We start from the raw sequence: 57,671 nt of genomic DNA on the forward strand, positions 1-57,671 counted from the left end.
CGTGGCTCATATTGGAGAGAAAGCTGGTTTTGAGTTCGCTGGCGCGCCGGAGAGATTCGGCCTTGTCGTTCAATTCGGCGTAAAGTGCCAGGACTCCGCGATTGGTATCTTCTAGTTGTTGATTTAATTGTACGAGTTCTTCTTGACGCTGGCGGAGTTCGTCTAAAGTGCGTAGTAATTCTTGATTTTGCTGCTGAATTTCGGCATAGGGATCTTCGGGAATTTGGCGCGCTAGTTTGTCAACTAATTGATTTAGTTCGATAGAACTCAGCGCCGGCATATTTTTGGAAAACTGTTTAATTAATTGTACAGCCGTTCCGCGATCGGGCGCCGAGTCGATTTTCACTTCGTCCATCAACCGTTTCGCTGCTGCTAAACCAAGTCCCGCGCCGGTTTGCGACCGAAAATTGGGGCTTAACACAGCCGCTAAATCAGCAATTCCCGGCCCCGTGTCGGAAATCCGAGTCCGAAAAATTTGGGGCGATTCCCCTTCCACAATGAATTCTACTTTGCCACCGCCTGCATATTTGAAAGCATTGCGGGCAATTTCGGAAACTGCTGTGGCGATGCGGGTTTGTACTTGGGAATCGAATCCCAGCCCTTTAGCAATTTGGCGAGCTCTTTGCCGTACTTGTACGATGTCTTGTTCAAAACGGACTTCCGTCGTCAGGATTGGGTAACTCACGCTGCTTCTCTCACCTTGGCTACTATAACTGTCATGTCATCGCGAGTGCGTTTGAAGTCCCGGTAGAGCACGGCTGCGATTAAAGCAGGATGTCTGGAGGCTAAACCCGGGTAGCGGTTTAAATTCCACTGCGCCGCCAAACCGTCGGAGTGCATGATGAGTAGGGACTGCTGCGACCAAGGATAAACAAATTCTGCTACTTTTCGCATCATATGTCCAACTGTGCCATTGTAGGAAACCATGGTGCGGCTTTGGTTATCTGTGACCACTACACCGCTGATGTTGCCAATTCCGGCAAAACAAACTGTTTGTTGGGTACGATCGATTTGGGCGATCGCCGCAGCCGCTCCTCTGGTATTTTTTAAAGCAGCGTGCGCCTTCTCTAAAATTGCTTTCGGCCCGAGTTTGGCGTTTTCTTGAAATACGCGCACTGCTTCGCGAGACGCTTCCTCCGCCAAATCCCCGTATCCGAGCCCGTCAGCAACTAAAATCAGGTTTTTGTCAAGGTGATTTTCTTCCGCCCACGAATCGCCGCAAATTTGCTCTCCTACTTTCGGCAGGTGGATGACCCCAAATTCCAAGTAATTGCTGTTTTGGAAGGCTTCCCGGCTATTTTGGGTCGGTTCCAGCCGCGCTAATAAGGCTGTCCCCAGTTTTGGTACAGAATGAATATCAAAAAAAGTAGAGAGGCGTTTAATTGCCCCCAGTCCTGTTCCAGGGCTTCCCGCTGTAGAAAAACCGTCCCGCATACACAGCGCGACATTTGCCATTCCTTGGCCCCGGTCTAGCGCTACTATTTCAATGCTATATCCTGCCGCTGTTTTTAATGTTCGCAGCAAAAGTTCTCCTTCGCGGGCGTGCTTGACCACGTTTTTTGCTGCTTCGGTGGTAACAATTGCCACTTTACCGCGATCGGTATCGTTAAATTCGACTTCGGCCGCCAGGGCGACTGCGATTCGCCGCGCTTCTCCGACTTGACTTTCTTCTGTTACGGGCAAGGCTACGGCATCTATCATTTTTTATCAGTTCTCATAATGAAATCCTCCATACGCCAACCCTCTCCGGGTATGGTGTGGGATTCCAAGAATCACTTCTTGGCTTTGCTGGTTACTCTTTATACCAATTTAAAAAATAATACAACTATACGCAAGCTCCAAACCCCGATGGTCCTCAGTCATTCCCAATGCTGTAATCTAAAATCTCAACTCTCAAATCGTATTACTTCCTCACCGCCAGCGGACGATCGCAATTTTAGTTCCCTTACCCACTTTGGAAACAATCTCAAATTCGTGCATCAACCGCTTGGAACCACTGAGCCCCAAACCCAAACCGTGATTAGAAGTATAACCGTCAGTCATTGCCAATTCGATGTCTGGAATTCCCGGGCCCTTGTCTTCAAATATCAGCCTCAGCCCTTTGCGGGTGCCTAATTGGAGCGTTTCGAGAGTTACAGTTCCCCCTTTGCCGTACTCTACAGTATTGCGGGCGAGTTCGCTGGCTGCGGTAACGATTTTCGTTTGGTCTAATAAACCGAACCCCATTGCTACAGCCCAAGTTCGCACTTGCTGTCGGACGTGGACTATATCGGATGACGATCGGATTTCTAGTGTCTCACGTTTTGACATGGTGGCTACTGTACCAAAATAGAACTTCTCCCCAAAATATAGGACTTACACTCATCAACTTAGTTTCTCCTCATAGGACTTACGCACTTACTACGATTTTCTCTCAAAAGAGAACATAGTGCAGGAATCTCAAACCCTTGATTTAACCCCCTTGAGTGCGTAAGCCCTCTCCTCAGAATTCTTCAGTTTGTCAACAAGGTATCTACAAACAAACAAGGTTTCTTGACTGCCTGTGCCTCAGTTATGGGACAATTAAGCGACTGGTTACGCTTGCTCGTCAACAGGCCAACCCAAGGATTTTCGCAACAAAATCATGCCCTTTTCAACGCTTAAAGCTGTGCGAACTCCTGTCAGGGAAAGCCCCAACTCAACGAGCGTAATCGCAACCGCTGGCTGCATCCCGACCACAACTGTCTCCGCATCTAAAATTCGTGACATACTAGCGATATTGTTAATAATGCGACCGATAAAAGAATCAACAATTTCGAGGGAAGAAATCTCTATTAACACACCTTTGACACCTGTTTTGACGATGCGGTTCGTCAGGTCATCTTGCAGGGTCATTGCTAAGCGATCGTGCATATCTACTTGAATTGTTACTAGCAAGAACTCTCCCATTTGAAGGATCGGTATTCGTTCCACAAATTCACCTATTTGCTAACATTTACTTGATTTATCATGTCAGAACGCAATATTTTTATGTTTCCTCTTTAAGATTTTTTATAGTTAAACCTTGGCGCTGCAGTGCAACTTTAAAAGCATCTGCTAAAGTAGCTTTTGTGAGAATATCCTGTAAGTCAACTCCCAAGTGAACTATGGTTTGAGCTATTTGCGGGCGAATGCCACTGATGATGCACTCAGTACCCATTAAACGGGCGGCAGCGACAGTTTTTAATAAATGTTGAGCAACTAAAGTGTCAACAGTCGGCACGCCTGTAATGTCTAAAATCGCAAATTCGGAGCCGGTTTCCATGATTTCCTGCAACAGAGTTTCCATGACTATTTGAGTGCGGGCACTGTCGAGAGTCCCGATCATGGGTAAAGCGAGAATGCCTTGCCAAAGTTTGACTACGGGTGTTGACAATTCGAGCATTTCTTGCTGCTGGCGTTCAATGACTTCTTCGCGAGCTTTGAGAAAAATTTCTGTCACCCAAAGGCCAAGCTGGTCTAATAAACTGGTGGAAAGCCAAAGTTGTTCGACAAGTGCGTCGCGATTTTCTGTCAGTTCATGACAAAGCCGATCGAACAATGGCTTTTTGAAGCATAAAATGAAACTCGCTATCTCTGAGGGAGTAAAGCCTCTCTGAACGCGCGAGCGCGAAACTTCTGCTAGCAACACCCGCATATTTTCCCATTCGGGTGTCTGGATGTCGCTAAAGTTACCGTGCCCGACTGCAATGTGGAGCAGTTGCAGAAACTCTTGACACTCGGAGCGCAATTCTTTGGCTCTCATCAAGTCGTCCCGCCGCAGCCCGGTATTTTGCAGTTCTTTGAGCCAGTCTGCTAGTAACTCTGCTTTGTGTCTTTGTAGGATTTCCGCGATCGTGTTATTGCTTGTGAGTTCCATTAAAATTATCTCCTGCTTAGCAATTGGGATGAAGTTGTACGAGCGATTCCCTACGGGATAGCTTCGCACGCGCGTACTTTAGCGTTTTTTGATGGGGCAACTTCTGAGTTTAGCTCACTGTTTGCTGTTTGCGATCAAGGGTTAAGTACCTAATTGTAAAATGCGTTTGACGATCGCACTGGTAGAACTCGGAACTTCTATTTCTATCAAGCAAATCTTGCCACCTCCGGCGATAACGGCCGGTGCTTCCGGCAGAGTTTCGACTTGATAGTCGCCTCCTTTAACGTATATATCAGGCTTCAGGATATTTATCAGTTTAGTTGCTGTAATCTCGGAAAAAATTACTACGGCGTCTACTGGTTTGAGAGCGGCTAACACTTCGGCTCGCTGATTTTCCGGTACGATCGGGCGAGGTGGCAATCCCGGCTGCTGCGGTTTGATAGCTTGCACGCTGGCGTCGCTATTCAAGCCCACCACTAGCGATCGCCCCAATTTTTTTGCCGCCTGCAAATAGCGGACGTGACCGCAGTGCAGGATATCGAAGCAGCCGTTAGTAAACACGATCGGACGCCACTTGTCCGGATCGGATGCGATCGATATTTCAAGTTCTCTCAAAGTGTAAACATCAGAAATCATTGCAGTCATTACCACCCAATTTAAACAGCGATCAAAATTATCCTACCAAAAAATGAGATGTTTGCACTTTCGATATTTAAAAATCAATCATTCAATATCCTACTCATTAATATTTGTATCTTAGCAGAAAATTAATTAGTAAATGGTAACTTTTAACCCAGAATGGATAAGTAAAAACTACCGAGGGCGAAGCCGATATGGGAAACATAATTCCTCCGTCAAAAACAGCTACTCGTCTATCGGTGACTGCCGTATCCTGCTGTTGGTAACTGGAGGTTAAAAAGGTGGGTAAACAATTATTTATTCCCGCCCTCTCTGATATCAATTACTATAAGACAAGGGATTTAGTTCCACCGCCTTGGGCAGGCAATCGGGTAGTGAGAACCCTAGGGGGTGAAACCCAGCGAAACGCGCTCCTCCTGTGTCTATTCTTTCTGACACCGCCGCGCGAGCGAAAGCTAGTTAAAAGCTGGAACCTAAGCGTGCAGAGCTAATCTTTACGCTGGATTCGCCAGACTATAGAAGAAGCCAGCAGTTGCTTGCAGCAGTTTCTGGGCGCTATCTTGACCAAGCCTTACAGCCACCCCAGAAGCGCGCAGCCTCCTGTGTCCAACTCTATATAGCTGTGCAGAAACTCGACCTTTTGGGTCGCAACCGCAGCTTGTGAAAACCCAGAGGAAAGTCGAGGTCGGTACCCGAAGCAGCTATTTTGGTGGAAAATAGCTTAACTCCTTGAACAAAATCCACTCAACTACCCCATTGAATCTAACGGTGTAGAATTATCTAACACGAATTATGAAAGCAAGTAATAGCCGTCAATTTTCTTCAGTAGCTGCTCGAACTCTAAAAGTAGTTGGGATTATCTTGATTCTCTCTGCTTTGCTTGACTGCATTGTTCTGTCGCTGCCGGGAGAAACTTCAGACCTTCTCAATCGAGGCTGGCAGTTGGCTGCAGCAACTCAGATAGTTGACAGGGGCATTATTCCTTTGATCGGTATCGCCCTGCTGATGACTGGCTTTTGGGTTGACAGCAGCAGTGGAGTCTCTATTGAGCGACGCAAGGTTTGGCTGGACTTGCGATTCTGGGCGCTGTTGATTTCCAGCTTGTTAGGTCTAGTTTACCTATCTCTGGTTCCCGTTCACCTCAACAATACTCGTTTGGAACTCAAGGATGCTCTGGCTCAAGTAGATCAAGAAGCGGGACAAGCGGAAGGTCAACTTGAGGCACAACTTAAAAGCCCTCAATTTAAAGCTCAGGTAGAACAGCTCAAAAGCCAGCGTCGCAGCCAGATAGGGGCGCTGCTGGAAGACAACGGGAAGCTGCAACAAGCACTCAAGAGTCCAGAGGTTCCCAAGGAATTGAAAGCTGTGCTTGAGGAGTCGAAAAATGACCCGAAAGCCGTTGACAAGTTCCTGGAACAGCAAGCTCAAGCACTTCCGACTCAAGCTCGTAACGAGATTCGCACCCGCAAGCAACAAAAAGAGAAAGAGTTAAGAACTCGATCGAGAAATTCGAGTTTGCAGACGGGAATCACCAGTTTGCTGTTAGCGATAGGCTACATTACTGTTGGTTGGACGGGATTGAGAAGTATGGGAATTCTGCGGTTCGGCCGCCGCAAAAATTGACCAGCGCTGGCAGGGATCACGCTGGTCGAGACATCCCTGAGAAATAGTTTGTTTACCCAATAGTTTGCCCTTACTGAAAGCTGGGAATGTTCTCAATTTATATTCTGACTTACAACGAAGAGATTGATATCGCCGCTTGCATTGAATCGGCGCTGCTTTGTGACGATATCATTGTAGTTGATTCTTTCAGCACCGATCGCACCCTTGAGATTGTTCAGAACTATGCCGTGCAAACAGTGCAGCACCGCTTTGAAACTCACGGACGCCAGCGGACTTGGATGCTCCAAGAAGTCCCCTGCAAGTACGAATGGGTTTACATCCTCGAAGCTGACGAGCGGATGACGCCTGCACTGTTTGCTGAATGCTTAAAGGCGATCGAAAGTCAAGAATATATCGGCTATTACGTAGCTGAAAAAGTAATATTTATGGAGCGGTGGATTCGCCGCAGCACTCAATATCCCCGCTATCAAATGCGTCTCTTTCGCAAAGACCGAGTGTGGTTTACTGACTACGGTCACACGGAACGGGAAGTCTGCAACGGGCCTACTCACTTTTTGAAGGAAACTTACCCTCACTATACTTGCAGCAAAGGTCTTTCCCGCTGGATTGAAAAGCACAATCGCTACTCGACTGACGAGGCGGCTGAAACTCTCCGTCAATTAGAAGCGGGTCAAGTAAATTGGTGGGATTTATTGTTTGGCGCGTCGGAGGTGGAAAGGCGCCGCGCTTTGAAAGATTTTTCTTTGCGCTTGCCTTTGCGGCCTGTGGTGCGCTTTTTCTATATGTATATTTTACTGGGCGGATTTCTTGACGGCCAAGCGGGATTGGCTTGGTGCACGCTGCAAGCTTTTTATGAATATCTAATTTTGCTGAAAGTTTGGGAAATGAAGCATCTACCACTGCCAACTTTAGAGGTAGCAGCCGAACAATCTATTTCGGAAGTAGTAACAGTTGAACCGTCTAAAGTTTCTTATAATCTTGGGGCTTCCGATACTCGAAATTAAAAATTGGGCATTAAAAATTGGGCATTAAAAATTGGCATTGGTAATTAATACAACTTAAAAAAAAACATGATTTACGCACTTCACTGGATGACAACCCCCTCAGAACATAGATCGAATCAAGAATATAGCCCTGATACACATCAGAAAAAATGGTAGTTTATTGTGCCTAATTATCATTGATTCGGCTTGGCACAATTGGAGGATGATTATTGTGGGGAGTATGGGTGAAGCGTCGCACCTGCTGTGAAAATACACGCCTTCGGGAGCATGGGCAAACCTACAAAAAAAATTAAAATCCTCCCGCTATTATGCAACGCTCCGCCATCAGTAGGTCTTTTGACGGGTTTGTCACCCCGTCCAGATATTCACCACAACAACAAAACAAAAAAAACCCGATTTCTTGGAGAAACCGGGTTGCTGAATACCCTCAAATTTTTAGGTTTAATAAAGTTTTGATTCTTCTTAACTCAAAACTCTCACGACTCACAACTTAAAACTCTTGAGATTTTGCTGTTGTTTTTGCCCGATCGAGCTTTAAAATCAACACCCCCAAAGGTGGCAAACACAAGTCGATCGAATAAGCACTGTTGTGGAACCACCACTCCTCAGTCCACTTACCGCCCAAATTCCCCATATTGCTGCCGCCGTACTCCCGCGCGTCGCTGTTAAACAACTCCGTATAGAAACCTGGTTCCGGCACTCCTACGCGATAGTGAGAGTGCGGCTGGGGCGTAAAATTGCACACGATCACCACAAACTCGTCGCCATCCTTCTCTCGGCGCACAAATGCCACGACACTGTGTCGGTTGTCGCTGCAATCAATCCACTCAAACCCATCCTCAGCAAAATCTTGACTGTAAAGTGCCGTTTCGCTGCGGTACAAATTGTTCAAATCCTTAAAAAACAGCTTCAACTTTTGGTGCGGCTCAAATTGCAGCAACTGCCACTGCAAATCCCCCCAAACGTTCCACTCGTGCCACTGACCAAACTCCATCCCCATAAAGATCGTTTTCTTTCCGGGATGAGTAAACATAAAAGTAAACAAACACCGCACGTTTGCAAACTTTTGCCATTCGTCCCCTGGCATTTTCCCGATGATGTGAGCCTTGCCGTGGACTACTTCATCGTGGGACAAAGCCAGCATGAAATTCTCGCTGTGGTTGTACCACATACTGAAAGTTATGTTGTTCTGGTGGAACTGGCGGAACCACGGGTCCATGTGGTAATAGTCGAGCATATCGTGCATCCAACCCATGTTCCACTTCAGGTTGAAACCCAAACCACCTACATAGGTCGGCCAAGATACCATCGGCCAAGAGGTAGATTCTTCGGCGATCGACAGCGCACCAGGGAAATAGCTAAAAATGACGTGATTCGCCTGACGCAGAAAATCTGCCGCCTCGATATTTTCCCTGCCTCCATACTGGTTGGTCAGCCATTCTCCCGGTTCACGGCAGTAATCCAAATAAAGCATCGAGGCTACGGCATCTACACGAACCCCGTCGATGTGGTATTTGTCAAACCAGAACAGAGCGTTTGATACTAGGAAATTCCGCACTTCGTTGCGGCCGTAGTTAAATACTAGGGTTCCCCACTCTTTGTGTTCGCCCTTGCGGGAGTCGGCGTGTTCATACAAGTGAGTTCCGTCAAAGAAAGCCAAGCCGTGGCCGTCTTTGGGGAAATGTCCCGGTACCCAGTCCACGAGTACGCCAATGCCGTTGGCGTGGCACTGGTCAACAAAATACATGAAATCTTCAGGTTTGCCGTAGCGGGAAGTTGGGGCAAAATAGCCGGTGACTTGATAGCCCCAAGAACCGTCGAAAGGATGTTCGGCTATGGGCAGCATTTCGATGTGAGTGAATCCCAAATCTTTGACGTAGGGTATCAGCCGATCGGCTAATTCCCGGTAAGTCAGAAAGCGCGCCCCGGGATTGAGTTCCGAAACCTGCACGGGTGGTTCTATTTCCCCATTTGGTCGCACGGCGGGTTCGTCAGTCGCGGCGTGCAGCCAAGAACCGATGTGGCATTCGTAAACCGAAATCGGCTGCGTCAGTGGGTCTGTGTGCCGCCGCTTTTCGATCCAAGCGCTGTCGTGCCAAGTGTAGGTGTCTAAGTCGGTGACAATTGATGCTGTTTTAGGCCGCACTTCTTGCTGGAAACCGTAAGGATCGGACTTTTCGTAGGGATGTCCGTCTTGGTTTTTCACTTCGTATTTGTAGGAAGTTCCCACGGATAGTCCCGGAATAAATAATTCCCAGATGCCGTTTTGCGATTTCCGCATTTGATGTTTGCGGCCGTCCCAATAGTTGAAATCTCCTAAAACAGATACGTTGCGGGCATTGGGAGCCCAAACGGCAAAATATACTCCTGTGATGCCGCCTACCTCGGTGAGGTGCGCCCCGAGTTTTTCATAAATGCGGTGGTGATTGCCTTCTGAGAATAGGTGCTGGTCGAATTCTGTGAGTTTGGGCGATCGAAAGGCGTAGGGATCGTAGATGAAGCGCTCGTGTTCCCCTTCTTTGACCCGCAATTGATAGTTTGCTAGTTCTGGGGTGTCGATCGTACATTCAAAAAAGTGAGGGTGATGCTCTGATTTCATCGGGTATTGGGCCCTGGCCTCCGGCAAAACTACGGATACCGCATCCGCATTCGGCAGATAAGCTCGGACGACCCAGACTTTTTTGCCATTTTCTTCGATCGCGTGAGGGCCTAGCACTTCAAATGGATCGTGGTGCTGATTCCAAACAATGCGGTCAATCTGTTCAAAGGGGACGGTCGCGGGCATAAAACTACTTACCTCAATCTTTTAACTAAATGGCTTTCAAAACCTAGAGTGGCGCTGCACTTTACATTTCGATACATTTTTGATCGCTGATCCTACCACTGATTAGCATGATCTTGCCTGCAGCAGCTCCAGCGCGCGCCCTTGCACACACAGCAGGCTGTTGCCTTGCCGGCGGCCGAGCTGGGGTTTTACTGCTAACATCTAAGTATAGAAATATTAAAACAAATTGAAAAATTTATATTTTTTCCCAAAAACCCTTGACTTATTACTTAATATGTGATATTAAAAGTTTTTAAACTCTTGTCGATTTGCCACTGCAGGAAAGTCAACCCTGTAAGTGTTGGGCAGCAGTTAATAGTTTACCTGGAATTTTCATGCAGGGGCGATCCCCCGATCGGTAGACTTTGATCTCCCGGAGGCTGGGTTTGCCCACAAAGCCCATGAATTGGGGCAATAGGTTCAAACAGCAAAGGATGCTTAACTCGATATTGAAGAACCAAAGCTAAAGGACTCAGCATGGCGACAGCAGCAAGGAATATCTGCCATGCTCAAGGCATCGCCTACCAAACTAGCACTGCACCATCCTACCAGCGACGGTGCAATAGGTTTAAAGCAGCACTCAGGCGCAACTGGAGCGAGTTTTGCCGAGGCAGGGTTAATACCGAACTGGCGCGGCGTCAATTGAATCACTAAACTGGCCCAAAACAGACAGCTCGATGTGCTTGCCCGCACCGGGGCGAAACTCGTAGTCAACAAATCGAGTAGCAATGCCGATGCTGTCATCGAGCCAGTTTTCGAGCATCCAAGTTTGTGCTTGCTTTCGTCTCGTCTGCGGGTAACAGCGGCGGGGAAGGAAAGCGAGACTCGATCGACAGTGCCAAATTTGCGTCGAGTCTGCGAGATCCTCCGGTTGATATTCAGTTGAGGCAGCAGCACTGGCAATGTCCTCAAACATCCTGTCACAGGTTTGAGTTTCAAGACCTGCAGACCGGGAGTCATTCGATTTGAGATTTGAGATTTGAGATTTGAGATTGACACCACGGATAAATCCGGGGGCTTGAGGATGCAAGGATTTTGGATCTGGCATTGATTCCACGGATAAATCCGGGGGCTTGTACCATCAAGAAATTCTTGGTCAAATTTTATACTTGAAAAGGAATGTTTTTGTAACGCAGCGAATCAGCGGACTTTGCTGCGGTAAGGGGACGTACTGAACTTTAGTAGTAAAAGCATCAGACAATCACTACCACCCAACTTGAGACCTAGACCGATGAGATGAAAAAATGGGAGGAGCGAACCATTTTTCACCCCGAGGCTAGGCTCGTTGGGCACCGACTCCGGCAGAGCCCTTGTTAGGGCTTTTTAGGAGTAGGGGCAGGGCTAGTAGTTGGAGTGGCCTTTGGAGATGGAGAAGAAGCAGCAGGAGGAGTAGTAGTAGTAGTGCCAGGGCCGCCCGGAGAGGGGCTAGAGCTGGGGGTGGTGGTATCTCCTCCGCAGGCGCCGAGGGCTACTGCCAAGCCCACTACCAAAGTCAAACGAATTAATCCCTTGTTCATAAAAACTCCTTAACATTGAAAACCCATCGCAAGGAAGGGAATAGTTTACTTGAGAAACAATGCTGGCACGAATAGCTCAACGATTCGCTCGTTGATTACAATACTGCATTTATTCATAAATTTCACATAGATTATCGCTAACCAGCAAAGATTTCTTTTTTTTGGCAAATCCTGAAGTCAAAGAGACCAGTGGTAGGATGGGTTGGTTGGCTTGTGAGGTATCTTTGGTAAGGATAACCGATCAAACGCAGATGGCCACCACTGGCGATCTGGGAGACAAAAAACTCTTAACCTCAATCAAGCTGAAGCTACCCCACTTTACGTATTGGTGAACTCTATGACCGCTGCTATCAGATCCCCCGATTCTCCCCGCTCCCGATCGACCCGCAAGCCCGCTGCTGGCGCAGCCAAAAGCAAAGTTACTTCTATTGCCCGAGCTAGGCGGGCGAAGACAGGACCGGTATTGCCGAACTACTCGCCAGCCGACGAACAGGCTCAGGCTCGATCGTCCGCATCGGTGATCAAAGTCTTGCCCGAACGCCAGCAGCAGCCAGTGTGGTTGCGATCGCTCCTGCAGGCACAGCGCGCCTCCTCAGTGGTAGCAGTTATGCTTTTGGGCGGAGCTCTGAGTCTCTACGGCTTGACTGTTTACGGCGAGCAGCGCTGGAGTCAGGAGTATCAAAAACTGGAAACTCTGCGCCTCCGGGAACAGCAATTGAGTGCTTCTAGTGAAGTCTTGAAACACCAACTGGCTAAAGAAGCCCAAAATCCCGAAACCGGTTTGGCTCCGCAGAATCCTGGGGACACGATTTTCTTGCAGCCGGCCCCTGAAACTCGATCGCCCGTCGCGGCACCAAATTCTGAACCCGCTCTCAAGAAGGGAGCCGGTGTGGAAACACCGCTGGGCTATTAAACCTGTGTCAAAGCGGAGAGCGCCCGAGGGCCTGAGTGTCCGAGGGCCTGAAAATTCGAGGTGTAATTTCCTTTTTGACTTTTTTGCAAGTCGCGATCGATTTTTCTGCTTCCAACCGGAAGTTACAGATTAAAAATAATAAGACCCCTTAAAAAAACAGAATCCAACTGTAGGTGTGATCCCAACCCTGCTCATTCCCAAGTTGTAAATTTTATATTTTAAGATTTAAGTTATAAATTATAAATTCTAAAACGCTCTAACTTGCTATTGAATTTTTAATGCCATGAGCTACGACCCCCGTTTTGACCGCTACAGATCGCCGAATTTCAAACGCACAAAACAGGCGGGCGCTCGCACTGGGTGGGAAAAACCAGCCAAACCTAAATCTTCGGGCAGTTTCGGCCGATCGCCACAACAGACGGCTGCATCTTGGGGGCGACCGGTGGAGCGTTTAAAGCGCAGCAAGTTCCGTTTGTGGGCCGTGTGGGCGGTGTTGATGCTGGGGGGGCTGGGGCTGGCTGTGAATTTGTTTTATCTGCAGGTGACGCGAGCTCCGGCGCTGCGTAAACAGGCCGAGCAGCAGCAAACTCTCAAAACGAAGCCGTTTGTACCGAGACGCCCGATAATTGACCGCGCAGGGAATGTTTTGGCGATCGACAGACAGGTGTACACGCTCTACGCTCACCCGAAGTTGTTTAACCACTCGAAGGCGGAAATTGCTGCTAAATTGGCTCCGATGCTGGCGATCGATCTGACTCCGGGAACTACGTCGGAAACTGAATTGATACGCAGGTTTAATCTTGCTGAAAGCGGTATTACAATTGCGGACTCTCTGCCTCAAGAGGTTGCCGATCGCGTCGCTCAGATGCAAATAAAAGAGAGTCTGGTCGATGGCTTGGAGTTGCTGCGACAGCAGCAGCGTTTTTACCCGCAGCAGGAGTTGGCGGCGGATATCCTCGGTTATGTGGACGGGGAACGGAAGGGACAAGCCGGGGTGGAATACAGCCAGCAGAATTTGTTGGAACGATCGATGCCGTCGATTCAGTTCAGCAGGTCAAGCAATGGGAATTGGGTTCCCGATCGGCTGACGGCGGGATTTGTGCAGCTTGATGACTTGAAATTGCAATTGACGATCGACACTCGCTTGCAGCGGGCTGCCCGAACTGCGCTTAAGGAAAAAATGAAGCAACACGATGCGAAGCGGGGCACGGTGATTGTGATGGATGCCAGTAACGGGGAATTGCTGTCAGTTGTAGCGGAACCTTCTTATGACCCGAATCAATATTTTAATTTCGATTTGTCGCGCTATAAAAATTGGGCTGTAACTGATGTTTATGAGCCTGGTTCGACTTTTAAAGCGATTAATGTGGCGATCGCTCTGGAAGCTGGTGCGGTGAAACCTAATACTGTGTTTAAGGACGAAGGTCGGATTTACATGGATGGCTGGACTATCCAAAATTCCGATTACAAATTCGTAGGCGCGCGCGGCCCTTCGACTGTTACTGAGATTTTGAAACATTCTAGCAATGTGGGGATGGTGCACGTAATGAGAAGTATGAAAGCTTCTCTTTACTATCAAGCTTTAGAAAAACTCGGACTCGGACAAACGGCAGGGAGTGATTTGCCTTTTGAAGTAAGCAGTCAGCTTAAAAATCGAGAGCAATTTATTAACTCTCCGGTGGAAGTTGCTACTACGGCTTTTGGGCAAGGTTTTTCGATTACTCCGATGCAGTTGGTGCAGCTTAACGGGGCTTTGGCTAACGGTGGCAAGTTGGTGACTCCTCACGTTGTGCGGGGACTTTTTGATAGGGACGGTGAAGCTTATTGGAAGCTTCCAAGGGCGGTCCCCAAGCAGGTTTTTTCGCCGGAAACTACTAAGCAGGTGTTAGAAATGATGGAAACTGTGGTTGATGGTGGTACCGGGAAAGCTGCACAAATTCCTGGGTATCGGATTGCTGGAAAAACGGGCACGGCTCAAAAAGCTAAGGCTGGTGGGGGTTATTCTGACAAGGCGATTATTACTAGCTTTGTGGGGATTATGCCTGTGGAGGCGCCTCGGTATGTGGTTTTGGCGGTGATTGATGAACCGAAGGACGGTTCGGGGGGTACGGTGGCGGCGCCGATTGTGGAGTCGGTGATGGAGGCGCTGATTTCTATTGAGAAGATTGCGCCGAGTAAGAAGTAGTGGATTATATAGCCTTTCTCAGTAACATGAGGTACTCATAGGCCTCCGTGGGCATAGGGCATAGGCCTCCGTGGGCATAGGCCTCCGTGGGCATAGGACTCGCCCCCATACCTCACAACGCTTGAGAACCGCTATATCTGAGATGTTGCGTCAGGAATTGACATCGAATTTGACGATCGACAACAAGGCTATTGAGGACACGCCAATGCCGTGTCCCTACCCCAAAATAATCGATCGCCCTGTCAGTAACAATATCTTTTGTTTTCGTTGGGTTTTGATTGTCTTTTGGAGGTGCGCTTATGCCCTAGGAGGGTGGAGATGATGATGCAGCGTTGGCTGTTTCTTAAGTCGGGATGATATAGCGTTAGGGTTCCTTTGGCTCTTATACTTGTTAGGGTGCAGTCATGGTCGCTTCGAGATACGGGGCAACCTCTGTGGTTGAACATGACGCGCCGGATTGTGCCGTTTGCTTTTTGCTCGTTGCTTTCATTTACTTGGAGCACTGTTGTTTCATCTGGATCTATTTGAATTTGCGGTTCTAGGTTTTTCCATTGACTGGCTGGTATTTGGGCTGGGGGAATGTCGGCTGGGTGAACGGCTATTTGTAAATTTTCTCCTACTTGTTTGAAGCTCGCTTGCCATGAAATTTTGGATCGTTTGGCGTTGCTGTGGGCAAGTTCCATTGCCCAATAAGCTCGATCGAGCGATACCTTTAAACGGTGGTTGTTGATAAACATTAGCCAAGAGGGGGCTACGATCGCACTAAATATTCCTATGATTAAAATAATTATCAATAGCTCAATCATTGTAAAACCTGCGGCAGGTGTAGTGGCTCTGCCTTTGAGCGTTTTATTTATTGACACGTAGATGCACTCCCTGATATTTAGCTGGCCAAAAAAACAGCTAGGAGGAGCTATTTTTTTTTATTGGGTATATTTTAACTTTGGGTTTGGCGAGTGTGTAGATCGGTATTTACTGAAAATTTATGCGACTTTAAAAAAACTGCGGGTAAGAAAACGGCAGTCAGGAAACGGTAGTGCGGTTTCCCTACAGCAATTGTGTCGATCGCCCGATCGCATCAGAGCCCGAAGGTATGTAAGGAGAATCTCACTTTTGCAGCCAAGCTAGAAATTGGAGTTTTGAGGCAGGAGGCAGAAGGAAAGAAGAGAATGTCACTTTTGCAGGGAGTAATTATACTCAGGCAGGTTTTCGCTGATTACCAATTAAGCCGTTCAAGTAAGCACAACGATGAGCTAATACTTGTCCCACATATTCTGATTTCCAACTCGCTTCAGATATTTTAATTCGTCTGTCTATTTGCTTAATGCCTGATTCTACCGCTCCCGAACCAATTGAACAGATGCCATCCCTGGAGAAAACTTCATAGTTGATAATCCTTTCTTTGTGCTTTTCCTTCATATTTGCAAAAATTCAAGGCTGATTTTTATTTAGCTTTGTAAATAGAGCGCCCGCACTCTCTACATTCCCTTTCCACAAGTATGCTTCTGCTTGCTTGAGTCGCTTAATTGAACCGCCTACTTTCTGAAGATTTTCAGTGAGATGATACCAATCGAGAATTTCTCTTCTCTCCTATTCACAACTGATGTCCTTAAATATATTCCACAATCCATCATGTCGATCACCTAAGCAAGTGATAGGTTTTGCTAGCCGTTGTTTATTTGCCCAATCAATGATATCATTTTGATTAAAACGATCCACTCTACAAGCTTCCGACACAATTGCTTTATAGTCTTTCCCTTCAGCTTTTTCTCATGAAAGGTGCGCTCAGTTGTACTTTTCCACCATCGGCGCTTAGCTCCGAAATATCTTCTGTTGCTCATGGTTGGTCGAAGTCTTGAGAATGTACTAATCTTTGTTGTGTCTTAGACGGAACAGTCACCCTCGTTATATACTCAATATCTTGGGCTGCATGATTATAAGCAACATTGGCACGCTTGTCTTAAGCAACAGTTTTTTAAATGTGCACTCAACCTACTACCCTAGCCTAGTTAATCTGCTTGCTTCTGGGTAATGATTAAATTACCTATAGTCATTTTTAATGTTTTTATTCTTCCTGCTTTTGTACCGCTAACTGAGGAGATAAAAAATCCGATATGCGGTGTCACATGAGGCAAAACTTGCTCTATTACTGCGATATCAATATCTTCTAATGTCTGAACAATTCAGGATTACAATTAGCATAAAGGATGGCAAAAATAGCATCTCTATGTGTTTTAATTGCCTGTTGTTGTTCTGGTGTCATAATTCTATCTCAAGTGGGAAGACATGATAATTATCGCGTATTTTACTGATGATAGCTAAAACAGTCATGGGGATTATTATGAGTATTTAGACTCATCACCAAAGTGACACGCTCCCCACTGGGATCTTGCCAGCGTTCTTTCAAAGAACTATTGAATTCTCTTGTGGCACTGGCATCTTGCCAGTGTTATTTCAAAGAACTATTGAGAGAAATAAAGTAGACTTTGGTGCTGTAACTAACATCCAGACTTGGCATAGACAAAGCTCGCAAAAGCCTATTCAAGTTTTTTGACAGCGGCATAAATAGTCTGTTGCGGGTTGCATACTAACCGCCAGTAGTTGAAGAGATTTTTGAGGCAAAAAAAGACTTAAGTGCAGCAGCCGCAATCTTTTTCAAGATAAATTGAAAGGCAATTATCTAATAACTAAATTTATGGCATATCATTTCTAATCTGTCAACCATTTTAGTGAATATTTAATAAATATATATGATTTACCCAGCAGTGTCAAAAACCCGGTTTCTCCTAGAAAAATAGCATCCAAACGAAAGATTTTGCGAACAAACCGGGTTTATTGGGCCAGCGCGTGACCGCATTCCAGTCTTACTTGCGAGGAAGTAGCGGCAATCCCCCGTGGTTGCCTATCCCCACTTAAAGATAATATCTAACCGTTGTTACAACCCGACTTCTTTTAGCCCGCAAAGCCGCTTTCAAAAAGAAAGCAGTTTGATTGTGCAGCAGTCCCTCCCACCAATTTCGCGTCACAAAAGCCGGAATGATCGGCGTTAAATATACTCCCGGTCGCTGCTCTTCAAACAAAGCCAAAAAGTGAGTCAAAGGCTTACTAACAGAACGGTAAGGTGAGTCCAGAATTTCCAAAGGAATATCAGACTGTAAATCTTTCCAAGCTAATTGTAATTTTTCTCGCTCGGTCAAACCAATATCTACGTGAACTTCGACCACTTCATCAGCAATTAAACGAGCGTAATCGAGGGCCTCGAAAGTTCCCCGGTGCAACTGCCCGACTAACACCACTGCCGGATGTGTCACCGTCTTAACTCTAGGTCTGCGAAGATAAGACCTCGGTTCTATTCCCTGAATGCTCAAGCGAGCTGCTACATACCGATAGTGTCGGTGAATAACTAAAAATAGAGTGACTACGATCGGAATAGTTACTACGACAACCCAGGCTCCCAAAAGGAATTTTGTAGCGAGAATTACAGCCAAAACTCCCGTTGTTGCCACTGCACCAATACCGTTCATCACAGCACTAACTTGCCAACCTTTACCTCGTTCCTTAAACCAGTGAATTACCATGCCCGATTGGGAGAGAGTAAAAGAAGTGAAAACTCCAACCGCATACAGGGGAAGCACCGCACTTGTATTGCCTCGAAAGATGATAATTAAAAGAGCCGCGCAGAAGCTTAGCAGATTAATCCCATTAGAATAAACTAGGCGATCGCCCAACAGCGACAATTGCCTCGGTAAAAACCCGTCCCGCGCCAAAAAATAACAAAGTCGCGGAAAATCTGCATAACTTGTATTCGCCGCCAACAGCAAAATCAACAGAGTTGCTGCTTGCAAATAGTAATAAAATATACCGACACCAAAAATCTGTTTTCCCAATACAGAAAGGAGCGTTTCATGTTCTGTAGGAATCACCTGATAAATATGAGCCAAGTAACTAATCCCCAAAAACATCGCTCCCAGAATTCCCCCCATATAGGTCAAAGTCAGGCGCGCATTTTTCCATTCAGGAGGCTTAAAAGCCAACACCCCGTCTGATATGGCTTCAACTCCAGTCAGGGCTGTACAGCCCGCCGCAAAAGCCCGCGCCAGCAGAAATAATCCCAAAGGTTCCTTAGCTGGAATATTTTGTAATGTCGGCATAACATTACCTGTTGCCTGTTGGAATAAACCGCAGCCAATCAAAACAAAAATGCCAACGAGAAACCCATAGGTGGGAACCATAAATATATTGCCCGATTCCCGCAATCCCCTGAGATTAGCAAACATGATTAAGACAATAAAAACTAAGCACAGTTCAACTGTGTAGGGTTGCAGCGAGGGAACTGCTGAAGTTAGGGCCGCCACCCCAGCCAAAATACTCACTGTTACAGTTAAAATGTAATCAATCATCAGCGAAGCTGCTGCGATCGAGCCAGGATAAATACCTAAATTTTCTCGCGCTACAATGTAAGCGCCACCGCCGTTGGGGTACGCTTTAATTGTCTGTCGGTAAGACAGCGCCACGATCGCCAACAGTAAAATAATAATTCCAGAAATAGGCAGCGATAAGCTCAAACTGCTACTCCCCGCTAGTAACAGTACCAGCAGAGTTTCTTGAGTAGCGTAAGCAACAGACGACAGTGCATCGGAAGCCAGAACAGCTAGTCCTGTAGCGTTGCTCAGGCGTTCATGAATAGATGCGCTAGTCGGAAGAGATTCACCAAGTAAAAATCACTTGAGTCGAGAATAAGTGTACATTGAAACTCAATATATAGCCGTCCACAAATCATAATCGAGCCGGGGAAAGTTTTAAGTAATTTTTGATCACAATTTGTAATTCTGTCTCGCTTGTTGAGTCAGCTTCAGCTTGTGTTCGAGACCTTCCCAATTTTGAGCTTCGATATCGCTGATGAACTCGTCGAGACTGTCGCGGTAAATAGAGAGCGATCGCAACAATTCCTCTCGATTGTACTTTGCCACCATCACTCCCAGCTCGGGATTGCCGCCGCCAACGCGGCTCGTATCCCGAAAACCCGAACTCGCTAAATGTTGGGCTAAATTAACAATATCCCGATCGCCCTCTCGATCGCAGGCCGCAACCAGCGTCGCGCTCGCCATGAGCGGCAAATGAGAAATCCAAGCCACAGCTCGATCGTGCTCTTCCGGCTCACATCGGTAAACTTTAGCACCCAGCAACCGCGCAATTTCCTCAACCTTATCCACCGCAAGCGCCGGCGTTTGGGCTGTCGGCGTCACCACATAAGGCCGGCCCACAAACAAATCCGGTATCGCCGCCTCAATTCCGCTTTCAGCAGTCCCCGCCATCGGGTGTCCCCCCACAAAATTCGGCCACAGAGGAGACACAGCCTGCACTATGGGTGTTTTTACGGAACCGACATCGGTTACAATAGTATCAGGGGAAAGATAGGGCACCAACTCTCGGACGATCGGCTCGATCGACCCCAGCGGCGTGCAAATAAAAACCACATCGGCTGCTGCCATCAGAGACAGGTTTATGCTGGCTTCCTTGACAACACCGCGAGCTTGCGCCCGATCGCAAGTCTGCTGCCGACTCGACACCCCAAAAATATTAAACCCGCGCGATCGCAAATCCAGCCCGATCGAGCCGCCAATTAAACCCAGTCCTACAATACCGATATTCATAGCAATAAAATGGGGATATTTGATACGGTGCCGCCCCCATGACAGTCGAGGAACTCCTGAAAAAATATGCCGCCGGAGAAAGAAACTTTGCCGGAATCAACCTGACTGAGGCCAACCTCAGCGGCGTCAACTTGAGCGGAGCCAACCTCAAGGGTGCGAATCTGAGTGTAGCAAACCTCAGCGGAGCAAACCTCAGCAAAACCAACCTCACAGGTGCCAAACTCAACATCGCCAGACTCAGTGGCGCCCATCTAGGTGGCGCCGACCTCACCGACGCCGACCTCAACGTCGCTTACCTAGTGCGAGTTGACCTCAAAAAAGCCATACTCATAGGAGCCAAACTGATCAGAGCCGAGCTGATTCGAGCCGAACTCAGCGGCGCCAACCTGAGCGGAGCAAACCTCAGCGGCGCCACCCTCACCGAAGCCACCCTTCGAGGAGCCAACCTCGCTCAAGCCAACCTTCGAGGCGCTCACCTCAGCGGCGCGTGCTTAACAGAAGCCAACCTCGAACAAGCCAACCTGCAAGGAGCCGACCTTAGCCGAGCCGACCTCAGCGGCGCCGACTTGCGAGGCACAGAACTGAGACAAGCCAACCTCACTCAAGCCGTACTCAGCGGCGCCGACCTCAGCGGCGTCAATTTGCGCTGGGCCATCCTCAGCGGCTGCAATCTCCGCTGGGCCGACCTCAGCGAAGCCAAATTGAGCGGTGCCGACCTCAGCCGAGCCGACCTCTGCCACGCCAACTTGCTGAATGCCAGCTTAGTTCACGCCGACCTGACAAATGCCTATCTGATCCGCGCCGACTGGATTGGAGCCGACTTAACCGGAGCCACCTTAACCGGAGCCAAACTTCACGCAGTTTCGCGGCTGGGCATCAAAACCGAAGGCATGACCTGCAAGTGGGTTGATCTTAGCCCCAACGGCGACCACAGCCAAATTTACTGGTTGAACTCGGGAGGAACCCAGGAATTTTTTCATGAAACCTTGCCCACAGTTCGGATTGTAATTGACTCGCCCTTAGACCAAGGCGCTCATTTTGCACTAGCTGCAACTTATTACCAAATTGCCCAACAATACCCAAGTTTAAGTCAGCCTCCCACGATCGAAGTCAGCTCCAGGCGCACCGTACTCGCGTTTAAAATGGACAGCGACGATAAATTATTTGCCACCGCTTACGTTGCCATCATTCCTTTTAACGACGCTGCCATAACTCAAAAAAACCTAATAGCTTTGATGAAAATGATTCAATCCCACGATGCAGGCAAACTTAACGTCAAAGAATCTAAACACGTCCAGTTATGCAGCAAAGCTCTCAACCAAGCTATCAGCAAAGTAGACCAAATCAAAATTTCTAGTTCTTTTCCAAAAATCGGTGAAAGCATCAATTTCTTTCAAATTCCAACACAGATGAGCTTAATTAATTCCCGCGATCAAAGACTCAGCGTATATCACCACCCAGGCTTCGGCAAGCGCCTGATTAAAAAATACGATCTGAGTAACTCAACATCGGCTAAGTTAGCCGAAAGCACAAAATTGGCTCAAGCTAATATCACTAGCATTTTGGATTTTATAAAAGGCTTCCACAATATAGATGTCTAGGCATATTGCATCAAGTTACAAAAAATGCTTATTCTAGTTTAAACGTTGGCATAATAAAGCTTTGTTCTAGCTAAGACATCAGGGAAATTGAAAAGCATGGATGCCGAAGAACTCATCACCAAATATGCAGCAGGAGAAAGAGATTTTACTGCCATCCTCCTTTGCGAGGCAAATCTCAGCAGGATCGATCTCAGCGGGGCTAATTTCAGTGAGGCAATCTTGAGCCTCACCAACATGAGTGGCACCAATTTGTCAAACGCCAACATGAGAAAAGCCAAACTCAATGTTGCCAGACTCAGCGGTGCTAATCTCCACCAAGCCAACCTCAGCGGCGCTATCCTCAACGTGGCTAACTTGATTCGAGCCGATCTCAGCGAAGCCAAACTCGTCGAAGCTACAATGATCAGATCCGAACTGATTCGAGCCAACCTCAGCAGTGCCAACTTGACCGGTGCAAATCTCAGCGAAGCAGATTTGAGAGAAGCAACCCTCAGAGAAGCCAATCTAGAGCAAGCCGATCTCAGCGGGGCTCACCTGAGAGGCGCTTTTCTAACAGCGGCCAACTTGGAACGGGCCAACTTGCACAGAGCCGACCTCAGCAGGGCAGACTTGCGAGGAGTCAACCTCTGCAATGCCGAACTCAGACAAGCTAATCTGTCTCAGGCAAACCTCAGCGGCGCTGACTTGCGAGGCGCTAATCTTCGGTGGGCTGACCTCAGCGGGGCGAACCTGACCGGCGCTGACCTCGATGAAGCGAGATTGAGCGGGGCCAACTTGTACGGGGCAAATTTGAGCAATGTCAATCTGTTGAACGCTACTCTGGTACACGCGGATTTGACTCAAGCGAATTTAATTCACGCTGATTGGGTGGGCGCAGATTTGACGGGGGCGGCCCTGACGGGGGCAAAAATTTACGCGGTTTCTAGGTTTGATGTGAAGGCAGATGACATTACCTGCGATTGGGTTGACCTCAGTCCTAACGGCGATCGCAGCCACATTCAGCGCTTTACCCCTGAAGAATCTCAAAGGTTTTTCAATGCTACACCGCCGACAGTTCAAATTATTGTCGATCGACCCCTCGACCCCGATGCTAACTTTGTCCTTGCAGCTACCTACCGCCAAATTGCCCGTCAATACCCTGCTTTGAATCATCCTCCCAGTATCGAAGTTAATTCCAGACGCACAATCATATCATTTAAAATAGAGCAGGACGAGCAACTATTTCCCACAGCTTTCGTTGCGATTGTTCCCTTTAGTGATGCAGCATTTACTCAGAAAAATTTGATTACTTTGATCAAGATGATTCAACCCCAAAGTGGTAATAACCTGGGCGTCAGAGTCTCAAATATGGTAGTGCAATTAAACGTAGCCCTGACCAAAACAATGAGAAAAATAGGGGAAATGAAAATTCAGCCGATTCGCCTCGATCGCGAACCGATGTCAAGTTTTTTCCAATCACCTACCCAAACTGTACTGGCTAACTCCAGCGCCGAAACTTTGATGATTCACTATCACCCAGATTTTGGCAGAAACTTGACAAATTTGCCGGGAGTCAACAAAACCTCTATCAGTCCAGCAATTAAAGCGCAAAGATTTACCACCCCGCCACTAAATACGGTCATTGAGTTTGTCAAAAGCTTTTATCAGCTCGGTGAGTAAATACTATAAATTAATTTGATATTATTTCTATTTATGCCATATAAAAGTTAGCCAATCGCCATTTTATTCAGGTAAACAAATGGAAGCTGAAGAACTGCTCAAACGATTTGCAATCGTCAAAAGATACACTGAAGGCGACAGAGATTTCACAGGAATCAACCTGAATGAAGCTAATCTCAGCCGCATCAACCTCAGCCAATCAATTTTAAGGCGGGCTAGCTTATTTGTCACCAACCTCAGCGGTGCTAACTTGAGCGAAGCTAACTTGAGCGAAGCTAACCTGAATGTGGCTAGACTCAGCAGTACCAACCTCTCGCGGGCAATCTTAAACGGGGCTACTCTCAACGTAGCAAACTTAGTGAGAGCCGATTTAAGTGCAGCTCAATTAATCCGAGCATCCCTGATTAGAAGCGAATTAGTCCGCTGCGAACTCAGCAAAACTAACTTCAGCAGCGCAAACCTGACTGAAGCAGATTTAAGAGAGGTAAAACTGACGGAAGCTAACCTGTGCGGTGCTAATCTTTCCGGTGCTAATCTCAGAGGTGCTTCGGCTGCTTCAGCTAACTTTCAAGAAGCTAACTTACACGGCGCAGATTTGACGAAAGCAGAACTTAGCGGCGTCAATTTGAGCAATGCCGATATGAGACAAGCTTCTTTGCAACAGGTGAATCTCAGCAGTGCCAATTTGAGCGGAGCTAACCTTAAATGGGCTGATTTGACGGGAGCTAACCTCAGCGGCGCGGATCTGAGCTGTGCTAAATTGAGCGGAGCTAACCTTAACGGAGCAGATTTAAGAAATACTAATTTAGGAAGTGCTAGTTTCGTTCACGCTGATTTGACAGAAACAAATTTGATTAATGCAGATTGGGTGGGCGCTGATTTGAGGGGAGCAACTTTAACAGGAGCAAAACTGTATTTGGTTCCTCGATGTGGCATCATCGCAGATGATATTACTTGTCAGTGGGTTGACCTCAGCCCCGCAGGCGATCGCACTCAGATTCAACACTTTAATTCGCCCTCAGAATCGAGAAAATTTTTAAATCACACGCCTGGGTTAGTGCAAATTGTGGTTGACGCACTTTTAGACTACTCAGCAAACAGCACTTTAGCAACAGTTTACAGCGAAATAGCTCGGCATTACCGGGCAATGAATTTTCCTCCTAATATTGAAGTCGGCTACCGCCGCACAACTCTAACTTTTAGGTTTGAGAGCGATGAGCATTTATTGCCAGCAGCTTTTTTAGCGATTCTTCCTTTTAAGGATGCTGTACAAACTCAGAGAAATATTATGGTTATCGGGAAAAATATCGAAAGTCAAAATTTGGAAGAGAAACGAATAGTGCAGTTGCGTAAAGCATTGAGTACAGCTACAAATAAATTAAATGAGTTGATAAATTTGGTGTCTAATATATCACGGGTGAGTCAGCCAACAAAGTTTTTTGATTCACCTACCCAAACTATTTTAATTAGTTCGGGCCAGGAGAGTTTGATGGTGAATTCTCACGGGAATTTTGGGAAGGGATCTGCAAATTATCAGCCGAGTAAATTCTGTTTGCCTCTCGGTCAAAAAGTAGTTGATTTTCTGGCCAGTTTTGATTATGTTGAGTGAGAAATGTCAATTTTAAAACCGATTGATTGAGGTAGAAGTCCACAACTCATTGCTCCGCTTCCTGCGATCGAACTCCGAGCCGCACTGGCCACACCATTTAACGATGGCGCGGCTCGTGGCGCGGGCTTTGCGCTTGGGGCGCAGCGCTCTGATCCAAACAGGGCTTCCCGCTGGAGCTTACCGACAGCGGTATCGAGTCAGCTATTTGATGCCGGTTTTGATGTGGCCGGAACCTGTGATTTTAGTCGCGCCGACACGGGTGATCGAGCATTTGAGAGCAGTGGAAATTCCGCGTTTGCAAGAGTGGCTGCAAACTGATAAGCCGATCGAGACTTATTCGGATAATGCCACTGGGCGAGGATTGATGCTAGCAGATCCCGAGTCTTGGCTGGCGGCTCGCTTGGCGGCGAATTCGCCACTTCAGGGCAATATTCCGACAATTATTGACGGTGTGGATGACTTGGAAGTTTGGACGCGCCAGCAATTGACGGCGTGTTTGCAACCTGCTGACTGGAATGATTTAATGCAATCTCAGCCTTTGGAAGCCGATGCAATCCTCCAAGGGCGGGTACTGCTAACGCGGGCTTTCTTTCAGCATCCGGCGAAACCAGAGGAGTGCTATTTGCTGGAAACCGCAGAGCAAAATATTTTGCAGGGGCTGTTTGAAAAAATCGAGCCAAACTCCTTAATTCCGGCTGCTTGGAGCAATTTTTGGCAGCGGTGGGAAACAAACGGAAAACTGCGGTGGGCGGAAATTCATCGGGAGGCGGGGTCATTTTCTCTGTACTGCGCGCCGGTTCAGGTGGCTGAGGTTTTGAGCAAAATTTGGGATTCTCAGCCTGTGGTGTTGATTGGGGGGGCGGTGGATGTGGAACCGAAGGCTCCGATCTTCCGGCAAATGCTGGGACTGCCAGAATTGACGAGCGTTAAGTTTTCGCCCGATCGACAAAGTGAATTAATTCAACTGTACATTCCCAACTGGCTGCCGCTGCCAAATACGCCGGAATTTCAGGGTGTTTTAATTGAAGAAATTCGGACTTTGCTGTTGATGAGCGCGTCGGTGGCGGGTTTAACTGTGCTGATTGTTGGTGATGTACCGCTGAAGGCTCGGCTGGCGGCGATTTTGGCTTCTGAGTTCGGTTCTCGGGTGCAGGTAGAAAAGACTGATGTGGGCGAGAATGCGATTTTGGTGACTGGGTGGGAGTTTTGGCGGGAACATCAGGGGGAATTGAGGGCGCCTCACTTGCTGGCGATCGCAACTTTGCCGCTACCTTCTTTGGAGAATCCTTTGGTGACGGCGCGTGTGGCTTATTATAAGGAACGGCGCAAGGATTGGTTTCGGTTGTATTTGCTGCCGGCGGCGCTGAATGAGTTGCAGCGGGCGATCGCGCCTGTGCGAGAACGTCAAGGGGTGGTGGCGATTTTCGACAGCAGGGTGATTCACCGCAGTTATGGACAGCAGGTTTTAGCGGCTTTGAGTCCTTTTGCGAGGATTGATTATTTGGATACGACTTGGCTGACGCAGGCTTGAGATGACCTGTTGGCGTATAATTTGGTTAGGTATCCAGTTGAAATCTAATTTAGTAGACAAAGATTATGGGTGAATCTAAGCGTCGCAAAGAGGCGATCGGCGACGAATACGGTAAAGAAGAACGCATCGTTCCCTGGCTGCCAATCACGAAAACCCAAAGCGAAGATTTTGTCAAGTGGACAAGTCGCGGAAGCTGGATCGGGATTGGCCTTTTGGTGGCTTGGTGGATTGTAGTGCGGTTTGTCGGCCCGTCGGCAGGTTGGTGGCAGGTTAACTGATGCCAGACTCGACAAATGCCTGTATTCTTGGCATTGTGTCGAGTTTAACTCGGAAACAAGCTGCTGAATTTTTAGGAAAAATTTAGTTGCGAATTTTGACTTGGTATGGTATCTTAATTATCTGCGGGCAATTAGCACAGTGGTAGCGCACTTCCTTCACACGGAAGGGGTCACAGGTTCAAATCCTGTATTGCCCATTCAAAATCTATGGTGAGTCATTAGACATCTGCCAACAATAAAATATCCTGTCGGAGTGCGATCGCGCGATCCAGGTTGGAGGGTGAAGCATTTGGGGATAAAATTACAGGTTTTCAACATAAATTGTCGCCCAAATGCTTCACCCCTACAGATCTCAAAGAGCTTGAGATTATTTAGAGAGGTAACTTTATGATCCAAATAATTCTGAACTCAGAACAAGAAAAGTTTCTGCAACAACAGTTAGAAACAGGGAAATATACAACCCCCGATCAGGTAATTACTGATGCTTTAAAAGCTTTGTCAGAAAAACAGCATCTTAATCAATCTCGGCAAGTAGTAACGATTCTTTCAGGAAAACCTGCACAAGAGTTACTCGCAGAAAAAATTAAAATGAGCCGGGAACTTAAGAAGAGTTATCAGCCCGATCCGCACCGAAAAGCTTTAGCTGAAGATTTTAGCAACTTATGTGAAGAAACCCAGGCTTTACACGCCGATCGTCCTTTAACTGATGAAGAAATTGCCGAAGAAATTGCAGCTTATCGGAGTGGAGAATGAGAGTTGTTATAGATACTAATATTTTAGTATCTGCGGCGAGCGCTGGAAGAAAACCAGCAATTATTATTACCTGGGTTATCAATCAACCTGATTATGAATGGGTAGTTTCCGAAGAAATTTTAGCAGAGTATCAGGAGGTATTAAGTAGACGAAAACTAAAGTTAACAGATGTTCAGAAAGAAAGATGGTTGAATTTGATTCAAGGTTCAACCACACTCATTGATGTCTCTATAGAAATTGATTTCCCTAGAGATCAAAAAGATGCTAAGTTTATTGCTTGTGCACTCTCTGCTAATGCTGATTTTTTAATTACAGGCGATCGCGATTTTACGGAAGTTCAGAGTTTAGGAAATACGTTAATTATTTCTGTTTCTCTTTTTGCAGAATCGATCGTGAATTAGACACTGTTCAACAAGGCAAAAACAGCCGATCGCCCAAAACTCCCCTTGTATACTACATTTATGCTACACTAATATCATAGCTCGTGCCCCGCAGGAGGTTTCCTCATGGCAAATGCCAATATTCCTCAAAATTTCAACTTAATCCTACCCGCAGGAACCCAAATTGTCACCAAAATCGAAGTCAAAAATCCTGCAACTAACGAATCTTGGAAACCGGGATTAGTAGGCGTCATCGTTCAATCGCCTACAGACAATTCCCACGCATATTTAGTCAAACTCCCAGACGGAACACAAGTTAGTCTGCGGCGGCACGAACTCAGCATCCGCAAGCAGTTTCAGAGCGAAGGATTGCAGTCAGGAGGAGATTTTCTTGCAGAATACAACCTCTATGATTCTGTAATTTACCGCTGCATTGTTGGTTCGAGAGCTTATGGTCTTGATAACGAGCAATCCGATACAGACAGACGCGGGATTTACCTGCCGCCGGCAATACTTCATTGGTCGCTTTACGGCATTCCAGAACAACTGGAAAACCAGGAAAATCAGGAATGCTATTGGGAACTGCAAAAGTTTCTAGTTTTGGCACTAAAAGCTAATCCAAATGTGCTAGAATGTTTGTACACGCCTTTAGTAGAAACGGTTTCTCCTGTCGCACAAGAATTGCTGGAAATTAGGGAAATCTTTCTTTCTCAATTGGTTTATCAAACTTACAATAGCTACGTTTTGTCTCAATTTAAAAAAATGGAGCAAGACCTCCGCAATACCGGAGAAATTCGTTGGAAGCACGCGATGCACTTAATTCGCTTGTTGCTGTCAGGAATTACGGTGCTCAAGGAGGGGTTTGTACCCGTTCGCGTGCAGGATTATCGATCGCAACTTTTATCTATCCGCAACCAAGAAATATCCTGGGATGAGGTGAATCGCTGGCGGTTGAGCTTGCACGGTGAGTTCGATCGCGCTTTTGCTGCAACTAAGTTGCCAGAACGTCCTAATTACGAGAAAGCGAACCTGTTTTTGATTAAATCTCGTAGAGGTGCGATCGAAATCGGATCTTGAAATCGCTTCTTGTGAAACAAAGCCCGCCTGCATGGACTGGAATAAATGACAGAATACATCTCGAATCTCGCCCAAATTATCTCCGTTCAACGTTATCCGCTGCTGTTTGCGACTGTCAGCGGTTCGCACTTATACGGCTTTCCTTCCGCAGATTCTGACTTCGACTTGCGGGGAGTACACATCTTACCGCTACCGAAAGTAATTGGACTGATTTCTGCCGAAGAAACGATCGAAGTTTCGGAAGTTTGGGAGGAAATGCAACTCGATTTAGTAACTCACGACATCAAGAAATTTTTTGAGATGCTGTTGAAGCGCAACGGCTACGTGCTAGAACAACTGTATTCGCCGCTGATAGTTTACAGTACAAAGGAACACGAGGAATTAAAAGAGCTCGCCTCGAACTGCATCACCAAGCATCACAGCCACCACTATCTCGGTTTTGCTCACAATCAGTGGAAATTGTTTGAGAAAGAACAGCCGCGCCGGGTGAAACCGCTGCTGTATGTTTACCGGGTGTTGCTGACTGGGATTCATTTGATGCAAACGGGGGAAGTTGAGGCGAATTTGGTAAAACTAAATGAAAAATTTCAGTTGTCGTACATTCCCGATTTGATTGCCAGAAAGCTCGGCGGGGAGGAAAAATCGGTGCTGGAAGATGCTGAGATCGAGTTTTATCGACAAGAGCGCGTTCGACTGGTTAATATATTGGTAGATGCAAGCAGTACAAGTCATTTGCCGTCAAATCCTAATGCAAAGGTTGCTCTTAACGATTTTCTGGTAAAGGTGAGGATGTCATCTGTGAACTAAGCTGTTGCACCTCTAATTAGTCTTTTAGTCCAGCAAGCAGCCTATATATTAGTCGTTTTGTGCGCCGAAGATCGCAGAACCTCCAGTCTAGGACGCATCAGTACCAAAGAAACCGGGTTTTTTCTCCCGATCAAAAGCCAGAATCCAGTATTTTCTTCGTCCATTAAACCCGGTTTTAAGTGATTCACCTTGATAAATTTGTGTTGGCTGGTCCGCTAAGGGCAGGTATGCCGCTATTTTGATGCTCGGTAAATTGTGTGTTTTTTCCTGGTATGTAAATATTCCAACTTACCCCACCTAAATATGTCTTGATATATGAAATCAATCCGTGGAGAAATACAACGATGCCCACCATTTCTAATGACTCTTCCAGGGTCACTACTATCAGGTAATATACATTCTCCATTCCGATTGTAGTAAATAGGTAGGCCCCGATCATTTCCATCCCGATTGCTCCTCCAACATAAAGAGCGCATGCTGCTACAAACAATTTTCTTGTGGCGACAGGAAGGTGGAACACAAACTTACTATAGGATAATAGAAAGAGTGCTACCATAATACCGAACGGCACAATCCAAGTAAAGTAAAGAAATCCTGACGCATTTAGCAGGCTTCGCGTCGGGTTTATAAACTTTTCGTGCAATTGACCAGCTTCGTCTAAAGATAGATATAGAAATATGAAGGATAAAATTTTCCAGTGATTCTTATAGCGATCGCTATCCAAATTTTTCGCATAGGCGATCACACCCAGCAAGAGAGAACTAAACACCAATGCCAAAAATGAGTATAAGGTTGGAAGGTTCCGCTCGGCATCAACGTTAAATATCCTTGCAATGTACTCTCTCAACGGGTATTCCGGCAAGTAGTACAGACTCATCTGACTTAAGAAAGAGAGTACAGCTAGACAGGTCACCACTCGCAGCAAAAATTGGGTTACAGCCCCAGGAGCTAAAGGAATTTGGAATTTCATGTTCTTTTAACTATTCTCTTAACCTTTGTTTAAGGGAATCTTATCAAAAGAAAAAACTAATTCGGTCTACCCACAGACAGAGAAGACGCCTGCGGGTGAAGGCTATCTTTCTGTAACTGTAGGATTATTGTAGGATTAAGGAATTGATCACACCTCGATCGCCCTTAATTTTATTCTGATATATAAAAATAGTATTGCCTGAGAAGTAAATTATATTTCTCCCAAAATGAAGCTTAAACCCTTGCTATGGTTGAGTCTAGTTCTAAATTCGCTCGATGTCTGGGAGAAAACTCGGCTTCAGGAAGCCGAGATTCCTCATTACCGAGGATTTGTGTAATCAAAGGCGATTACTCATTAATCGAGAATGACAACCATGAGATGAAAGAAGAGGGCGCTGGAGTGAGTTGCCACCATTTGTTAACCTAGACGCCCCAGCCCGATCAAAACATCTCCTTGTCAAAGTCAATTAGCTTTCAGTCAATGGCTTATTTCCGAATTTTTTGCTGCTTTACTTATTTGTCGTACCTGCGCGGCGTGTAAACCCAAACATCTCCATATTTGCGGGGAATAATCCGAGTTTGACTCGAACCGACAATCACTAAAGTTCTCATGTCTGCATCTTCCGGCTGGAATTCGCCGAGGGTGCAAACCCGCACAGATTGACCGGGCCGGCCGAGGTTTCGCCCCAATATGACGGGGGTTTTAGCATCGCGACTTTGCAACAAAATCTCGATCGCCCTTGCGAGTTGCCAAATCCGCTGTTTCGAGATCGGATTGTAAAATGCGATCGCGAAATCTGCGATCGCAGCAGCCGCAATTCGCTGTTCAATGACCTCCCAAGGCTTGAGAATATCCGAAAGCGAAATCACGCAAAAATCGTGTCCCAGGGGTGCTCCGATCGCAGCAGCGGCCGCCTGCATGGCTGAAATGCCCGGTGCCACCCGAATATCGATGCCTTGCCATTCGGGTTTGGCATCAAGGTCGATCGCCTCAAACACCGCCGCCGCCATCGCAAAAATACCCGGATCTCCCGACGAAACGACGGCGACAGATTTGCCGGATGCTGCTAAATCTAGGGCGAAACGGGCGCGATCGATCTCTTCGCGGTTGTCGGAATCGTGCCGCTTTTGTCCTTCGCGCAGGGTTCCGGCTAAGTCGAGATAGAACTTGTAACCCACCCAATCCGTGGCCTCGCGCAGAATTTCCTTAACCTCCGGGGACATCCAGGGCGCGCCTCCGGGGCCGGTGCCGACGATCGCCAGTTTGCCGCGGCTAACTCCGATCGCCCTAGCATCAAAGGGTTGGGCGGCCAGGGCGATCGCGCAATTGAGTGCGTTTGGGCGATCGGACTCGATTAAGTGACTGTTGGCACCGGCTGCTGTCAGGGCAATTTGTGCGGCCTTATTTTCGCTGAATTCAATTGAGTCTAATTCGACAAGTTCGGAGAGATTGAAAAAGCGGACGCAAACTTTAAAATATTGTGAAACTGCTTCAAGTGCTGGATTTCCCATCTCATCTTTTAATGCAAAAAATCCAGCCACGGAAGCTGCTGCTAAACCTGCTTTTTCCAAGACTTCCTGGACAAATGAAACCGCTATTTCCGGCTCAATATTCGATAGTTTTGTCAGTGCAACTGCTGCAATTTGCGGATGGTACACTAAACAATCGGGCGTTGGCGCAATTGCTTTTTCGGTGACGCAGATCGTCAATTTGGCGTCGGGGGCGATCGGCAAATTGCTCTCGGAAAGCCAGCTTGCAGCCCCTTCTAGGCGTACTTTTGCCCCGGCGAGCAAATTTGAAATAAAAGTCTTCGCGTCCTCTGGATTCGCTAAATAATAGCCTTGGGGAGGACTCAGCAAGGCGGTGCGAAACCGAATATCTCCGGTGGTGGTAATTGCAGGTTGTACGCCCAGGGCTGCTGCAATCTCTCTGGCCAAATCATTAACGCCGTGCAAACCGCCCAGCAGCGGTACGACGGCGCTTCCGTCTTCTGCGACGGCTAAAACTGGCGGTTCGGCGCGTTTGTCTGACAGCAGCGGGGCGAGGGTACGGATGATTATTCCGGCGGCGCAGATAGCGATAATTGGGGTTTCTGTTGCAAACAATTCCCGCAATGTTTCGCCGAAGTTGCTAAAGTTGATGTCTGTGTCGTTCGTGCGATCGATTAAACCGTAAATCTGGGAACCGGAGAAATGTGCGGAGATTTTTTTGGCGATCGGCTGGCTGTTTTGACCTAAAATAACTATGGCGGGAGGAAGTCGATTCACGGTTTTAATTATGTGTGTGTTTGGAGTGGTTTGATTATTTTAATCTTTTGTTACTTCTAGAATAAATATTTGACGAACCGCGAAGGCGCGAAGGGCGCGAAGGAAAAGTAAGAAGTGAAGCAAGTAGTTTTTCTGTTTTATTAGTTGCACAGGCATCTTGCCTGTGATTTTCTGCAATTAGTCTATCATTAAAAGAAGCAAATATTTCGAGGTAGGGCTGTGAAACGCATTGTCTTAATTGCAGGGTTTGAATCTTTTAATGCTGATTTGTACCGCAAAGCTGCCGAGTTGGCTGTTTCAGGCTGTCAGGGATTGGAAGTACAAGTTTTTAGCGATCGCGCCCTCGCAGACGAACCCGACGCTGTAGCAGCCGCCCTCTCTAATGCTGATGTGTTTTTCGGGAGTTTGCTGTTTGATTACGATGCGGTAATGTGGCTGCGAGAAAGGGTACAAAATATTCCGATTCGCCTGGTTTTTGAGTCGGCTTTGGAATTGATGAGTCTTACTCAAATTGGCGCTTTTAAAATTGGTGACAAACCGAAGGGAATGCCGAAGCCGGTTAAGTTTATTCTGGATAAGTTCAGCAATGGGCGAGAAGAAGATAAGCTGGCTGGTTACATCAGCTTTTTGAAGGTGGGGCCGAAATTATTAAAATATGTGCCGGTGCAAAAAGTGCAAGATTTGCGTAACTGGCTGATTATTTATGGTTACTGGAATGCGGGCGGTGCGGATAATGTTGTCTCGATGTTTTGGATTATTGCAGAAAAGTATTTGGGGCTGAAGGTTGCAGAAATTCCGCCGCCTGTGGAAACTCCCAATATGGGTTTATTGCATCCCGATTATAATGGTTATTTTGAATCGCCTCGGCAATATTTGGATTGGTATCTCGGTAATCAAAGTGCTAGGGGCGGGCAAGATGCCCGTTCCACAAAATTTGGAACCAATGGCTTCCTAAATTCATATCAAGTAAAATCCCCGGTTGTGGGCATCTTGCTTTACCGCAAGCACGTTATCACCAAGCAGCCTTATATTCCTCAATTGATTCGCTATTTTGAAGATGCGGGAATTGTGCCTTTGCCGATTTTTATCAATGGCGTTGAAGGCCATGTGGCGGTGCGGGATTGGATGACGACTGCAGATGAAACTGCGCGGCGAAAACAAGGCAATATTGAAACTCTTTCGCTTTCTAAAGATGCTGTGGAAGTTGATGCGATTGTTTCTACTATTGGCTTTCCTTTGGTTGGCGGGCCTGCTGGTTCGATGGAGGGTGGAAGGCAGGTGGAAGTTGCTAAGCGCATTTTAACTGCTAAAAATGTACCTTATTTTGTGTCCGCACCTCTGCTGATTCAGGATATCCATTCTTGGACTCGTCAGGGGATTGGGGGTTTGCAAAGTGTGGTATTATATGCTTTGCCTGAGTTGGATGGCGCGATCGATCCTGTTCCCCTTGGCGGTTTGGTGGGTGAGGATATTTATCTGGTGCCCGATCGCGCCAAACGCCTGACAAGTAGAATTAACAATTGGGTGAAACTACGCCAAACTCCGCCATCTGAAAGGAAAATTGCGATTATTCTCTACGGGTTTCCTCCCGGTTATGGTGCGGCGGGTACGGCTGCTTTATTAAATGTACCGAAATCCCTGCTAAATTTCCTGCACAAACTTCAAGCAGCAGGTTATACAGTTGGAGAAATTCCGGCTGACGGTGAGGAGTTAATTCGTAGGGTGAAAGAGGCGGATGATGCTGCAACCGCAGATGGGGGCGGATTAACGCAGATGAACGCAGATGGGAGGGGAGGGTTTGGCAATACTGTTAATGTTAAAACTCTGGAGAAGTGGCTGGGGTATTTGTCAACAAGTCGTATTGAAAAACAGTGGAAATCTTTAACTGGTACGGGCATTAAGACAGACGGCGATGAGTTCCAAATCGGTGGCATTCAACTGGGGAATGTTTGGATAGGTTTGCAGCCGCCGCTGGGAATTTCGGGCGATCCGATGCGCTTAATGTTCGATCGCGATTTGACGCCTCACCCTCAATATGCTGCTTTTTACAAGTGGCTGCAAAATGATTTGCAAGCTGATGCTGTGGTTCACTTCGGAATGCACGGTACTGTTGAATGGTTGCCCGGTTCTCCTCTGGGAAATACTGGCTATTCTTGGTCGGATATTTTGTTGGGAAGTTTGCCGAATCTTTATATCTATGCTGCCAATAATCCCTCGGAATCGATGTTGGCAAAACGGCGCGGTTACGGTGTTTTGATTTCTCACAACGTGCCACCCTACGGCCGCGCTGGCTTGTACAAGGAATTGATGGCTTTGCGGGATTTGATTGCGGAATATCGGGAAGATCCGGCCAAGAATTATGTGCTGAAAGAGGCTATTTGCAAGCAAATTTTAGATAGCGGTTTGGAGGCTGATTGTCCGTTTGATGAGGCTCGCAAGTTGGGTATGGCTTTTAGTTTTGAAACTGTGGGAATGTTCAGTGCTGATGCTTTTAACCGCTATCTGGTGAAGCTTTACGAGTATTTGCAGGTGGTGGAATGTCGCTTGTTTTCTTCGGGTTTGCACGTTCTCGGGGAACCGCCTAGTTCTGAGGAAATGACCTCTTATCTTGAGGCTTATTTTGGGGAGAGGTTATCACAGCAACAGGTGCAAAAACTGGTTTTGGAAGAAAATGAACCGCAGAGGCGCAGAGGGCGCAGAGAGGAAGAAAAAGAGGGGTTTGATGGGATTTTTGAGGAGGGTTTGTTGGTGCGGGATTTGTTGTTGCAAACGACGGATGAGTTGACTAATCTTTTGCGGGGTTTGAATGGGGAATATATTCTGCCGGCACCGGGTGGGGATTTGTTGCGGGATGGGGCTGGGGTGTTGCCAACTGGCAGGAATATTCACGCTTTAGATCCTTATCGGATGCCTTCTCCGGCTGCTTATGAAAGGGGGCGCGAAATTGCCCGAAAAATTATTGAAAAGCACTTTGAGGAACATGGGAATTACCCTGAGACTGTGGCGGTGATGTTGTGGGGTTTGGATGCGATTAAAACGCGGGGCGAATCTATTGGAATTCTGCTAGAATTGGTGGGCGCTGAACCTCTTAAAGAAGGTACTGGCCGCATTGTTCGCTATGAATTAAAACCGTTAGCTGATGTCGGTCATCCCCGGATTGATGTGTTGGGAAATCTTTCGGGTATTTTCCGAGATAGCTTTGTGAATATTATTGAATTGTTGGATGATTTATTCGTGCGGGCGGCGGATGCTGATGAACCGGAATCGGAGAATTTTATTCGCAAACACGCTTTAATTTTGCAGGCAAAAGGTGTGCAGAATTATTCGGCAAGGTTGTTTTCTAATCCGGCTGGGGATTTTGGTTCTTTGGTTAACGATAGGGTTGTTGATGGTAGTTGGGAATCGGGGGATGAGTTGGGGAAAACTTGGGAAAGTCGCAATGTTTTTAGTTACGGGAGGAAGGATAAGGGGGAAGCGAGGCCGGAGGTTTTGACTCAGTTGTTGCAAGGGTGCGATCGCATAATTCAAGAAATTGATTCTGTTGAATACGGTTTGACTGATATTCAAGAGTATTATGCGAATACTGGCGGTTTGAAGAAAGCCGCAGAAAAGCAGCGTGGCAAAAAGGTTAACACGAGTTTTGTAGAAAGTTTTTCTCAGGATACAACTCCGCGCAATTTAGAAGATTTGCTGCGTTTGGAATATCGAACTAAGTTGCTAAATCCTAAGTGGGCAAACGCGATGGCCAATCAAGGTTCGGGCGGCGCTTATGAAATTTCGCAGCGGATGACGGCGTTAATTGGTTGGGGCGGAACGGCTGATTTTACTGATAGTTGGGTTTACGATCAGGCTGCTGATACTTATGCTTTGGATGAAGAGATGGCGAAGAAGTTGCGGGAGGCTAATCCTGAAGCTTTTCGCAATATTGTAGGGCGAATGTTGGAGGCTAACGGGCGGGGTTATTGGCTGCCGGATGCGGATAAGTTGCAGCAGTTGCGCGAGTTGTACGAGTTGACAGATGAGAAACTTGAAGGGGTGACAGTGTAGTGTTTTTAGTCTAAATATTTAACTGGTTCCTAGGCTCTGCCTGGGAACCGATATCCAGAGGCTCTGCCTCGCCAGCTTCCAGGAAAATTGGAGGCAGAGCCTCCGGATCTGCGTTACCAGGCAGAGCCTGGTAACGAGTAGATAATGAGTAGAATTGGAGATTAAATACCTCGATCGCCCTGCGGTTTTGCTACAGGAACTGACGGTTTCTTATTGGGAGAATTAAAAGCTCGATCGACCATATCTCCAAAGGGAACAAACTGCGGTGCAGCCGATGGAGCTCCGGTTCTGAACACTGCCACGGGCCCGCTGCCGTCTTGGGCAAAATTAATCAATTTCGTTAAAGCATCACCGGGATTTTTAGCATTGCGCTTGTCTAGGGTGAACAGCAGATTTCGAGAGTTGCAGCGTCCCCGCCCGTTCACGTAACAAACTACGGGCAAGTTATTAACAATTCCTGTTGTTAACTGCAAGTTGCTCAATCTTCCGCCATTCTGGGCAACAGCTTTGGTCAATCTATTTGAAACAATTTGGCAGCGCTGCCAAGGTGTATATTCGCGGCCGAACTCGGTAGATTTCCACAGAATCATTGGATCTGTTGTGACATTTCCCCGCCGCGCAATTGTGACAAAATTCCGACCGGAAGTAACGCACTGAAATGTTGTTCTAGTGCTATTCCAAGAGTTGCTAGCTGGAGCTGCTTGCACTTGGCTTGCAAAGGCGACAGTACCGGCGAAAACTAAAGCGGATGCTAATAAGGGTGCAGTCAATTTCATAATAACTCCTGCCGCTAAGGCAGCTAAATTTATGTAGGAAGTCATAGTTGAAGGGACAAGGCAGTGTCCTGTCCCTGCCTATTCACATTCTGCTGGTTGGCTGTCGCACCCGGATATTTTTCAAATATTAAATTAGGTTAGTTGCACCTCATATCTGTAGGTACTGGGCACTGCTGTGTCCTTGTTTCAAAACTTGGGAAGGCGGCTGTAGAGACACGGCACTGTCCTTTCCTTGTTCCGAAACTTCGAGGCCACTGCGGCACAAGTGTCCTATATAGTCTTTTTAGCTACATTCTTCAAAGCCAGAGCAGTCAACAATGGTAAGTAAAACTAGAAGGACAGCTCCGAAATAGGCTGGCAAATAACTTTTTATGAAACCTCGAATCATTGTTTGCGGGTTGGGCCACACGGGACACAAGATTTTTTGTTTGTTGAGACAGCAAGGAGCGATTGTGGTTGGTATTAGCGATCGCCCAATTCGCGGCGAAACTTCTGATGTGGTTGTCGGCAATTTGCAAGCAGCTTCTACCTTGTTGGCAGCGGGCATTCAAAACGCTCACACTTTAGTAATTGCAGGAGACGATGATGCTGTAAATTTGGCAATTTTGATGCAAGCGAGGATTCTCAATCCTCAGATTCGCATCATCAACAGATTGTTTAATACTAGCTTGGGCGACAGGATTGACCACACTTTGCCCGATCACGCTTCCATGAGCGTTTCATCATTGGCTGCTCCAGTTTTTGCCTTTGCCGCTCTCGGAAATCAGGCAATCGGACAGTTGCGTTTGTTCGATCGCACTTGGCCGATTCACGAAGAATATATCGATGAAACACATCCTTGGAAAAATCGAAAACTGAGCGATTTGTGGGATGATCGATCGCGAATGTTGATTTATTATCTGCCGGCTGTTAACAAAACTGATTTAGTATCGGCGGTGCTTGCCGATCGCCAGTGTCAGCAGGGCGATCGGCTAATTGTTGCCACTGAGCCCACTCTCCAGAGCCCCCAAACAACTTTAATTCCAAAACTGCTCAAAACATTAACTAGGCTGCACAGATTTCAGCAGCACAGCCAAGCAGCAGTAATTGTTGTATTGACGCTGCTGTCAATGATTGCCGTTGCTACTGCTACCTATATTTGTGTTGACAATCATATCTCAATTGTCGATTCTCTTTATTTTTCAGTAGGGATGATTACCGGAGCCGGAGGCTATGAAAAAGTCGCCGAACAAGCTCCTGAAAGCATTAAACTATTTACCGTTGTCATGATGTTAGTTGGAGCCGGCATCATCGGCATCTGCTACGCACTGCTCAACGATTATGTATTGGGAACTCGCTTTACCGAATATTGGGATGTGGCGCGAGTTCCGCAGCGCAATCATTACATTATCTGCGGACTCGGAGGAATGGGTATCCAAATTGCTAAAGAACTGCACACTAACGGTTACGATATTGTGGCGATCGAGCAAGATCCGAACAGTCGATTTCTGAGCACGGCTCGCTCAATGAAAATTCCGGTCATTCAGGGAAGTGCCAGTTTGCCCGCAACTCTGGAAGCTGCTAATGTTAAGCAAGCGGCAGCACTTTTGGCGGTAACTAGCAGCGATATGTCTAATGTCGAAATTGCCTTGAGCGCTAAAGGATTGGCACCAAAACTATCAGTTATTGTCCGCAATCAAGACCCACATTTTGCTTTGATGGTGCAGCAAGTTTTTGAGTTTGAAGGAGTTTTGAACCCGACGGAATTGGCTGCTCCAGCTTTCGCGGCGGCGGCGATTGGAGGCCGAATTTTGGGAAACGGAATGACTGCTGACAGTCTGTGGGTTTGCTTGGCCACATTGATTACGCCAAACCATCCTTTCTGCGGCCAGCGCATTCAAGATGCTGCTAAGTCGGCTGATTTTGTGCCTCTTTATGTGGAAACTAAGTGTCAAACTCTCCACGGCTGGGATTTGCTGAATTGTTGTCTGAGTGCGGGGGATGTTTTGTATTTGACGATGCCGGCGAATCGGTTGGAGCAACTCTGGAGAACTACCTCGGAATTAATTAAAACTTAATGGTTTTAGGCGGGAATTTATATTGCCGATCGCTCAATTGCAACTACAAACCTGATAGAATGAGCCGTGTCTAGTAAATAAGACTTACGGCTAATCCTCAGAAATCCGGTTTCTTAGGGCAAGTTCTAGTATAAATAACCCACAGAGTGTCAATTAGTTGCGATTGAGAATGAGAAAATTTTTAGGATTAGTTGTGTTTGGGATGATCCTGGCGATCGCCTCTGTAGCTGTCGCCGCTCAACCTTTGTTCGTCGCTTATCCTCCCAGTAACCACAAAACTACAGCCGATCGCATCTTTTTTATCGGCACAGCGCCGGCAACGGGTGAGGTTTTGGTAAATGGCAACCAAATTTCGCGCACCGCAGCCGGTCATTTCGCCCCGACTTTTCCGCTGCAACTCGGCGAAAATGTCTTTACCTTGCGCCACGAAAATCAGGAAGTCAAAATTAAGGTGACGCGCGAGTCTAATCAGCCGGAAGCCCCTGTAGGATTGGCTTTTGCTAAAGATTCCCTGACGCCGAAAGTCGATGTCGCGAGTTTGCCTGGGGAATATATTTGCTTTGGGGCGATCGCACCTGCGAATGCTCAAGTTTCGGTAAAATTGGCGGGAGTTACTATTCCTTTAAAAGCGCGATCGCAAGTCGAACTACCCGACAACAAATCTGTACTTTTAGGTGAAAACTCCCCGATAAAAAAAGGCGGCAGCGAACAGTATCAAGGCTGCGGTAAAACCCCTGATAACGCCCTCTCATCTAAGGGAGAAACAGTTGATTTAGGCGTGCCATCGTTTGAGCTAACAATGAACGATCGAACTATCAGCCAACAAGGTACGGGCAAGATTTCTATTCTCTCTCCGGCTGACTTAGAAATAGCCGAAGTAACAGCCGATCCTGGTGTCGCCAGAACCGGAGCGAGTACAGATTTTTCTCGGATGACACCGCTGCCGAAGGGAACGCGAGCAACAATTATCGGGCGCGAGGGAGAATGGCTCAGACTCGATTACGGTGCTTGGATTAAAGCATCGGAAGTGCGAATTGTTCAGGATACAGTGCCTCCGCGATCGATTATTCGTAGCGCCAGTTCGCGTCAAGTTTCCGGCTGGACAGAGGTGTTATTTCCCTTAGAAACAGCCGTCCCAGTCACCGTGCAGGAAGGAGAACGCACTTTCACTTTAACCCTGTACAATACCACCGCTCAAACTGACATTATCCGCCTCTCGGATGACCCAGTAATTTCACGTTTGGAATGGCAACAAATATCGCCACTGCAAGTACAATATACTTTTAATCTCAAATCTGCCCAGCAGTGGGGCTATAAATTGAGATACGAGGGCACAACTTTAGTGCTGTCTTTAAAAAACCCGCCTGCCAATACAAGCGCGGTGCCCAATTCGCAAGCAAAGCCGCTGTCGGGAATTAAGATTCTTATCGATCCGGGACACGGCGGGCCGGAGGATGGAGGTGCGGTGAGTCCAGTGGGAATTAGGGAAAAAACAGTAGCTTTAACAGTGTCGAAATTGGTGCAACAGGAATTGGTAAATCGGGGCGCGAATGTGGTAATGACGCGGGTAGAAGATGTCGATTTGGATTTGCCGCCACGGGTGGAAATGATTCAAAAAGAAGAACCTGCGATCGCAATTTCAATTCACTACAATGCTTTGCCAGATAACGGCGACGCCATTAATACTAAAGGCGTCGGCGCTTTCTGGTTTCACCCGCAAGCGCACAGTTTGGCAATGTTTTTGCACAATTATTTAGTTGCCAAGTTGAACCGTACGAGCTATGGTGTATTCTGGAACAACTTAGCCATGACTCGTCCTGCCGTTGCTCCATCTGTTTTAATGGAATTGGGATTTATGATCAATCCCGAAGAGTTTGAATGGATTGTGAACCCGATAGAACAGAAAAAATTAGCTGAGGCGATCGCCCAAGGTGTTACCGAATGGTTTGCCTCGGTCAAATAATAGTTAGTAGTAAGGACTGAAGTCCTTCTCCCAAAAATCATAGTCAGGACTTCAGTTCGGTCAATTCAAGGAAATGAAATAATGCTAATTTTTACTCAATCAAAAGCCTTTTTTATTGCAGCCGTCGTTGCAAGTTTTAGCTTCTCACTTTACAGCTTTCCTGTTTTCGGCAAGCAGCAAACCCTTGCTCCCGCAAAAGCAGAAGCTTTAAAAAAGCAAACTCAATGCTCGTTTATTACAGGTGAAGGTGGCGCTGTTAACATTCGCAAAGGCCCAGGCAATAAGTACGCGGTTGTAGCTAAATTGAAAAGAGGAGACGGAGTTAGGGCTGTCAGCAGACAAGGTAACTGGGTGAAAATTGCGGCCAGATTTTCTGGTAATCCTCCTAATGAAACTTTGACAATCCTTGACGGTTGGGTGAACAATCAATTTATTAATGGCTGTTCCGAAGACCAATTTGACAGGTGGCGGCAATAGGGGATTTGGTTTGTAGTAAGGACTTCATTCCTGAGTTTAGATGAAGATTAAAGTCCTCACTACAAACCCAAGCGGGAGATTTTTAAAATTGGTACAAAAAAGACGATCGCCCTGATTCATTCTTGCATTCTCAACCAGCTAAACACCTGTTCAGCGGTGATATTCAGGGGAATCATTTCGGGCACAGGAAGGACATCGCTACCTTCGCAGAATTGCGGTTGTTGGTTGGGCAAAAACGCTAAAATCGATCGATCGTCTGGATCGATTAGCCACCCCAATTGACAATTATGTTGAAGACAGTGAATGATTTTTTTAGTTACGCGATTTGAGCTTTGTTGTGGCGAGAGAATTTCGATCGCCCAATACGGTGCAATTAGCACATCATCCAACGGTTCACCGCTCTCATCAAATTCAATTTGTTCCCACAATACTACCGCAATATCTGGAACAATCGATCGACCGCCAAAGGTACACCGCAACTCTGGAAAAGCATAAGCTATCTTTGGAGTTTCCGTCACCTGATTAATTTCGTTGCAGGCTTTGGACTGCAATAGGCTGTGCTTTATTTTCGGCAGCGGTTTTTGGATAATCTCCCCCTCAATATATTCGCTGGCAGGTTTGGTTTCTGGCCGTTTCAGAAATTCTTCCAGGGTGAGGCGCCCAGTTGCGATTGCCATAAATAAATTCCTCAATTCTACCTATCTTCAGTGTAAGCGAAAAAAATATTTATCTTGCATGAAAATTGTGCTATCTCGCCTAATTTTCCGCAACAATCTGCTGCTTAAACTCAAACAAATTAGGATTGTCCGGGTCATAAAAAGCCCGCAACCAATGCACGTTTGGAGAACCAAAAGTTTCAACTCTAGTAAAATTTTTCATTCTCGGTAGTTGAGTCTCATCGGTAAAATAGGGTAAAGGTTTATCGATACGGAAATAGTGAGTATCGCCGTGGACGAATACAACCTGCCCTGGGAAATTGCCTGTTTCTGTTTCCAGAGTTGCGATAAAATCGTTGTAGCCGCTTCTTCTTTTGTCCGTCGGATCGAGTTCAAATCCCGGATTAGCCTGTGCAACTAACACAATTCCTTTGCTGTTGCTGCGTTTCGCTAAAGCAAAACATTCTTTGATCCAGGCTAAGTTAGCTGAATTGCGATCGGCATATTCTGCATCTGCTTCGGGAGTGCGGCCAAAATTGTTGTTGCTTCCCGGCATATTAATCGCGAAAAACACAACGCCATGATAAATCCAGCGAACATTTTCGCGGAATTTAGCAAACTGGGGGTTTTCGCTTTGACGGGTGAGAGTTAAGGTGCGCTTTCCCAAACTTTGATTACCGTTGCTAAATATTTCCCGCAGTTTAGCGAGTCTTTCTACTGGATCGTAACTGCCGTTTTTGGAACGGTGGCAATCCGTCCATTCATTATCGCCATAAGCTAGAATAAACGGGATTTCAAAATTGTCAAATAACTGCTTGCGGCTGACAAAAGTTGCATCATCGCACACACTAGAACCGTTTTTAATGTCGCCGTCGTGGACTACAAACGCTGCGGGCGATCGATTGATATCTGCAATCAAACTCGGAAATTGTGCTTCCTGTTCGGCACTGTAGGGCAAATCGCCAATTAAGGCAAATTCAAAAGGTCTCTCGCTGGAAGTTTGAGCGTAAGTTAAAACGCCAAAACCCGTAATTGATACAAAAACAATAAAGGCAATAATTAGATAGTTTTTTTTCATCTATTTAGCCGTAACTAAATTAGTTATGATACCATATAAGCCGACAAATCACTCTTAAAAATCATGGATTTTCGTCGGTTGCTCTCGCTAATAGCCATGCTTTCGATCGCAGGCTGCAATATCGAAATGCCACAAACCAACACACAGCCTACAGAAAGTCGATCGCCAATTGCAGCCCCTGTTCCCCCCAAACCACAGTCTGAGATCAAAGAAGCAACACTAATTGCTGTCGGCGACATTATGATGCACAGTACCCAAACGCGATCGGGCTACGACGCCAAAAAGAAAACTTACAACTTTGACAATTTCTTCGCACCAGTTAAAAGTATCCTATCAACAGGCGATTGGGTGATCGGAAATCTCGAAACACCTTTAGCGGGCGAAGATGCGGGCGGATATACGGGATATCCGCTATTTAACGCACCGGCTCAATTAGCAGATGCTGCTAAAAAAGCAGGATTTAATATCTTGACAACTGCGAACAATCATGCTTTAGACCGTGGAGAAAAAGGAGTAATTAGGACGATCGCCAATCTGAGCGATCGCAAAATTGCTGCCATAGGAACAGCCACATCAGCCGCCGCAGCCGATCGCACTTTTATCAGCACCAAAAACAACATTTCATTAGCCAAGCTAGCCTACACCTACGGCACAAACGGCATTCCCATACCCAAAGGCAAAGATTACTTAGTTTCCCTAATCGACGAAAAAAAGATAGTCAAAGACATAGCCAAAGCCCGCAAACAAGGAGCAGATATTATCGCAATTTCCCTGCATTTTGGCGATGAATATCAGCGACAGCCAAACACCCAACAAAAACAATTAGTGGAAAACCTATTAAAAGCTGGTGCAGACATCATTCTTGGCAGCCATCCCCACGTCGTCCAACCTTACAAAATTTTTAACTTTCCCGGAAAAAATGGTAAAACCCGCAAAGCTGTAGCAATTTATTCAATGGGAAACTTCATTTCCGGTCAGAATAAAAAATATACAGACTTAGGCGTAATTTTGCAAGTAAATATTCGCAAAAAGTTTCCCGAAAAAACCACAGAAATTACAGATGTAAAAACACATCCTACTTGGGTACACCGCTATACTCAGAACAATAAAACGAACTATCGCGTTTTGCCCTTAGAAACAACTGTTACCCAGAAAAAAGATGCACTACTAACAACTTCACAGTATCCAAGTTTATCAAAATATTTGCAAGATATGAACAATCATCTTAACTCTTTGAATAGTCCGAAAAAATCCAAATAATTTGGCATTGCAAATTGGGAATTGGGCATTAGTTATTGGAATTGGAGGCCTAGCCGAGCGATTTGTATTACCAGGCAGTGCCCATTGCTAAGGTAACAACTTAAGCTAGTGAAGCATTTGTAAATCAGCAATTATGCTCAGAATTTACTCAAATTTTTGGTAGAAAACTTAGATTTGGGCGATCGAATGATGCCGAATCTTCAGCAAATAAATTTACCCAAGCTTGGATATCCTTTCCAATCAGTGCGAAACGGGCAGCACAATAGCGCGTCATATCAACTCCGCTACCATCGGAATTGTAAAATCGAATCAACAGCCAATCCTCAACTATCATTCACTTTTTCGACTGACAATTAACAGTCAACAGTCAACAGTCAACAGTCAAAAATAATTCCGGTGCAACCGGAATTGATATCAATTGACCCCTGGTAAGCTTTGGAAGCAATCATGTATCCAACGGAAGAGGGTGTAGTGGAGTAGAGCGACTTTTCTTTTTGTGATTATATTCTTCCGGTACGCCAAGATAATCTGATGGTTGATATCTGCCGAATATCTCAGCGAAAATGTTAGGCAATTTTCGATAAGGAGAAATACCCAGATCTTTAAGCATGATATCAATATATTGTTGGAAGCGAGTGTTAATCGCACAGGAGCGCGAAGGTTCAAATTGAATATTTGCGCGTTTCCACTCGCGGATATATTCAATACTTTTTTCCATATTTTCGCTGGAAGGTAACTCAAGTTCACCACGCAAGTAAGCACACAGCCATTGTGCGGCAATCTCCACTGCTGGCACGTGCATATATCCATGATTGAACCCGGCAAAGGCAATGCCAGGAATGCGAGGATGAAGCAAGTGGCGATATAATTGCACGCCATCGGGTTCGGTTTCCAACATTTTTCGATATTTATCAGGCAAAAATGGAAAAATAGGCGTTTGCGAACCCAAAGATAGAACGACTAAATCGCATGGAATCTCGCAACCATTTTTCAACTTTACTGCTTCTTTTGAAAAACCCGATAATTCTGCACGGTGGGGGGAGATTTTTCCTTCTGCAATAAACGGATAGTAATTTTCAGGGGCAACCGCTGTGGCTGAACGTAAATCAGGCAATAGTTTGTGATCTGGTTGTACAGCTTTGATGCGGCGCTGGGCCTCTTGATCTTTTCCAGAAACATTTCGCTGAACTTGAAAGTGAAAGATGGATGCAATCAAATCCCAAAAAGCTGAAACAATGAAGCCAAGGCGATTGTGCAGGAAACGTTCAATGGCGGTTGGATGTGCCCAACTTGTCATCATCACTGTTCCAAAACGGCTGAATAATGGGTAGGTAAAATGTATGCCCAAAATCCGTTCGGGCACAAGCCAGCGCGGTGTACGAAATACATGATTTACTTGTGCGCCTTGTTTGGCTGCGAAAGTCGCCATGTCCAAAGCGCTTTTTCCGAAGCCAACGATTACAACTCGTTGATTGTCGAATATATCAAGCGTGTGGACATCCCGTTCAGTGATGATTTTCCCGCCGAAATTTTCGATGCCTGGAAATTCAGGTTGATACTTTCCTTCTGTATATTGCCCAACTGAGATAACGACATATCCAAATAATTCTTCGTGAACGCCATCCTGGTTTTTATATTTTAATAGCCAGCCATCTTCTGTTTCTTTGAGTTCGATAACTTCATGATTTAACCGCACATCAAGATTTAAATGGTTGACCGCTTGCTCCAAATAATTCAGGATTTGTTCTCCGGTGGGATGTAAATCAGGGGTGAATGGCCAGGGAAAATCAGATAAATGATACTGTTCCCTGATATTTTGCAGGTGTACGTTTGGGTATGCAAGTGCCCATACTCCGCCAATCTTTTCGGATTTCTCGAAAACAACTGCTTGGAAACCATTTTTCTGGAGAATATTGGCTGTCGTAATGCCTGATATTCCCGCGCCAATAATGGCAATTGGCATACCGTTTTTGTATTGCATATATTTGAGTCTCCTTATTTGGTATGGGTATTAGAATAATTTTACTGAGGCAGTGACCAGCAACCGGAACGCTTGGCAATGAGAAGAGTTTAAATTGCTTGCTCTCAAAAAGATAGAGGCGTTGTCACCCCGTCAAATTAGCGATCTTAAACCTAACTGCTGATAGTAGCCTAGGTGGTTATAGACTAAGGGGGAGAGCAATTCTTGCAGTCTGACTCCTACAGCCTCAGTGGAGGCGATGTGGCACATTCCGATCGCCCCAAGGATGTAACTAATAACTATAGCAATCCTTGCAGGAGTCGTAAATTTTTTACCCCACCCCAGCCCTCCTCTTAGTAATGAGAGGGAGTAAGAAATTCACAAATGATTTAGGAGCGCTATATATTTATTAAAAATTAAATGAAAGGGTTGACATATCAAAAATGATATGTCATAAACTTAGTCATGAGACAAGTTGCCTTTCAACTTATCTTGAAAAAGATTGTGGCTGCTGAACCCAAGTCTTTTGTTCCCTAAAAAATCTCTTCAACTCTTGGGGGTTGCATAGCAACCCGCAACAGACTATTTATGCAGCAGCCAAAAAACTTGAACAGGCTTTTGCGAGCTTTGTCTCGGCAAGGTCTTGATGTTAGTTACGACAATAAAGTCTACTCGATTTGTCTCAATAGTTCTTTGAATGAACACTGGCAAGATGCCAGTGCCACAAGAGAACTCAATAGTTCTTTGAATGAACACTGGCAAGATGCCAGTGCCACAACAGCAGAAGTTTTGCTCCCAGAGGATTTTCCGGTGGAAGCAAAGGCCCTGAAACAGTTAGCAAATTTGGCGAATGTTCGACACCCTCAAGGTGGCTGCGTTTGCCGCGCTTGCGCTACTCCAGACTTCCATCCGGGGGATGCGGGAGTCGCGATCGGCTCGATCGTAGAAACAGCAGGAATGGTGATTCCGGCGGCTACCGGTTCCGATATCAACTGCGGGATGCGGTTACACGTTGCGGATTTGTCGATCGAACAATTCCTCAGTCAGCGCGATCGATTTGTAGAATTGCTCAAAGGCGATTATTTCTTCGGTACTCGCGATGTCAGCATGACTGCAAAAACTGCTCGCGCGATGTTCCAACACGGGATTCCCGGATGGCTGGATGCTATGCTGCACAAGGCAACCGGCAGCGTGGCTAATTCGGATTTCGAGCAGTTGGCCACAGAGTGCGACCGCACTTTCCTCGGCGGTTCCATGAATGGCGATGTCAGATGGGCTCCCGAAGAATTAGTCCCAAACGACGGCTTAGTCAGGGATGGCGGGTTAGCTACCATCGGTGGCGGCAATCACTTTGTGGAAATTCAAGTGGTTGAGGAAGTTATCGATCGAGCTACGGCTTATACTTGGGGAGTTCGATCGGGACAAATCGCTTTTATGATTCACTCCGGTTCGCGAAGTGTCGGCAAATACATCGGCGGTATGTGGCGCGATCGAGCTTGCGAAGCCTGGCCGAAAACTCTCAAACATCCTGATTCCAGGCTCTTCCCGCTGTCTCTGGCAGCAAATCCCGAACTTGTCAGCAGCTACCTGCAAGCGGAAGCAACGGCCGCCAATTACGGTTTTATCAACCGCTTGCTGCTAGCAGAACTTCTGCGACTGCGTTTGCGGGAAGTTTTCGGGGATATAGAAGCTCCTTTAGTTTACGATTTGCCTCACAATATTACCTTAGCTGAAGGTGACGGCTGGGTAACGCGCAAAGGCGCTTGTCCCGCACATTCCGGTCAGCCTGTAATTGTACCGGGTTCGATGGGCGCACCGTCTTTTTTGCTGGTTGGGAAGGGAAACGATCGATTTTTGCGATCGGCCTCTCACGGTGCAGGAAGGGCGCGATCGCGCTTCGATATGAGTCGCAAAGGTGTTGACAAAACTGACTCCGCTTTGGAATTAACCGGCGTAGATTGCATTACCTTGCGCGAAGAACGCAGAATCGAAGAAGCACCGGCAGCTTACAAGCCTATTCAACCAGTAATTGACGTTCAGGTTGAGGCGCAAATAGTTGGTGCAGTCGCTAAAATGAAGCCAGTGTTAACGTTTAAAGCCTAGGAACGGGGCATTTGAGAATTAAAAATTAAACAAGGGTAAGGTGCGCGCGGATCGCCCTACTAATTTTTAATTCTCGGCCCTATTTCCGATGCCCCATGCCCTATGAATGATTCTCAAGCATCACCAAATCCATCAAAACCTGTCCATCCCCTAAAGCGGCTGCTGAAGTACGGGCGCCGCTACCGCATGAAAGCTTGGCTGGCAAGTATCTGTTCGCTGCTGAATAAATTCTTTGATTTAGCGCCGCCAGCATTAATCGGTATTGCCGTTGATGTGGTGGTGAAACAGCAAGATTCTATCCTCGCTCAGTGGGGCATAAAAGATGTCTTTTGGCAACTGGCAATTATCACTCTTTTGAGCGCGATTGTTTGGACGTTGGAATCTATTTTTGAATATGCTTATGATTATTTGTGGCGCAATTTGGCCCAGGATATTGAACACGATTTGCGTCTGGAAGCTTACAGCCATTTGCAGGAATTAGAATTAGCTTATTTTGAAGAACGCAGCACGGGCGGTTTGATTTCTATTCTCAATGATGATATCAATCAACTGGAACGTTTTTTGGACGACGGTGCTAATGAGGTGATTCAGGTAATTACAACGGTTGTTGTGATTGGCGCGGCTTTTTTTGCTGCATCTCCTGGTGTTGCTGGGCTGTCAATGCTGCCGATACCTTTTATTATTTGGGGTTCGATTGCCTTTCAAAATCGCCTCGCTCCTTTTTATGCTGATGTGCGGGAAAAGGTGAGTTTTCTGAACGGGCAACTGTCGAATAATTTGACGGGAATTACTACTATTAAAAGCTTTACTTCCGAAGATTATGAAATTCGGCGGATCGAAACACAAAGCCAAGCTTACCGCGAAAGCAACCGACGGGCGATCGTCCTTTCGGCAGCTTTTATTCCGCTAATTCGGGTTGTGATTTTCTTGGGGTTTATTGCAACGCTATTTCTGGGCGGTTTGGAGGTGGTGGCGGGCCGGTTGTCTGTGGGAACTTACAGCGTTTTGGTGTTTTTAACGCAGCGATTGCTGTGGCCGCTGACTCGCCTGGGAAATACTCTGGATCAATACCAGCGCGCCATGGCTTCTACTAATCGGGTGATGAATTTGTTGGATACTCCGATCGCAATTCGCACGGGTGATATTCGGCGGCCGGTTAGTTCGATTAAGGGTGAGTTGGAATTTAAAAATGTTACTTTTTCTTACAATCAAAGAAAGCCGATTTTGCAGTATTTTTCTCTGACTCTACCTGCTGGAAAAACTACTGCGATTGTTGGGGCTACTGGTTCGGGAAAAAGTACGCTGGTGAAACTCATATTGAGGCTGTACGAGGTACAGCACGGCAATATTTATCTCGACGGAATAGAATTAAATAACCTGAATTTAAAAGACTTGCGGAGAGCGATCGGATTGGTGAGTCAAGATGTGTTTTTGTTTCACGGTACGGTGGCAGAAAATATTGCTTACGGCAGTTTTGAGGCAACTAATCGAGAGATAGTAAATGCTGCGAAAATTGCGGAGGCTCACGAGTTTATCGCCCAATTGCCGGACGGTTACAACACTATTGTAGGGGAACGCGGTCAAAAATTGTCGGGGGGTCAGCGGCAGCGAATTGCAATTGCGAGGGCTGTTTTGAAGAATCCGCCGATTTTGATTCTGGATGAGGCTACTTCAGCGGTGGATAACGAGACGGAGGCGGCAATTCAGCGATCGCTCGAACGAATTACCAAAAATCGCACTACAATTGCGATCGCCCACCGTCTTTCTACTGTCCGCAATGCCGATTGCATTTGTGTCATGGAAGAGGGGCTGGTGGTAGAATCGGGGCAGCACGAACAACTGATCGAACAGGACGGAATTTATGCGGCGCTCTGGCGCGTGCAATCTGGTATAAGATAGAAACGCAGCGGTTTTGAGTAATTGGGAATTGCTAATTTGTAATTGGGTATGGGGCATTGGGCATGGGTAACTAATGACAACAGTCAACTGCCAACTGCCAACTGCCAACTGACTACTGACTGCTGACTGTAAAATATTAGTTTATACAAACAAGAAGAGAAAATGTTTCTATTTGATAGCCCTGAGTCCAAACCCAACGAAAATAGCTGGAGCCGCAAATTAGATAAATTCGTGAAAGCTAATCAAAATGAATTGGCTGCTTTGGCTTGGGGACTATTTCTGGAAAGGGGAGAGGAAAGCGAGGAGATTTTGGCAATTGATGTTGCAGAAACTGCGCGTTTTGTGTATTGTAAGAAAGAAGCGGTTGAGGAGTTGAACCGTCAAGTGAGAAGTCATATTCAGGAAGTTGTAGGTGTGTTGAACGCTCACAAGCCTGAGACAGAAGTGGCGATTTTGGCGATCGGGGAAGGTCAAATTAAGTTAATTTTTTTTGAACCTAAGCCTGAACCTCCTGTGTGTTTTGAGGAAGCCGCAACAGATGTTGATACATTGTTGGCTAAGCTGGAACAGCAGATGGGTGAATATATGAAATAGGAGTTATATCAAATCCGGTGGCATCGGAATTGATATTACCTACAATCAGGAGACGACGCCGTGCGGTTTTCCTACAATTAATCGGGCGATTGTGACATCTTTTATCGAGGAAAATTGACTATTTTGGGGTAGGCAAACGGCAATGCCGTATCCTCACTTGCCCTATTGTCGATGGCTATATCTGATCGCACTCTGAGGGCAATTTCATCCCACAGTCTCTTTCAATGCCTCGGTGAGATCAACTGCGTATCAGCAATAGGCAAGATGCCTGTTCCACAAAGAGTAAACCCGGACTTATTATAGATATCAGAATAACCAGCAATCAAAATAACCAGCGGGCGGCGAATCGTCATGCAAAATTTGAGCTTTGTCTAAAGTAGGTACAGCCTCCGCCAATTCTCTACCTACTTTTACCTCAAGCGCCCTGTCTGTTAATGGAAAGGAAAATTGATAGCTATCTTGCAAATATTTTGCCTTAGCAACAATCTCATCTTTCTCCAAAATCTGGCTGTTGCTACCAATCAAAATGCTATTACTTTCCTGGCAAACACACACGCACACCTGAGAAAACACACTTTGAAGAGTCGTAATTTTTTCGGCATAAAACTGATCTCTGTGCAGCAGATTTGCTAGCACAACTCCCTCGCTTGACAAGTGTTTTTCGCAGATTTGATAAAATTCTTTGGTGGATAGGCGGTGCGGAAAGTAGCCGTTGCCAAAAGCTACGTCGATCATGATTATATCGTACTGAGTATCTGATTTTTGCTGCTCTAAATACTCTCTGCCGTCTTGCATTTTTACAGTTAGCCGAGCGTCAAATTGCACTCCAAAACACTTTTTAGCTGCTTCGATCGCGATCGGATCGATCTCCGCACATTCTATAACAGTGTCCGGCAAATAGTGGTGCAAAACTAAGGGAATTCTGCCGCCGCCAAATCCAGCCATATAGATTCTTTGAGGTTGGCTTTGCCACACTAAACCCAACATCATTGCCTGAGTATATTCAGACACTAGATGTAAAGGATTGTTGAAATCGAAAACAGATTGCAGTAAATCTGTGTGCTGATTTACTTTTTCTACTAAAGATAGCTTAATGTGCGATCGCTCTTTTGTGACTGCAACATAGTGAACACCAGACTCTTTGCAAAAAATAACTTTGTCTGGCTGTTGCTGCAGCCAAGCCAGCCGCTGTCGAATAGCGGATAAATTAATAGATTGCCAAGTTTTGTGTTCCTCAATCATCTGATTTTAAATTTTATTTAAATTCGATATTCTCTAAGAATATAGCCTCATCAACGCGGTTTCTACCAAAATCGCTGAGTCGCCCGATATCTGCGAAGAAACCGGGTTTCTAGTCAAGGCTGAGGCAAGTCATGTTCTCATTTTCCAGCAGGGCAAAGAACGAGAAGACAACAGAAATTCACCCGATTACAGCCGCTTGTACGCCACCAATTCCAAACCTGAAACCGAAAGTTCCACTTTTTCCCAATCTTGCTTGTCACCTTCTAACTTTTCAAAAGCTGCTGAGGTAAGCAAAATCTCTCCGCGTTCCGCCAAATCCTCTCCCAACTTAGATGCCAGATTAAATTCCCCTCCGTACATATCCTCTCCTTCCAGCATCAAAACATCGCCACAGCCAATACCAATGCAGAGGTAAATATCCATCTCCGGCGGCAGTGTCGTGTTGACAGCCGCTGTTTGTTTCACAGAGTCGATCGCAGCTTCCACCGCTGATTTTACATCAGCAAAAACTGCAAAAATATTGTCTGCTTCCTCCTTAACTAGAGTGCCGCCGTATTCTGAAATTATCGGTTTGACAATTCCGTGCATCCGGTGAATCATTGCCAAAAAATGAATAATTCCGTGGCGGACTGTCGTGCGCGAAAATCCCGACATATCCATTACTAAAATTGCGTAATTTTTGCGGAAAGTGGCATTAATTTTTTCATCAATTTCCGCCATTCTTTCGGGATGTTCGTTTCTTTCTTGCAGCAACTTTTCCAAGTTAGCGCGGTTATTTGTTTTCATTTTAGTTTAATTAAATTCCCAATCGCGACACTGTTCTTGAGGGCGGCCAGCAGGATGCACCGCACAATTGATGCCGTCCTTGCCGTAATAATAATCGCACACTTTGCAAGGTTTAGTTTGCTCTAATTTTTTCATCAAGATAGCCCGGATTGTCTGGACTCGGTTGCGATACTTGTTTGCATTCGAGTGACTCGGTTCAATTGCCAATGCTTGCTCGAAAGCTGCTAAGCTGGAATCGTACAATTTAATAATTTGGGAGCTGTATTTTGTCCAAGCATCGGCATGGCTTTGATACAGTTCGACTGTACTTAAGTTTAAAATTCCGTATTCTGTCCAAGCGTCGGCTGAAGCTCGATCGAACTTAATATTGGCATTGAGCAAAACTTTTTTAATCGTTGCCAAAAGTTCCCTCGGCTGCCAAGGTTTGCTAACATAAGCCTCGGCGCGATCGCCCTGGAACCTGGAAAATAAAGCTAACTGCTGTCCCTTGCCTGTTAAAAATACCACCGGTATGTTCCGAGTTTCGGGATTAGCTTTAATTAAACGACAAACCCCGTAGCCGTCCAGACGGGGCATTATAACATCTAATAATACTAAATCAGGGCAATTTTTCTCAATTTTATCCAGCGCTTCCACACCGTCAGATGCCTGAATTACATTCAATCCGCTGCATCTCAACTGATGTGAAATGCACTCCCGCTGGCTGCGGGAATCTTCCACCACTAAAACTGTTCTCATCACTCCCCACCTGGTTTTTGAGGTAAACTTGTTCGCTGCTTCGAGTCACCCTTGCTGACATCAGTTTACCCGCCTTGGATGAATTTGTTATCACTGGCGAGCTAAACTTACTCAAATTGCAACAAATCTTAAACTGGCGAGCTAAGGTGATACTTATCAAAAAATGCGGCTTGCTAATACCCTGATAATTGTTGAAGGTTTAGGCGGTAAATATTCGGCTTTTAAGCCTTAATAACGGCAAATCGTACTGATATCGGACGAAAACCTTGTTGAATTGCAACAGATAATCGGCTACTGTATACGTTGAAGTTCTTAAGGACGACAAATGAATCGATTGCTCCTCACTTTACTTGTAAGTCCGACGCTGTTTGGATCTTTGATGTCTTTGAGCGCGATCGCAAATCCCGCTCCAATTACCGAAACACTAGGCCAATCGGCTGATTCGCCCAAGTGTGTGCGATCGCCCCACACTCAGCGCCTGACTTGCGTGCGCCTCCCAGCCAAAGCTGCTGCTGCTAATTCTAAAGTAAGAATCAGTTGGCAGCGGCCCGATGATCAGCAGGTGGCCATGCTGGATTTTTCGGAAGAAGAAAGTGATGCGGCGGCGGCGCTGTTTGGCTGCGACTGTCAGATGTGTATCAACTCGCTGCGACAGTTGCGCGGTTTGCCACCTCTGGATCTAGCTTCTTGAGGGCGATCCGACAGCATAGGAAGTCAGGCTTAAAAACCAGGTTTCCGATCGCTGCGCGCTTTTGAGTGCCTTTAGCTTTCTCACTTTTGGAGAAATTGTGGTCAATTGGTTCCATGATTTCTAGAGATTTTTTATCTCTCAAAACCAGGTTTCTACTTTTTAGCGATAACTTGTTTAAGTTGAGCAGTTGCTTGCTCAATTTTTTCGATACTGCCTGGGTTGACCAATCCGTAGTAGTCAAAAACGTAAACTCGATTATTTTTTGTGGCTGTTAGTTTATTCCAAAATGAATCAGATTTAAATTGGTCTAAAATTCCTTCTCCCCGATCGACTATAATGATAACTTCGGGATTAGCCTCTAAAACCTTTTCCGCTGAAAGCGTCACGTAGCCTCGCACGGGGCTATCTCCTTGCAATTGGGCTGCGACATTTTTCACGTTAAACTTACCCAACAAATCTCCAGCCCAACTGCTTTGATTGGGCGATAAAATCGGTTGTCTGCTTACCAAAACTAAAGTGGCGGGGCTTTGATTGGGGATGTCTGCTAAAAATGTTTGGTAGCGTTTTAACAGAGGTTCGGGATTCGTATTGAGGGATTTAGCTAAAGTGGTTGTTAAATCTTCTAGCGATTTCCAGCTATCAACTTGAGTGAGTAAAGTTTTAATTCCAAGCTGTTGCAATTTTTGCATTGTTTGGTCGTGAAATCCCGACGCACCTACCACTAAATCCGGTTTCAGTGCGATGATTTTTTCCAAATTGGGAGGGGTACGTTCGGCAGTGACTGCGGTAATACCTGTAAATTTGGGGTTGCTGCTGACTAATGCGCTGCCGGGAATTCCTACAAGTTTGGTTGGGTCGAGTTGATGGATAATATCGGCGCTTAAAGGTGTTAAAGCTACAACTTTTTGTGCTGATTCGCTGTTAGTTGTTTGTGGTTGATTGGCTGGCGAACCAGCAGGAGTTGATTGCTGAAGTTGGGGTGAAGTGGTGGCGGAGCAAGCGGTAAATGCTAAACTCAGCAACAGGATAGCGGTACGATAAAAAAAAGTTTTGTACATAGTTTAGGCGGGAGTTACAGCGAGTTTAGACCAGGTTGAGGCAGAATTGACAGGAAGTTCGATCGCACTCAAAAACGATTGTTGACGGTTGACTGTTGACTGTTGACTGTTTGGATATTTGAACAATACCGATGCAACCGGAAACGATAGGACGGGAAGTTCGATCGCACTTTAGCGCTTAATGATTTAAATATCAATAGTTTACGGTAGATTTTGTATAAAAAACCGCATCTATTGCCTGAATTCAGATTTTTTAAGTATCTCTTAAGTTTTATTCTCCCTTGGGAATCAAGACTACGCAATGGTTTAAAGCCTTTTGCACTCAGATAGAACAGCGGATTGTGGCAATAAGTTAATTGAAATAATTATGAATAACTTGAGAACTTAGTGCGAGGACAAGGTTATACTTACCCAAAAAGTATTAAGTGTGAAGAGTGGGAGCGATCGCACAAATCTGCAAGCCTACAGAAGTTTTTAAAATGATAGCTTCTACGCCAAAAGTTTGAGCTAAATTATCCGGAGTTAAAACTTGTGCCGGAGTCCCTACACAAAAAAGTTCGCCTTTATTTAACATAGCAATCCGCGAACTGTACCTAGCAGCTAAATTAATTTCATGCAGCACAGTAATAATCGTCAATTTTTGTTTTAAATTTAGTTGATTAAGCAACTCTAACAGTTGCAACTGATAGCAAATATCTAAATAAGTAGTAGGTTCATCTAATAGCAAAACTTGCGGATTTTGAGCCAAAGCTAAGGCGAGGAAAGCGCGCTGGCGTTCGCCTCCTGAGAGTTGTTCGACAGGGCGATCGCGAAATTCCTCAATCCCAGTTTGAGCGATCGCAACCTCCACCTTTTCCGCATCTTCCTTGCTCAATTCCCACTGCCACCAACCCTGATGAGGAGAACGCCCCAAACTAACTAATTGCCTTACCGTCAAACCTTCTGGCACTGTTTGCTGCTGCGGCAAAATCGCTAATTTTTGAGCGACAACAGCCGCAGGTTGAGTATGAATTGCTTTGCCATCAAGCAACACACTTCCTTGCTGCGGAGTTAGGATGCGGCTAACTAACTTCAAGAAAGTAGACTTACCAGAACCGTTGGCACCGATGAGACTTAAC

47 protein-coding genes, 1 tRNA gene and 1 pseudogene (2 of these 49 running past the window's edge) are annotated in these 57,671 nt (G+C 46.2%); 24 read left to right on the forward strand and 25 right to left on the reverse strand.

Going from position 1 to position 57,671, the window contains the following annotated elements; all coding sequences use genetic code 11:
• The 6 genes from NDI35_RS00670 to rfaE2 form a co-directional block, all read right to left on the reverse strand.
• A protein-coding gene (locus NDI35_RS00670; protein WP_445311048.1) for an ATP-binding protein crosses the window boundary here: on the reverse strand, nucleotides 1–685 show its start. Its footprint begins 875 nt before the window's first position; only the first 685 of its 1,560 coding nucleotides appear in the window; its start codon is at nucleotides 683–685; the stop codon falls past the left edge of the window.
• Nucleotides 682–1,701: an ATP-binding SpoIIE family protein phosphatase gene (locus NDI35_RS00675; protein ID WP_445311049.1), complete on the reverse strand. Its 1,020-nt coding sequence runs from the start codon at nucleotides 1,699–1,701 to the stop codon at nucleotides 682–684. The genes NDI35_RS00670 and NDI35_RS00675 overlap by 4 nt, the downstream gene beginning before the upstream one ends.
• Nucleotides 1,702–1,911: 210 nt before the next feature.
• Nucleotides 1,912–2,310, reverse strand: coding sequence for an anti-sigma regulatory factor (locus tag NDI35_RS00680; protein ID WP_333108114.1), 399 nt, complete (start codon nucleotides 2,308–2,310; stop codon nucleotides 1,912–1,914).
• A gap of 264 nt (nucleotides 2,311–2,574) precedes the next feature.
• Nucleotides 2,575–2,952, reverse strand: a complete 378-nt coding sequence (locus NDI35_RS00685; RefSeq protein ID WP_445311050.1) for an STAS domain-containing protein — start codon at nucleotides 2,950–2,952, stop codon at nucleotides 2,575–2,577.
• A gap of 55 nt (nucleotides 2,953–3,007) precedes the next feature.
• Nucleotides 3,008–3,877: an STAS domain-containing protein gene (locus NDI35_RS00690; protein ID WP_445311051.1), complete on the reverse strand. Its 870-nt coding sequence runs from the start codon at nucleotides 3,875–3,877 to the stop codon at nucleotides 3,008–3,010.
• Nucleotides 3,878–4,018: 141 nt separating this feature from the next.
• Nucleotides 4,019–4,513: a D-glycero-beta-D-manno-heptose 1-phosphate adenylyltransferase gene (gene rfaE2 / locus NDI35_RS00695; protein WP_445311223.1), complete on the reverse strand. Its 495-nt coding sequence runs from the start codon at nucleotides 4,511–4,513 to the stop codon at nucleotides 4,019–4,021.
• A 795-nt stretch (nucleotides 4,514–5,308) separates the two neighbouring features.
• Here rfaE2 and hpsJ-B point away from each other — a divergent pair.
• Both hpsJ-B and NDI35_RS00705 read left to right on the forward strand, forming a co-directional pair.
• A complete protein-coding gene (gene hpsJ-B, locus NDI35_RS00700) occupies nucleotides 5,309–6,139 on the forward strand; it encodes a hormogonium polysaccharide biosynthesis protein HpsJ (protein ID WP_333171618.1) in 831 nt (276 codons plus the stop codon).
• Nucleotides 6,140–6,225: 86 nt separating this feature from the next.
• Nucleotides 6,226–7,143, forward strand: a complete 918-nt coding sequence (locus NDI35_RS00705; RefSeq protein ID WP_333040020.1) for a glycosyltransferase family 2 protein — start codon at nucleotides 6,226–6,228, stop codon at nucleotides 7,141–7,143.
• A gap of 490 nt (nucleotides 7,144–7,633) precedes the next feature.
• Here NDI35_RS00705 and glgB read toward each other — a convergent pair whose 3' ends face one another.
• Nucleotides 7,634–9,928 carry a 1,4-alpha-glucan branching enzyme gene (gene glgB / locus NDI35_RS00710; protein ID WP_445311052.1) on the reverse strand — a complete coding sequence of 765 codons (2,295 nt, stop codon included), beginning with the start codon at nucleotides 9,926–9,928 and terminating at the stop codon, nucleotides 7,634–7,636.
• A 544-nt stretch (nucleotides 9,929–10,472) separates the two neighbouring features.
• Here glgB and NDI35_RS00715 point away from each other — a divergent pair.
• On the forward strand, nucleotides 10,473–10,613 hold the full coding sequence (locus tag NDI35_RS00715) for a hypothetical protein (protein WP_445311053.1): 141 nt from the start codon (nucleotides 10,473–10,475) through the stop codon (nucleotides 10,611–10,613).
• Here NDI35_RS00715 and NDI35_RS00720 read toward each other — a convergent pair.
• Nucleotides 10,584–11,015 (reverse strand): hypothetical protein, encoded by a 432-nt coding sequence (locus NDI35_RS00720; RefSeq protein WP_445311054.1) that lies wholly within the window; start codon nucleotides 11,013–11,015, stop codon nucleotides 10,584–10,586. The genes NDI35_RS00715 and NDI35_RS00720 overlap by 30 nt on opposite strands.
• Before the next feature lie 265 nt (nucleotides 11,016–11,280).
• Nucleotides 11,281–11,484 (reverse strand): serine protease, encoded by a 204-nt coding sequence (locus tag NDI35_RS00725; RefSeq protein WP_445311055.1) that lies wholly within the window; start codon nucleotides 11,482–11,484, stop codon nucleotides 11,281–11,283.
• A gap of 337 nt (nucleotides 11,485–11,821) precedes the next feature.
• On the opposite strand from NDI35_RS00725, the gene NDI35_RS00730 reads away from it, so the two are divergent.
• Together NDI35_RS00730 and NDI35_RS00735 are read left to right on the forward strand one after the other, a co-directional pair.
• Complete coding sequence (locus tag NDI35_RS00730) at nucleotides 11,822–12,397, forward strand: hypothetical protein (RefSeq protein ID WP_445311056.1); 576 nt, start codon at nucleotides 11,822–11,824, stop codon at nucleotides 12,395–12,397.
• A gap of 283 nt (nucleotides 12,398–12,680) precedes the next feature.
• On the forward strand, nucleotides 12,681–14,582 hold the full coding sequence (locus NDI35_RS00735) for a peptidoglycan D,D-transpeptidase FtsI family protein (RefSeq protein ID WP_445311057.1): 1,902 nt from the start codon (nucleotides 12,681–12,683) through the stop codon (nucleotides 14,580–14,582).
• 242 nt (nucleotides 14,583–14,824) lie between these two features.
• Here the strand turns inward: NDI35_RS00735 and NDI35_RS00740 are convergent, their stop codons facing one another.
• From NDI35_RS00740 to NDI35_RS00755, 4 genes and pseudogenes are all read right to left on the reverse strand, one after another.
• Nucleotides 14,825–15,445, reverse strand: a complete 621-nt coding sequence (locus NDI35_RS00740) for a prepilin-type N-terminal cleavage/methylation domain-containing protein (protein WP_445311058.1) — start codon at nucleotides 15,443–15,445, stop codon at nucleotides 14,825–14,827.
• A 334-nt stretch (nucleotides 15,446–15,779) separates the two neighbouring features.
• Nucleotides 15,780–16,845, reverse strand: a pseudogene (locus NDI35_RS00745) (ISKra4 family transposase).
• 649 nt (nucleotides 16,846–17,494) lie between these two features.
• A complete protein-coding gene (locus NDI35_RS00750; RefSeq protein WP_445311224.1) occupies nucleotides 17,495–19,267 on the reverse strand; it encodes an APC family permease in 1,773 nt (590 codons plus the stop codon).
• 129 nt (nucleotides 19,268–19,396) lie between these two features.
• Nucleotides 19,397–20,236 carry a prephenate/arogenate dehydrogenase gene (locus NDI35_RS00755; RefSeq protein ID WP_445311059.1) on the reverse strand — a complete coding sequence of 280 codons (840 nt, stop codon included), beginning with the start codon at nucleotides 20,234–20,236 and terminating at the stop codon, nucleotides 19,397–19,399.
• Between the two features lie 38 nt (nucleotides 20,237–20,274).
• Between NDI35_RS00755 and NDI35_RS00760 the strand changes: the two genes are divergently transcribed.
• From NDI35_RS00760 to NDI35_RS00805, 10 genes are all read left to right on the forward strand, one after another.
• Entirely contained in the window at nucleotides 20,275–21,837 is a 1,563-nt protein-coding gene (locus NDI35_RS00760) for a pentapeptide repeat-containing protein (RefSeq protein ID WP_445311060.1), read from the forward strand.
• 96 nt (nucleotides 21,838–21,933) lie between these two features.
• Nucleotides 21,934–23,496: a pentapeptide repeat-containing protein gene (locus NDI35_RS00765; protein ID WP_445311061.1), complete on the forward strand. Its 1,563-nt coding sequence runs from the start codon at nucleotides 21,934–21,936 to the stop codon at nucleotides 23,494–23,496.
• A 79-nt stretch (nucleotides 23,497–23,575) separates the two neighbouring features.
• A complete protein-coding gene (locus NDI35_RS00770) occupies nucleotides 23,576–25,105 on the forward strand; it encodes a pentapeptide repeat-containing protein (protein WP_445311062.1) in 1,530 nt (509 codons plus the stop codon).
• 22 nt (nucleotides 25,106–25,127) lie between these two features.
• Nucleotides 25,128–26,636: a helicase C-terminal domain-containing protein gene (locus NDI35_RS00775; protein ID WP_445311063.1), complete on the forward strand. Its 1,509-nt coding sequence runs from the start codon at nucleotides 25,128–25,130 to the stop codon at nucleotides 26,634–26,636.
• A gap of 65 nt (nucleotides 26,637–26,701) precedes the next feature.
• Nucleotides 26,702–26,914 carry a DUF2839 domain-containing protein gene (locus NDI35_RS00780; protein ID WP_445311064.1) on the forward strand — a complete coding sequence of 71 codons (213 nt, stop codon included), beginning with the start codon at nucleotides 26,702–26,704 and terminating at the stop codon, nucleotides 26,912–26,914.
• A gap of 125 nt (nucleotides 26,915–27,039) precedes the next feature.
• Nucleotides 27,040–27,111 (forward strand) — tRNA-Val (locus NDI35_RS00785).
• A gap of 190 nt (nucleotides 27,112–27,301) precedes the next feature.
• Entirely contained in the window at nucleotides 27,302–27,667 is a 366-nt protein-coding gene (locus NDI35_RS00790; RefSeq protein ID WP_445311065.1) for a ribbon-helix-helix domain-containing protein, read from the forward strand.
• Nucleotides 27,664–28,068, forward strand: a complete 405-nt coding sequence (locus NDI35_RS00795) for a putative toxin-antitoxin system toxin component, PIN family (RefSeq protein ID WP_445311066.1) — start codon at nucleotides 27,664–27,666, stop codon at nucleotides 28,066–28,068. The genes NDI35_RS00790 and NDI35_RS00795 overlap by 4 nt, the downstream gene beginning before the upstream one ends.
• A 105-nt stretch (nucleotides 28,069–28,173) precedes the next feature.
• Nucleotides 28,174–29,124, forward strand: coding sequence for a nucleotidyltransferase domain-containing protein (locus NDI35_RS00800; RefSeq protein ID WP_445311067.1), 951 nt, complete (start codon nucleotides 28,174–28,176; stop codon nucleotides 29,122–29,124).
• A 45-nt stretch (nucleotides 29,125–29,169) separates the two neighbouring features.
• A complete protein-coding gene (locus NDI35_RS00805) occupies nucleotides 29,170–29,931 on the forward strand; it encodes a nucleotidyltransferase domain-containing protein (RefSeq protein ID WP_445311068.1) in 762 nt (253 codons plus the stop codon).
• Nucleotides 29,932–30,115: 184 nt separating this feature from the next.
• Here the strand turns inward: NDI35_RS00805 and NDI35_RS00810 are convergent, their stop codons facing one another.
• Entirely contained in the window at nucleotides 30,116–30,901 is a 786-nt protein-coding gene (locus tag NDI35_RS00810; protein ID WP_445311069.1) for a DUF8692 domain-containing protein, read from the reverse strand.
• 512 nt (nucleotides 30,902–31,413) lie between these two features.
• Nucleotides 31,414–33,168, reverse strand: coding sequence for a precorrin-3B C(17)-methyltransferase (gene cobJ / locus NDI35_RS00815; RefSeq protein WP_445311070.1), 1,755 nt, complete (start codon nucleotides 33,166–33,168; stop codon nucleotides 31,414–31,416).
• A gap of 219 nt (nucleotides 33,169–33,387) precedes the next feature.
• On the opposite strand from cobJ, the gene bchH reads away from it, so the two are divergent.
• The gene (gene bchH / locus NDI35_RS00820) at nucleotides 33,388–37,215 is read left to right on the forward strand and encodes a magnesium chelatase subunit H (protein ID WP_445311071.1); all 3,828 of its coding nucleotides are present in this window, start codon (nucleotides 33,388–33,390) and stop codon (nucleotides 37,213–37,215) included.
• A gap of 161 nt (nucleotides 37,216–37,376) precedes the next feature.
• On the opposite strand, the gene NDI35_RS00825 is transcribed toward bchH, so the two are convergent.
• Complete coding sequence (locus NDI35_RS00825) at nucleotides 37,377–38,036, reverse strand: COP23 domain-containing protein (protein WP_445311072.1); 660 nt, start codon at nucleotides 38,034–38,036, stop codon at nucleotides 37,377–37,379.
• Between the two features lie 326 nt (nucleotides 38,037–38,362).
• Between NDI35_RS00825 and NDI35_RS00830 the strand changes: the two genes are divergently transcribed.
• The 3 genes from NDI35_RS00830 (at nucleotide 38,363) to NDI35_RS00840 (ending at nucleotide 42,488) form a co-directional block, all read left to right on the forward strand.
• A complete protein-coding gene (locus tag NDI35_RS00830) occupies nucleotides 38,363–40,048 on the forward strand; it encodes a potassium channel family protein (protein WP_445311073.1) in 1,686 nt (561 codons plus the stop codon).
• A gap of 169 nt (nucleotides 40,049–40,217) precedes the next feature.
• Nucleotides 40,218–42,011, forward strand: coding sequence for an N-acetylmuramoyl-L-alanine amidase family protein (locus tag NDI35_RS00835; RefSeq protein WP_445311074.1), 1,794 nt, complete (start codon nucleotides 40,218–40,220; stop codon nucleotides 42,009–42,011).
• A gap of 81 nt (nucleotides 42,012–42,092) precedes the next feature.
• The gene (locus tag NDI35_RS00840) at nucleotides 42,093–42,488 is read left to right on the forward strand and encodes an SH3 domain-containing protein (RefSeq protein WP_445311075.1); all 396 of its coding nucleotides are present in this window, start codon (nucleotides 42,093–42,095) and stop codon (nucleotides 42,486–42,488) included.
• 116 nt (nucleotides 42,489–42,604) lie between these two features.
• Here NDI35_RS00840 and NDI35_RS00845 read toward each other — a convergent pair whose 3' ends face one another.
• Both NDI35_RS00845 and NDI35_RS00850 read right to left on the reverse strand, forming a co-directional pair.
• A complete protein-coding gene (locus tag NDI35_RS00845; RefSeq protein WP_445311076.1) occupies nucleotides 42,605–43,165 on the reverse strand; it encodes a Uma2 family endonuclease in 561 nt (186 codons plus the stop codon).
• Nucleotides 43,166–43,244: 79 nt separating this feature from the next.
• Nucleotides 43,245–44,222, reverse strand: coding sequence for a hypothetical protein (locus NDI35_RS00850; RefSeq protein ID WP_445311077.1), 978 nt, complete (start codon nucleotides 44,220–44,222; stop codon nucleotides 43,245–43,247).
• A 63-nt stretch (nucleotides 44,223–44,285) separates the two neighbouring features.
• On the opposite strand from NDI35_RS00850, the gene NDI35_RS00855 reads away from it, so the two are divergent.
• A complete protein-coding gene (locus NDI35_RS00855; protein ID WP_445311078.1) occupies nucleotides 44,286–45,482 on the forward strand; it encodes a CapA family protein in 1,197 nt (398 codons plus the stop codon).
• Nucleotides 45,483–45,630: 148 nt separating this feature from the next.
• Here the strand turns inward: NDI35_RS00855 and NDI35_RS00860 are convergent, their stop codons facing one another.
• Complete coding sequence (locus NDI35_RS00860) at nucleotides 45,631–45,816, reverse strand: hypothetical protein (protein ID WP_445311079.1); 186 nt, start codon at nucleotides 45,814–45,816, stop codon at nucleotides 45,631–45,633.
• Between the two features lie 111 nt (nucleotides 45,817–45,927).
• Nucleotides 45,928–47,463, reverse strand: a complete 1,536-nt coding sequence (locus tag NDI35_RS00865) for a flavin-containing monooxygenase (RefSeq protein WP_445311080.1) — start codon at nucleotides 47,461–47,463, stop codon at nucleotides 45,928–45,930.
• A 567-nt stretch (nucleotides 47,464–48,030) separates the two neighbouring features.
• Between NDI35_RS00865 and NDI35_RS00870 the strand changes: the two genes are divergently transcribed.
• The 3 genes from NDI35_RS00870 (at nucleotide 48,031) to ccmS (ending at nucleotide 52,038) form a co-directional block, all read left to right on the forward strand.
• The gene (locus NDI35_RS00870; RefSeq protein WP_445311081.1) at nucleotides 48,031–49,545 is read left to right on the forward strand and encodes an RtcB family protein; all 1,515 of its coding nucleotides are present in this window, start codon (nucleotides 48,031–48,033) and stop codon (nucleotides 49,543–49,545) included.
• A gap of 102 nt (nucleotides 49,546–49,647) precedes the next feature.
• Nucleotides 49,648–51,444, forward strand: a complete 1,797-nt coding sequence (locus tag NDI35_RS00875; RefSeq protein ID WP_445311082.1) for an ABC transporter ATP-binding protein — start codon at nucleotides 49,648–49,650, stop codon at nucleotides 51,442–51,444.
• 162 nt (nucleotides 51,445–51,606) lie between these two features.
• Nucleotides 51,607–52,038 carry a beta-carboxysome assembly chaperone CcmS gene (gene ccmS, locus NDI35_RS00880; RefSeq protein WP_333171677.1) on the forward strand — a complete coding sequence of 144 codons (432 nt, stop codon included), beginning with the start codon at nucleotides 51,607–51,609 and terminating at the stop codon, nucleotides 52,036–52,038.
• Nucleotides 52,039–52,344: 306 nt separating this feature from the next.
• On the opposite strand, the gene NDI35_RS00885 is transcribed toward ccmS, so the two are convergent.
• From NDI35_RS00885 to NDI35_RS00895, 3 genes are all read right to left on the reverse strand, one after another.
• A complete protein-coding gene (locus NDI35_RS00885; RefSeq protein ID WP_445311083.1) occupies nucleotides 52,345–53,280 on the reverse strand; it encodes a fused MFS/spermidine synthase in 936 nt (311 codons plus the stop codon).
• 186 nt (nucleotides 53,281–53,466) lie between these two features.
• Nucleotides 53,467–54,066, reverse strand: a complete 600-nt coding sequence (locus NDI35_RS00890; protein WP_445311084.1) for an adenylate/guanylate cyclase domain-containing protein — start codon at nucleotides 54,064–54,066, stop codon at nucleotides 53,467–53,469.
• A 6-nt stretch (nucleotides 54,067–54,072) separates the two neighbouring features.
• On the reverse strand, nucleotides 54,073–54,804 hold the full coding sequence (locus tag NDI35_RS00895) for a response regulator (RefSeq protein WP_445311085.1): 732 nt from the start codon (nucleotides 54,802–54,804) through the stop codon (nucleotides 54,073–54,075).
• A 325-nt stretch (nucleotides 54,805–55,129) separates the two neighbouring features.
• On the opposite strand from NDI35_RS00895, the gene NDI35_RS00900 reads away from it, so the two are divergent.
• Nucleotides 55,130–55,495 (forward strand): hypothetical protein, encoded by a 366-nt coding sequence (locus tag NDI35_RS00900; RefSeq protein WP_445311086.1) that lies wholly within the window; start codon nucleotides 55,130–55,132, stop codon nucleotides 55,493–55,495.
• Between the two features lie 152 nt (nucleotides 55,496–55,647).
• Here NDI35_RS00900 and NDI35_RS00905 read toward each other — a convergent pair whose 3' ends face one another.
• Both NDI35_RS00905 and NDI35_RS00910 read right to left on the reverse strand, forming a co-directional pair.
• Nucleotides 55,648–56,553, reverse strand: coding sequence for an ABC transporter substrate-binding protein (locus tag NDI35_RS00905; RefSeq protein ID WP_445311087.1), 906 nt, complete (start codon nucleotides 56,551–56,553; stop codon nucleotides 55,648–55,650).
• Nucleotides 56,554–56,974: 421 nt separating this feature from the next.
• Nucleotides 56,975–57,671 carry the 3' portion of an ABC transporter ATP-binding protein gene (locus tag NDI35_RS00910; protein WP_445311088.1) on the reverse strand. 89 nt of this gene lie beyond the right edge of the window, so only the last 697 of its 786 coding nucleotides appear in the window; its start codon lies off the right edge, out of view — the gene reads right to left on this strand; it ends in the stop codon at nucleotides 56,975–56,977.

This window comes from Microcoleus vaginatus FACHB-2002, from assembly GCF_040004035.1.
GTDB lineage: Bacteria > Cyanobacteriota > Cyanobacteriia > Cyanobacteriales > Microcoleaceae > Microcoleus > Microcoleus vaginatus_C.

What these genes read in the sequence shown, in the direction of transcription:
- NDI35_RS00885 (WP_445311083.1), bottom strand. Translation starts at nt 53,280, where the DNA reads ATGATTGAGGAACACAAAACTTGGCAATCTATTAATTTATCCGCTATT.
- NDI35_RS00760 (WP_445311060.1), top strand. Translation starts at nt 20,275, where the DNA reads ATGACAGTCGAGGAACTCCTGAAAAAATATGCCGCCGGAGAAAGAAAC.
- NDI35_RS00790 (WP_445311065.1), top strand. Translation starts at nt 27,302, where the DNA reads ATGATCCAAATAATTCTGAACTCAGAACAAGAAAAGTTTCTGCAACAA.
- NDI35_RS00855 (WP_445311078.1), top strand. Translation starts at nt 44,286, where the DNA reads ATGGATTTTCGTCGGTTGCTCTCGCTAATAGCCATGCTTTCGATCGCA.
- NDI35_RS00720 (WP_445311054.1), bottom strand. Translation starts at nt 11,015, where the DNA reads ATGCCAGATCCAAAATCCTTGCATCCTCAAGCCCCCGGATTTATCCGT.
- NDI35_RS00800 (WP_445311067.1), top strand. Translation starts at nt 28,174, where the DNA reads ATGGCAAATGCCAATATTCCTCAAAATTTCAACTTAATCCTACCCGCA.
- NDI35_RS00890 (WP_445311084.1), bottom strand. Translation starts at nt 54,066, where the DNA reads ATGAAAACAAATAACCGCGCTAACTTGGAAAAGTTGCTGCAAGAAAGA.
- NDI35_RS00900 (WP_445311086.1), top strand. Translation starts at nt 55,130, where the DNA reads ATGAATCGATTGCTCCTCACTTTACTTGTAAGTCCGACGCTGTTTGGA.
- NDI35_RS00845 (WP_445311076.1), bottom strand. Translation starts at nt 43,165, where the DNA reads ATGGCAATCGCAACTGGGCGCCTCACCCTGGAAGAATTTCTGAAACGG.
- NDI35_RS00865 (WP_445311080.1), bottom strand. Translation starts at nt 47,463, where the DNA reads ATGCAATACAAAAACGGTATGCCAATTGCCATTATTGGCGCGGGAATA.
- NDI35_RS00680 (WP_333108114.1), bottom strand. Translation starts at nt 2,310, where the DNA reads ATGTCAAAACGTGAGACACTAGAAATCCGATCGTCATCCGATATAGTC.
- NDI35_RS00840 (WP_445311075.1), top strand. Translation starts at nt 42,093, where the DNA reads ATGCTAATTTTTACTCAATCAAAAGCCTTTTTTATTGCAGCCGTCGTT.
- NDI35_RS00850 (WP_445311077.1), bottom strand. Translation starts at nt 44,222, where the DNA reads ATGAAAAAAAACTATCTAATTATTGCCTTTATTGTTTTTGTATCAATT.
- NDI35_RS00730 (WP_445311056.1), top strand. Translation starts at nt 11,822, where the DNA reads ATGACCGCTGCTATCAGATCCCCCGATTCTCCCCGCTCCCGATCGACC.
- NDI35_RS00675 (WP_445311049.1), bottom strand. Translation starts at nt 1,701, where the DNA reads ATGATAGATGCCGTAGCCTTGCCCGTAACAGAAGAAAGTCAAGTCGGA.
- NDI35_RS00870 (WP_445311081.1), top strand. Translation starts at nt 48,031, where the DNA reads ATGCAGCAGCCAAAAAACTTGAACAGGCTTTTGCGAGCTTTGTCTCGG.
- NDI35_RS00725 (WP_445311055.1), bottom strand. Translation starts at nt 11,484, where the DNA reads ATGAACAAGGGATTAATTCGTTTGACTTTGGTAGTGGGCTTGGCAGTA.
- NDI35_RS00835 (WP_445311074.1), top strand. Translation starts at nt 40,218, where the DNA reads ATGAGAAAATTTTTAGGATTAGTTGTGTTTGGGATGATCCTGGCGATC.
- NDI35_RS00770 (WP_445311062.1), top strand. Translation starts at nt 23,576, where the DNA reads ATGGAAGCTGAAGAACTGCTCAAACGATTTGCAATCGTCAAAAGATAC.
- NDI35_RS00735 (WP_445311057.1), top strand. Translation starts at nt 12,681, where the DNA reads ATGAGCTACGACCCCCGTTTTGACCGCTACAGATCGCCGAATTTCAAA.
- NDI35_RS00810 (WP_445311069.1), bottom strand. Translation starts at nt 30,901, where the DNA reads ATGAAATTCCAAATTCCTTTAGCTCCTGGGGCTGTAACCCAATTTTTG.
- NDI35_RS00805 (WP_445311068.1), top strand. Translation starts at nt 29,170, where the DNA reads ATGACAGAATACATCTCGAATCTCGCCCAAATTATCTCCGTTCAACGT.
- NDI35_RS00705 (WP_333040020.1), top strand. Translation starts at nt 6,226, where the DNA reads ATGTTCTCAATTTATATTCTGACTTACAACGAAGAGATTGATATCGCC.
- NDI35_RS00755 (WP_445311059.1), bottom strand. Translation starts at nt 20,236, where the DNA reads ATGAATATCGGTATTGTAGGACTGGGTTTAATTGGCGGCTCGATCGGG.
- rfaE2 (WP_445311223.1), bottom strand. Translation starts at nt 4,513, where the DNA reads ATGATTTCTGATGTTTACACTTTGAGAGAACTTGAAATATCGATCGCA.
- NDI35_RS00780 (WP_445311064.1), top strand. Translation starts at nt 26,702, where the DNA reads ATGGGTGAATCTAAGCGTCGCAAAGAGGCGATCGGCGACGAATACGGT.
- NDI35_RS00825 (WP_445311072.1), bottom strand. Translation starts at nt 38,036, where the DNA reads ATGACTTCCTACATAAATTTAGCTGCCTTAGCGGCAGGAGTTATTATG.
- NDI35_RS00765 (WP_445311061.1), top strand. Translation starts at nt 21,934, where the DNA reads ATGGATGCCGAAGAACTCATCACCAAATATGCAGCAGGAGAAAGAGAT.
- hpsJ-B (WP_333171618.1), top strand. Translation starts at nt 5,309, where the DNA reads ATGAAAGCAAGTAATAGCCGTCAATTTTCTTCAGTAGCTGCTCGAACT.
- glgB (WP_445311052.1), bottom strand. Translation starts at nt 9,928, where the DNA reads ATGCCCGCGACCGTCCCCTTTGAACAGATTGACCGCATTGTTTGGAAT.
- NDI35_RS00905 (WP_445311087.1), bottom strand. Translation starts at nt 56,553, where the DNA reads ATGTACAAAACTTTTTTTTATCGTACCGCTATCCTGTTGCTGAGTTTA.
- NDI35_RS00795 (WP_445311066.1), top strand. Translation starts at nt 27,664, where the DNA reads ATGAGAGTTGTTATAGATACTAATATTTTAGTATCTGCGGCGAGCGCT.
- NDI35_RS00895 (WP_445311085.1), bottom strand. Translation starts at nt 54,804, where the DNA reads ATGAGAACAGTTTTAGTGGTGGAAGATTCCCGCAGCCAGCGGGAGTGC.
- ccmS (WP_333171677.1), top strand. Translation starts at nt 51,607, where the DNA reads ATGTTTCTATTTGATAGCCCTGAGTCCAAACCCAACGAAAATAGCTGG.
- NDI35_RS00690 (WP_445311051.1), bottom strand. Translation starts at nt 3,877, where the DNA reads ATGGAACTCACAAGCAATAACACGATCGCGGAAATCCTACAAAGACAC.
- NDI35_RS00860 (WP_445311079.1), bottom strand. Translation starts at nt 45,816, where the DNA reads ATGATAGTTGAGGATTGGCTGTTGATTCGATTTTACAATTCCGATGGT.
- NDI35_RS00715 (WP_445311053.1), top strand. Translation starts at nt 10,473, where the DNA reads ATGCTCAAGGCATCGCCTACCAAACTAGCACTGCACCATCCTACCAGC.
- NDI35_RS00875 (WP_445311082.1), top strand. Translation starts at nt 49,648, where the DNA reads ATGAATGATTCTCAAGCATCACCAAATCCATCAAAACCTGTCCATCCC.
- NDI35_RS00830 (WP_445311073.1), top strand. Translation starts at nt 38,363, where the DNA reads ATGAAACCTCGAATCATTGTTTGCGGGTTGGGCCACACGGGACACAAG.